The 55,501-nt window shown below is 64.8% G+C and carries 56 protein-coding genes (2 of these 56 running past the window's edge); 16 read left to right on the top strand and 40 right to left on the bottom strand.

Annotation, left to right across the window (positions count from 1 at the left end; all coding sequences use genetic code 11):
- Nucleotides 1–281, bottom strand: the 5' end (the start) of a protein-coding gene (gene miaA / locus GSQ90_RS05620; protein ID WP_246731422.1) for a tRNA (adenosine(37)-N6)-dimethylallyltransferase MiaA. 655 nt of this gene lie to the left of the window's left edge; only the first 281 of its 936 coding nucleotides appear in the window; it begins with the start codon at nt 279–281; its stop codon lies beyond the left edge, outside the window.
- Between the two features lie 18 nt (nt 282–299).
- On the opposite strand from miaA, the gene serB reads away from it, so the two are divergent.
- Nucleotides 300–1,205 carry a phosphoserine phosphatase SerB gene (gene serB, locus GSQ90_RS05615; protein WP_158813793.1) on the top strand — a complete coding sequence of 302 codons (906 nt, stop codon included), beginning with the start codon at nt 300–302 and terminating at the stop codon, nt 1,203–1,205.
- Between the two features lie 35 nt (nt 1,206–1,240).
- Here the strand turns inward: serB and GSQ90_RS05610 are convergent, their stop codons facing one another.
- The 4 genes from GSQ90_RS05610 to hflK form a co-directional block, all read right to left on the bottom strand.
- Nucleotides 1,241–2,785: a Do family serine endopeptidase gene (locus GSQ90_RS05610; RefSeq protein WP_158813792.1), complete on the bottom strand. Its 1,545-nt coding sequence runs from the start codon at nt 2,783–2,785 to the stop codon at nt 1,241–1,243.
- A gap of 124 nt (nt 2,786–2,909) precedes the next feature.
- Entirely contained in the window at nt 2,910–3,101 is a 192-nt protein-coding gene (locus tag GSQ90_RS05605; RefSeq protein WP_246731421.1) for a DUF2065 domain-containing protein, read from the bottom strand.
- Nucleotide 3,102: 1 nt separating this feature from the next.
- On the bottom strand, nt 3,103–4,023 hold the full coding sequence (gene hflC, locus GSQ90_RS05600) for a protease modulator HflC (RefSeq protein WP_158813791.1): 921 nt from the start codon (nt 4,021–4,023) through the stop codon (nt 3,103–3,105).
- The gene (gene hflK, locus GSQ90_RS05595; protein WP_158813790.1) at nt 4,020–5,129 is read right to left on the bottom strand and encodes an FtsH protease activity modulator HflK; all 1,110 of its coding nucleotides are present in this window, start codon (nt 5,127–5,129) and stop codon (nt 4,020–4,022) included. The genes hflC and hflK overlap by 4 nt, the downstream gene beginning before the upstream one ends.
- Before the next feature lie 108 nt (nt 5,130–5,237).
- Here hflK and GSQ90_RS05590 point away from each other — a divergent pair, with 108 nt between their 5' ends.
- A complete protein-coding gene (locus GSQ90_RS05590) occupies nt 5,238–5,924 on the top strand; it encodes a haloacid dehalogenase type II (protein WP_158813789.1) in 687 nt (228 codons plus the stop codon).
- Between the two features lie 79 nt (nt 5,925–6,003).
- On the opposite strand, the gene GSQ90_RS05585 is transcribed toward GSQ90_RS05590, so the two are convergent.
- The 4 genes from GSQ90_RS05585 to GSQ90_RS05570 form a co-directional block, all read right to left on the bottom strand.
- On the bottom strand, nt 6,004–7,170 hold the full coding sequence (locus tag GSQ90_RS05585) for an alanine racemase (protein ID WP_158813788.1): 1,167 nt from the start codon (nt 7,168–7,170) through the stop codon (nt 6,004–6,006).
- Entirely contained in the window at nt 7,167–8,459 is a 1,293-nt protein-coding gene (locus GSQ90_RS05580) for a D-arabinono-1,4-lactone oxidase (RefSeq protein WP_371418332.1), read from the bottom strand. Before GSQ90_RS05580 ends, GSQ90_RS05585 begins: the two co-directional genes overlap by 4 nt.
- 53 nt (nt 8,460–8,512) lie before the next feature.
- Nucleotides 8,513–9,715 carry an MFS transporter gene (locus GSQ90_RS05575; protein ID WP_158813786.1) on the bottom strand — a complete coding sequence of 401 codons (1,203 nt, stop codon included), beginning with the start codon at nt 9,713–9,715 and terminating at the stop codon, nt 8,513–8,515.
- Between the two features lie 151 nt (nt 9,716–9,866).
- Nucleotides 9,867–11,351: an amidase gene (locus GSQ90_RS05570; RefSeq protein ID WP_158813785.1), complete on the bottom strand. Its 1,485-nt coding sequence runs from the start codon at nt 11,349–11,351 to the stop codon at nt 9,867–9,869.
- A gap of 252 nt (nt 11,352–11,603) precedes the next feature.
- Here GSQ90_RS05570 and GSQ90_RS05565 point away from each other — a divergent pair, with 252 nt between their 5' ends.
- On the top strand, nt 11,604–12,191 hold the full coding sequence (locus GSQ90_RS05565; protein WP_210254820.1) for a TetR/AcrR family transcriptional regulator: 588 nt from the start codon (nt 11,604–11,606) through the stop codon (nt 12,189–12,191).
- A 61-nt stretch (nt 12,192–12,252) separates the two neighbouring features.
- On the opposite strand, the gene GSQ90_RS05560 is transcribed toward GSQ90_RS05565, so the two are convergent.
- The gene (locus tag GSQ90_RS05560; protein ID WP_158813783.1) at nt 12,253–13,068 is read right to left on the bottom strand and encodes a helix-turn-helix transcriptional regulator; all 816 of its coding nucleotides are present in this window, start codon (nt 13,066–13,068) and stop codon (nt 12,253–12,255) included.
- An 87-nt stretch (nt 13,069–13,155) separates the two neighbouring features.
- On the opposite strand from GSQ90_RS05560, the gene GSQ90_RS05555 reads away from it, so the two are divergent.
- On the top strand, nt 13,156–13,920 hold the full coding sequence (locus tag GSQ90_RS05555; RefSeq protein WP_158813782.1) for a class I SAM-dependent methyltransferase: 765 nt from the start codon (nt 13,156–13,158) through the stop codon (nt 13,918–13,920).
- A gap of 175 nt (nt 13,921–14,095) precedes the next feature.
- Here GSQ90_RS05555 and GSQ90_RS05550 read toward each other — a convergent pair whose 3' ends face one another.
- Both GSQ90_RS05550 and aroB read right to left on the bottom strand, forming a co-directional pair.
- Nucleotides 14,096–15,418: an HlyC/CorC family transporter gene (locus tag GSQ90_RS05550; RefSeq protein WP_158813781.1), complete on the bottom strand. Its 1,323-nt coding sequence runs from the start codon at nt 15,416–15,418 to the stop codon at nt 14,096–14,098.
- Between the two features lie 36 nt (nt 15,419–15,454).
- Nucleotides 15,455–17,173: a 3-dehydroquinate synthase gene (gene aroB / locus GSQ90_RS05545; RefSeq protein WP_158813780.1), complete on the bottom strand. Its 1,719-nt coding sequence runs from the start codon at nt 17,171–17,173 to the stop codon at nt 15,455–15,457.
- 247 nt (nt 17,174–17,420) lie between these two features.
- Between aroB and GSQ90_RS05540 the strand changes: the two genes are divergently transcribed.
- Nucleotides 17,421–19,493 (top strand): elongation factor G, encoded by a 2,073-nt coding sequence (locus GSQ90_RS05540; RefSeq protein ID WP_158813779.1) that lies wholly within the window; start codon nt 17,421–17,423, stop codon nt 19,491–19,493.
- Nucleotides 19,494–19,525: 32 nt separating this feature from the next.
- Here GSQ90_RS05540 and GSQ90_RS05535 read toward each other — a convergent pair whose 3' ends face one another.
- Genes GSQ90_RS05535 through GSQ90_RS05525 form a run of 3 tightly spaced genes read right to left on the bottom strand, consistent with a single transcriptional unit; the run spans nt 19,526 to nt 22,133 of the window.
- Nucleotides 19,526–21,211 (bottom strand): SDR family oxidoreductase, encoded by a 1,686-nt coding sequence (locus GSQ90_RS05535; RefSeq protein ID WP_158813778.1) that lies wholly within the window; start codon nt 21,209–21,211, stop codon nt 19,526–19,528.
- Nucleotides 21,208–21,690 carry a thiol-disulfide oxidoreductase DCC family protein gene (locus GSQ90_RS05530; RefSeq protein WP_158814243.1) on the bottom strand — a complete coding sequence of 161 codons (483 nt, stop codon included), beginning with the start codon at nt 21,688–21,690 and terminating at the stop codon, nt 21,208–21,210. The genes GSQ90_RS05535 and GSQ90_RS05530 overlap by 4 nt, the downstream gene beginning before the upstream one ends.
- A gap of 17 nt (nt 21,691–21,707) precedes the next feature.
- The gene (locus GSQ90_RS05525) at nt 21,708–22,133 is read right to left on the bottom strand and encodes a DUF1330 domain-containing protein (RefSeq protein WP_158813777.1); all 426 of its coding nucleotides are present in this window, start codon (nt 22,131–22,133) and stop codon (nt 21,708–21,710) included.
- A gap of 289 nt (nt 22,134–22,422) precedes the next feature.
- Between GSQ90_RS05525 and GSQ90_RS05520 the strand changes: the two genes are divergently transcribed.
- Nucleotides 22,423–23,430 carry a complex I NDUFA9 subunit family protein gene (locus tag GSQ90_RS05520; RefSeq protein WP_158813776.1) on the top strand — a complete coding sequence of 336 codons (1,008 nt, stop codon included), beginning with the start codon at nt 22,423–22,425 and terminating at the stop codon, nt 23,428–23,430.
- A 185-nt stretch (nt 23,431–23,615) separates the two neighbouring features.
- On the opposite strand, the gene GSQ90_RS05515 is transcribed toward GSQ90_RS05520, so the two are convergent.
- The 6 genes from GSQ90_RS05515 to GSQ90_RS05490 all read right to left on the bottom strand — a co-directional run bounded on the left by GSQ90_RS05515 (nt 23,616) and on the right by GSQ90_RS05490 (nt 30,307).
- Nucleotides 23,616–24,290, bottom strand: a complete 675-nt coding sequence (locus GSQ90_RS05515; RefSeq protein ID WP_158813775.1) for a sulfate transporter family protein — start codon at nt 24,288–24,290, stop codon at nt 23,616–23,618.
- A gap of 31 nt (nt 24,291–24,321) precedes the next feature.
- Nucleotides 24,322–25,431: a glycosyltransferase family 2 protein gene (locus tag GSQ90_RS05510; protein WP_158813774.1), complete on the bottom strand. Its 1,110-nt coding sequence runs from the start codon at nt 25,429–25,431 to the stop codon at nt 24,322–24,324.
- Nucleotides 25,428–27,005, bottom strand: a complete 1,578-nt coding sequence (locus tag GSQ90_RS05505; RefSeq protein WP_158813773.1) for a glycosyltransferase family 39 protein — start codon at nt 27,003–27,005, stop codon at nt 25,428–25,430. Before GSQ90_RS05505 ends, GSQ90_RS05510 begins: the two co-directional genes overlap by 4 nt.
- A 123-nt stretch (nt 27,006–27,128) precedes the next feature.
- Nucleotides 27,129–28,091, bottom strand: a complete 963-nt coding sequence (locus GSQ90_RS05500; protein WP_158813772.1) for an alpha/beta fold hydrolase — start codon at nt 28,089–28,091, stop codon at nt 27,129–27,131.
- A 66-nt stretch (nt 28,092–28,157) separates the two neighbouring features.
- Nucleotides 28,158–29,156, bottom strand: a complete 999-nt coding sequence (hisG, locus tag GSQ90_RS05495) for an ATP phosphoribosyltransferase (protein ID WP_158813771.1) — start codon at nt 29,154–29,156, stop codon at nt 28,158–28,160.
- Nucleotides 29,153–30,307 carry an ATP phosphoribosyltransferase regulatory subunit gene (locus GSQ90_RS05490; RefSeq protein WP_246731420.1) on the bottom strand — a complete coding sequence of 385 codons (1,155 nt, stop codon included), beginning with the start codon at nt 30,305–30,307 and terminating at the stop codon, nt 29,153–29,155. Before GSQ90_RS05490 ends, hisG begins: the two co-directional genes overlap by 4 nt.
- 139 nt (nt 30,308–30,446) lie before the next feature.
- Here GSQ90_RS05490 and GSQ90_RS05485 point away from each other — a divergent pair, with 139 nt between their 5' ends.
- A complete protein-coding gene (locus GSQ90_RS05485) occupies nt 30,447–32,882 on the top strand; it encodes a DUF3772 domain-containing protein (protein ID WP_158813770.1) in 2,436 nt (811 codons plus the stop codon).
- A gap of 18 nt (nt 32,883–32,900) precedes the next feature.
- On the opposite strand, the gene GSQ90_RS05480 is transcribed toward GSQ90_RS05485, so the two are convergent.
- Together GSQ90_RS05480 and GSQ90_RS05475 are read right to left on the bottom strand one after the other, a co-directional pair.
- A complete protein-coding gene (locus GSQ90_RS05480) occupies nt 32,901–33,215 on the bottom strand; it encodes a hypothetical protein (protein ID WP_158813769.1) in 315 nt (104 codons plus the stop codon).
- A 12-nt stretch (nt 33,216–33,227) separates the two neighbouring features.
- Nucleotides 33,228–34,523 (bottom strand): hypothetical protein, encoded by a 1,296-nt coding sequence (locus GSQ90_RS05475; RefSeq protein ID WP_158813768.1) that lies wholly within the window; start codon nt 34,521–34,523, stop codon nt 33,228–33,230.
- Between the two features lie 153 nt (nt 34,524–34,676).
- On the opposite strand from GSQ90_RS05475, the gene GSQ90_RS05470 reads away from it, so the two are divergent.
- The gene (locus GSQ90_RS05470; RefSeq protein ID WP_158813767.1) at nt 34,677–34,835 is read left to right on the top strand and encodes a hypothetical protein; all 159 of its coding nucleotides are present in this window, start codon (nt 34,677–34,679) and stop codon (nt 34,833–34,835) included.
- A 29-nt stretch (nt 34,836–34,864) separates the two neighbouring features.
- Complete coding sequence (locus tag GSQ90_RS05465) at nt 34,865–35,746, top strand: alpha/beta fold hydrolase (RefSeq protein ID WP_158813766.1); 882 nt, start codon at nt 34,865–34,867, stop codon at nt 35,744–35,746.
- 182 nt (nt 35,747–35,928) lie between these two features.
- Here the strand turns inward: GSQ90_RS05465 and GSQ90_RS05460 are convergent, their stop codons facing one another.
- Nucleotides 35,929–36,270, bottom strand: a complete 342-nt coding sequence (locus GSQ90_RS05460) for a carboxymuconolactone decarboxylase family protein (RefSeq protein ID WP_158813765.1) — start codon at nt 36,268–36,270, stop codon at nt 35,929–35,931.
- A 241-nt stretch (nt 36,271–36,511) separates the two neighbouring features.
- Here GSQ90_RS05460 and GSQ90_RS05455 point away from each other — a divergent pair, with 241 nt between their 5' ends.
- Nucleotides 36,512–36,721 carry a DUF2892 domain-containing protein gene (locus tag GSQ90_RS05455; protein WP_158813764.1) on the top strand — a complete coding sequence of 70 codons (210 nt, stop codon included), beginning with the start codon at nt 36,512–36,514 and terminating at the stop codon, nt 36,719–36,721.
- Between the two features lie 22 nt (nt 36,722–36,743).
- On the top strand, nt 36,744–37,256 hold the full coding sequence (locus GSQ90_RS05450; RefSeq protein ID WP_371418331.1) for an RNA polymerase sigma factor: 513 nt from the start codon (nt 36,744–36,746) through the stop codon (nt 37,254–37,256).
- A 306-nt stretch (nt 37,257–37,562) separates the two neighbouring features.
- On the opposite strand, the gene GSQ90_RS05445 is transcribed toward GSQ90_RS05450, so the two are convergent.
- The 4 genes from GSQ90_RS05445 to GSQ90_RS05430 are packed head-to-tail and all read right to left on the bottom strand — an operon-like array spanning nt 37,563 to nt 39,534.
- Nucleotides 37,563–38,048, bottom strand: coding sequence for a hypothetical protein (locus tag GSQ90_RS05445; RefSeq protein WP_158813762.1), 486 nt, complete (start codon nt 38,046–38,048; stop codon nt 37,563–37,565).
- A 38-nt stretch (nt 38,049–38,086) separates the two neighbouring features.
- Nucleotides 38,087–38,530: a hypothetical protein gene (locus tag GSQ90_RS05440; RefSeq protein WP_158813761.1), complete on the bottom strand. Its 444-nt coding sequence runs from the start codon at nt 38,528–38,530 to the stop codon at nt 38,087–38,089.
- Between the two features lie 57 nt (nt 38,531–38,587).
- Nucleotides 38,588–38,869, bottom strand: a complete 282-nt coding sequence (locus GSQ90_RS05435) for a hypothetical protein (protein ID WP_158813760.1) — start codon at nt 38,867–38,869, stop codon at nt 38,588–38,590.
- Between the two features lie 50 nt (nt 38,870–38,919).
- Nucleotides 38,920–39,534: a LysE family translocator gene (locus tag GSQ90_RS05430; RefSeq protein ID WP_158813759.1), complete on the bottom strand. Its 615-nt coding sequence runs from the start codon at nt 39,532–39,534 to the stop codon at nt 38,920–38,922.
- 318 nt (nt 39,535–39,852) lie between these two features.
- Between GSQ90_RS05430 and hisC the strand changes: the two genes are divergently transcribed.
- On the top strand, nt 39,853–40,926 hold the full coding sequence (hisC, locus tag GSQ90_RS05425; RefSeq protein ID WP_158813758.1) for a histidinol-phosphate transaminase: 1,074 nt from the start codon (nt 39,853–39,855) through the stop codon (nt 40,924–40,926).
- Between the two features lie 22 nt (nt 40,927–40,948).
- Here hisC and GSQ90_RS05420 read toward each other — a convergent pair whose 3' ends face one another.
- From GSQ90_RS05420 to GSQ90_RS05390, 7 genes are all read right to left on the bottom strand, one after another.
- A complete protein-coding gene (locus tag GSQ90_RS05420; protein WP_158813757.1) occupies nt 40,949–41,239 on the bottom strand; it encodes an HdeA/HdeB family chaperone in 291 nt (96 codons plus the stop codon).
- 224 nt (nt 41,240–41,463) lie between these two features.
- Entirely contained in the window at nt 41,464–42,732 is a 1,269-nt protein-coding gene (locus GSQ90_RS05415; protein WP_371418338.1) for a D-amino acid dehydrogenase, read from the bottom strand.
- 110 nt (nt 42,733–42,842) lie between these two features.
- Complete coding sequence (locus GSQ90_RS05410) at nt 42,843–44,276, bottom strand: dipeptidase (RefSeq protein ID WP_158813755.1); 1,434 nt, start codon at nt 44,274–44,276, stop codon at nt 42,843–42,845.
- 52 nt (nt 44,277–44,328) lie between these two features.
- A complete protein-coding gene (locus tag GSQ90_RS05405) occupies nt 44,329–44,637 on the bottom strand; it encodes an antibiotic biosynthesis monooxygenase (protein WP_158813754.1) in 309 nt (102 codons plus the stop codon).
- A gap of 224 nt (nt 44,638–44,861) precedes the next feature.
- Nucleotides 44,862–45,389, bottom strand: coding sequence for a hypothetical protein (locus GSQ90_RS05400; protein WP_158813753.1), 528 nt, complete (start codon nt 45,387–45,389; stop codon nt 44,862–44,864).
- Between the two features lie 228 nt (nt 45,390–45,617).
- Entirely contained in the window at nt 45,618–46,268 is a 651-nt protein-coding gene (locus tag GSQ90_RS05395) for a hypothetical protein (protein ID WP_158813752.1), read from the bottom strand.
- A 336-nt stretch (nt 46,269–46,604) separates the two neighbouring features.
- The gene (locus GSQ90_RS05390; protein WP_158813751.1) at nt 46,605–47,495 is read right to left on the bottom strand and encodes an AraC family transcriptional regulator; all 891 of its coding nucleotides are present in this window, start codon (nt 47,493–47,495) and stop codon (nt 46,605–46,607) included.
- A gap of 135 nt (nt 47,496–47,630) precedes the next feature.
- Here GSQ90_RS05390 and GSQ90_RS05385 point away from each other — a divergent pair, with 135 nt between their 5' ends.
- Nucleotides 47,631–48,383, top strand: a complete 753-nt coding sequence (locus tag GSQ90_RS05385; protein WP_158813750.1) for an SDR family NAD(P)-dependent oxidoreductase — start codon at nt 47,631–47,633, stop codon at nt 48,381–48,383.
- Between the two features lie 29 nt (nt 48,384–48,412).
- Nucleotides 48,413–48,712, top strand: a complete 300-nt coding sequence (locus GSQ90_RS05380) for a hypothetical protein (protein WP_158813749.1) — start codon at nt 48,413–48,415, stop codon at nt 48,710–48,712.
- Nucleotides 48,713–48,883: 171 nt separating this feature from the next.
- Here the strand turns inward: GSQ90_RS05380 and GSQ90_RS05375 are convergent, their stop codons facing one another.
- Nucleotides 48,884–49,582, bottom strand: a complete 699-nt coding sequence (locus tag GSQ90_RS05375; RefSeq protein ID WP_158813748.1) for a helix-turn-helix transcriptional regulator — start codon at nt 49,580–49,582, stop codon at nt 48,884–48,886.
- Between the two features lie 78 nt (nt 49,583–49,660).
- Between GSQ90_RS05375 and GSQ90_RS05370 the strand changes: the two genes are divergently transcribed.
- A complete protein-coding gene (locus tag GSQ90_RS05370) occupies nt 49,661–50,116 on the top strand; it encodes a nuclear transport factor 2 family protein (RefSeq protein ID WP_158813747.1) in 456 nt (151 codons plus the stop codon).
- A gap of 381 nt (nt 50,117–50,497) precedes the next feature.
- Here the strand turns inward: GSQ90_RS05370 and GSQ90_RS05365 are convergent, their stop codons facing one another.
- Nucleotides 50,498–50,779 carry a hypothetical protein gene (locus GSQ90_RS05365; protein WP_158813746.1) on the bottom strand — a complete coding sequence of 94 codons (282 nt, stop codon included), beginning with the start codon at nt 50,777–50,779 and terminating at the stop codon, nt 50,498–50,500.
- Nucleotides 50,780–50,848: 69 nt separating this feature from the next.
- On the opposite strand from GSQ90_RS05365, the gene GSQ90_RS05360 reads away from it, so the two are divergent.
- Nucleotides 50,849–52,963 (top strand): FUSC family membrane protein, encoded by a 2,115-nt coding sequence (locus GSQ90_RS05360; RefSeq protein WP_158813745.1) that lies wholly within the window; start codon nt 50,849–50,851, stop codon nt 52,961–52,963.
- An 11-nt stretch (nt 52,964–52,974) separates the two neighbouring features.
- On the opposite strand, the gene mmsB is transcribed toward GSQ90_RS05360, so the two are convergent.
- The 3 genes in view from mmsB to GSQ90_RS05345 are tightly spaced (at most 43 nt apart) and all read right to left on the bottom strand, a layout consistent with a single transcriptional unit that may run on beyond the window.
- Complete coding sequence (gene mmsB / locus GSQ90_RS05355) at nt 52,975–53,859, bottom strand: 3-hydroxyisobutyrate dehydrogenase (protein WP_158813744.1); 885 nt, start codon at nt 53,857–53,859, stop codon at nt 52,975–52,977.
- A gap of 25 nt (nt 53,860–53,884) precedes the next feature.
- On the bottom strand, nt 53,885–55,021 hold the full coding sequence (locus GSQ90_RS05350) for an acyl-CoA dehydrogenase family protein (RefSeq protein WP_158813743.1): 1,137 nt from the start codon (nt 55,019–55,021) through the stop codon (nt 53,885–53,887).
- Nucleotides 55,022–55,064: 43 nt separating this feature from the next.
- Nucleotides 55,065–55,501 carry the end of a CoA-acylating methylmalonate-semialdehyde dehydrogenase gene (locus GSQ90_RS05345; protein ID WP_158813742.1) on the bottom strand. It continues 1,060 nt past the right edge of the window, so the window shows 437 of its 1,497 coding nt (coding positions 1,061–1,497); its start codon lies off the right edge, out of view; it ends in the stop codon at nt 55,065–55,067.

The following is a 55,501-nucleotide window of genomic DNA, read 5'->3' as shown; positions in this document are numbered from 1 at the left end:
AAAATGCGATCCGCAACGGCTTTGGCTTCGGCAAGCCAGCGTCCGGCCGAAAAATTCACCGCGCCGTCGATGCAACCGAACAATTCATGCGGCGCGTGGCCTTCTTCGCTCGCGTTTGGCCGCGCCGTCAGCACGCGCAAATCGCGATAGACCTGCATCGAATCGGCGTTGACGATGGTTCCGCCCAGCTTTTGGGCAAGCGCCAGCGCGGCGGCCGACTTGCCGCTCGCCGTCGGTCCTGCGATGAGAAGGGCGCGGCGCTTCATCGCGGCCGCGCCCATGCCAAGCCCTTCGGACCCATGCCGTCACAGACCTTTGTCGCCACGCTCGTCGCCAATCCGCTGCATCCCGCGCTCAGCGATGCCTTGATCGCGCGCGCCGCGCAAGCGCTGCCAGGCTTTTCCTCGACGCAATGGCTCGACCCGAATGTCGCTGCCGATCTTTTTTTTGAGGGCGAAGATTCGGCGCTGCCGCTCGCCCGCGAGCGTTTGAGCGCGGCGCTGGCGGGGGCGCCGATCGACGCGATCGCGCAGCCGGCGGCCGGGCGACGCAAGAAACTGCTGCTCGCCGATATGGATTCAACGCTGATCGGCCAGGAATGCATCGACGAACTCGCGGCGCGCGTCGGCATCGGCGCGCGCGTGGCGGACATCACCGAACGGGCGATGCGCGGCGAAATCGCCTTCGAGCCCGCTTTGCGCGAGCGCGTCGCGCTTCTTGCCGGCCTGCCTGAGACGGTTATCGCCGAAGTTCTGGAGCGCAACATCACTTTGACGCCTGGCGGGCGCACGCTCGTTCAGACCATGGGGGCCGGCGGCGCCTATGCGGCGATTGTCTCAGGCGGCTTCACCCAATTCACCGGCGCGATCGCCGATCGGCTCGGCTTTCACGAGCATCGCGCCAACCAGCTTGTCGTCGAGAACGGCCTGCTTGTGGGCCGCGTCGGCGAGCCGATCCTCGGCCGCGACGCCAAGCTTGCGACATTGCGCGATCTTCGCGCGCGCCACGGCCTCGCCCTTCACGAAACGCTGGCGGTCGGCGACGGAGCCAACGATCTGGCCATGCTCGGCGAAGCTGGGCTTGGCGTCGCTTACCGCGCCAAACCCGCCGTCGCCGCGGCGGCCCATGCGAGCATCGACCATGCCGACCTGACCGCTTTGCTCTACGCACAAGGCTTTGCGCGTAGCGCGTTCATCGAGGGATAGTTTTTCTCCCGCCGTGGCGGAAGAAAAGCAAAGCCCTATTCGATCGCCAGCGCCACAAAGCGAACATCGCCGGTTCCGTTGGCGACGAGCATCAGCGCCGATTTCTTGCCGGCTTTTTTCAGCGCGTCGATCGCCTTGCTGACTTCGCCGGGCTGGCTCACCGCCTGCTGGTTGACCTCTTCGATCACGTCGCCTGGCTGCAGGCCTTTTTCGGCGGCCGGCGAATTGGGCTCGACCGACGACACGACGACGCCCTTAACGCCATCCTTGATCTTGAAAGTCTTGCGCGCCTCATCCGACAGGCCCGAAAGCTCCATGCCGAAGGCCTTGGACATGGCCTTCTTTTCGGCAGTCGCGTCATCGTCGCCGGTGGCGACGGCGGCGACCTTCTCGCCGTCTTCGAGGCGCCCAAGCTTGACCGACTTGGTGATTTCCTGGCCCTTGCGGATGATGACGACGTCAACTTCCTTGCCGACCGGCAACGAGGCGACCAGTTTGGGCAAGTCCCGCGATTCCTTGATGTCCTTGCCGTCGAATTTGACGATCACGTCGCCGGACAGAAGGCCGGCCGGCTTGGCCGGGCCGCGGTCGTCGACGCCGGCGATCAGCGCGCCGCGCGCAGTTCCAAGCCCAAGGCTCTCGGCGATCGAATCGTCGACATTCTGGATGCGGACGCCAAGCCAGCCGCGCCGCGTTTCGTGAAATTCCTCGAGTTGGGCGACCACCGGCACGACGGACGAGGCCGGCGTGGCGAAGCCGATGCCGATCGAGCCGCCCGATGGCGACAGAATCGCAGTGTTGATGCCGATGACCTCGCCCGCCATGTTGAACAGAGGCCCACCCGAATTGCCTTTGTTGATCGAGGCGTCGGTCTGAATGAAATTGTCGTAAGGCCCGCTATCGATATTGCGGTTGCGCGCCGAAACGATGCCGGCCGTCACCGTCTCACCAAGCCCGAAAGGATTGCCGACCGCCATCACGGGATCGCCGACGCGCATCTTGTCGCTGTCGCCGAATTTCACGGTCTTCAGGGGCTTGTCGCTTTTGACGCGCAGCACCGCCACATCGACCTTGGGATCCTTGCCGATCACCTCGGCTTTCAGTTTGCGGCCGTCGGTGAAGATCACCATGATGTCGTTGGCGTCGCCGACGACATGGTTGTTGGTGATGACGATGCCGCTGGCGTCGATCACAAACCCCGAGCCGAGCGAGCTTGATTTGTGAGGCCGCGGGGCCGCGCCGTTCTGGCCATGATTTCTGAAGAATTGTTCGAACATGTCGTCGAAAGGCGTGCCTTTCGGCAAATCCGGCATCTGCGGCCCGGCATCCGCTTCCTTGTCGTCGACCGTCTGGGTCGCGGAAATATTCACCACCGCTTCAGCGACGCTATCGACAAGATCGGCGAGCGAAGCCGGCTTTGCCTGCGCCATGGCGGGGGCGACCTGAGCGGAGACGGAGACGGTCGCCAGGCCCGCGGCCAGCGCGAGCGCCAGCGCGGAGCGCCGACCCTTCCGCCACACGACCGACTGCGAAAGGAACGGATTAACGCGCACTGAAACGGACGTTTGGGTAACGCGCATGGCGTCTTTCTCCTGGGACTAAAGTCTCTTCGAACCTTAATGGCGCAATCCCTGAACAACAATCATGTCGGCAAAGCGGCGGACGCCACGATTGTTCCCCAGTGTACCTGTTCTTGCCGCCGCCTCAAACGCCGCGCCGCGCCGCCCAGACGATGGCGACGCCGACCAGCGCGGCGGCGATGCCAAACCAGCGAAGACGCGCCGGCTTCTCTTTGGCCGCCTGCTCCATCCGGCGGCGCATCGTCTCGGTGAATCCGGCCAGGAGCATGCCCTCGATCGCGAAAACAAGGCCTATGGCGGCAGAAAAATCGCGCAAATCACTTAACCGTCTGGGTTTCCGGCTTGGCCTCTCCGGTCGTCGAAGCCGCAGTGGGCGTCGGCGTGGTGAAATAGCGGAAGAAATCCGACTTCGGGCTCACGATAATGCGCGACTCGCCCTTCAGGCCCGTCTCATACGCCTGCATCGAGCGGTAGAATGCGAAAAAATCAGGATCCTTGCCGTAGCTCTCCGCAAAAATGCGATTGCGCTCGGCGTCGCCCTGACCTCGGATCTGCTCGCCCTCCTGCTGCGCCTGGGCGATCGTCACGGTTACGTCGCGATCCGCCTTGGCTCTGATTTCCTGACTTTGCTGGGAGCCCTCCGCGCGGAATGTGGCGGCGCGCTGCTGGCGCTCGGTCTGCATGCGGTGAAAAACCGCTTCGGAATTTTCCGGCGGCAGATCCGCGCGTTTGATGCGCACATCGACAACCGAAAGGCCGAAACGCTCCGCGCCCGACTTAACCTGAACAAGAATGTCCGCCATCAGCGCATCGCGCTTGTCGCGCACGATGTCGGTGATCGACGCCTCGCTCAACGTCCGGCGCAAGGCGGAATTGAGCATGCCGCCGAGCTGGGCGTTGGCCCCCTGGATCGAGCCGACCGATTGATAAAACTTCAAGGGATCGGAAATCCTGTAGCGTACGAAGGCGTCGACTTCGAGGCGCTGATTGCCGGAAACCAGCACTTCTTGCCGCGTCTCATCGAGATCGAGAATGCGCTTGTCGATATAGATGACCGTATCGGTGAACGGCCATTTGAGATAGAGCCCGGGCGCATCGATCGGATCGCGCACCGGTTCGCCGAAACGCAGCACCAAGGCCTGCTCGGTCGGAACGACGGTGAAGAACACGCCAAACACCAAAATCAGCGCGACGATCACAGCGACGACAAGCGCGAGGCCGGAGAAAGGATTTCTCATTTGGCGGCTCCCGCGGGCTTGGGCTGCAAGGCGTCGAGCGCGAGATAAGGCACAGGCGGAGCGACCCCGTTGGTGTCGAGGATCGTCTTATCCATTCCGCCGAGAACGCGTTCCATCGTTTCGAGATACATGCGTTCGCGCGTCACCCCCGGAGCGTTCTTGTATTGCTCGTAGACCTGATTGAAGCGCGACGTCTGACCGGTTGCTTCGGCCACTGTCTGCTGACGATAGGCCTGGGCTTCCAGCCTGATGCGCGCCGCCGCGCCTTCCGCTTCCGGCTTCACCTTGTTCGAGTAGGTGTAGGCGTCGTTCACCGCGCGCTGCTGATCCTGCTGAGCGGCGGTCACGTCGCGATAGGCGGACAGAACCTGCGAGGGGACATCGACCGACTGGAGCTGGACCTGCAGGACAAGCACGCCGGCGTGGTAGTCGTTGAGCACTTTCTGCAGCCGGGTCTGCACATCCGGTTCGATGGATTGGCGGTCGGTGGTGAGAATGCCGTCGATTTTCTTGAGCCCAACCACCTCGCGCATCACGCTTTCGGCAACAGCTTTCACGGTTTCTTCGGGGTGGCGGATATTGAAGACGAAATTCTCGGGCGCAGCCGGATCGATCTGCCAGCTCACGCGGAACTGGACGTCGACGATATTCTGGTCGCCGGTCAGCATCAGGCTTTCTTCGGGCGCAGCGGCCCGATTGCGCCCGTTTTCGGCCGCTGCATCGAGCTCGCTGCGATAACCGACTTCGGTAATCTTCTGGTCGGAGACCGGAACCTTAATCACCGTCCCGACCGGCCAGGGCCAATTGTAGTTGAGGCCCGCTTGCGTCTTGCCATGATTGGCGCCGAACACAAGGTTAATGCCGATCTCATTGGGCTGGACGGTGTAAAAACCCCAAGCGAACCAAAGGAGAATCGCGACAAGGACGACAAAGATCACGCCGCGCCCGGCAAATCCGCCCCCGCTGGGCAGGAAACCGCGCAAGGCCGCCTGAAGGCGCCGCAGCGTCTCTTCGAGATCGCCGGGAGGCTGCGCGCCGCCGGGCCCCTGCCCCCACGGCCCCTGACCGGAACGCCACGGACCGCCGCCTTGATTATTCCAGGACATGAAACCTCTTGCCGGGCCAACGCCCGCCTCATTGAGCGCCTATATAGGCGACAAGGACCCGCCGGGCAATTCGGGAGCGGGACGGACGAAAAAGCTCGGAGACATCCCATGACTTTGAAACCTCTGGCCGGCGTCAGGGCCTGCGTCTTCGACGCCTATGGCACGCTGTTCGATCTGGCCTCGGCGGCGAGGGGCTGCGCCGACGTCCTTGGCGACCGGGCGGCGCCGTTGACGGCGTTGTGGCGCGACAAACAACTTCAATATACGTGGCTGCTGGCAGCGCAGGGCCGGCACGCGGACTTCCATCAAGTGACAGGCGGCGCCCTTGATTTCGCGCTCGAGACTTTAGCCATCGACCGCCCCGGTCTGCGCGAGCGTCTGATGAAGCTTTACATGACGCTCGACGTCTTTCCGGAGGCGCCGGACACATTGCGTCGTCTCAAGAACGCTGGTCTTCGGCTTGCGATATTGTCGAACGGCACGCCCGCCATGCTCCGATCGCTGATTGCGGGCGCAAAGCTGGAGGGAATATTCGACGCGATCCTCTCCGTGGAGGAAGCTGGCTTCTACAAACCGCATCCGAAGGTCTATCAGCTTGCCGTCGACAGATTGAGCCTGCCATCCTCGGCTATCGCCTTTCAGTCGTCGAACGCTTGGGACGCCTATGCGGCGTCGGCGTTCGGCATGCAGGTCGTCTGGTGCAACAGATACGGCCAGCGACGCGAACGACTTCCGGGCGCGCCGGACCGCCAGGTGAAATCCCTGTCGGAACTGCCAGCGCTCGTTGGCGCGTAGCGCCAGAGCGGCGACGCCGCGCCCTCGCAAATTTTGCCCCGAACCGCTGTCATCGCCGACCGCCCTTCCTCTACATCGCTCACGAGGGAGCGAGCACGGGCCAGCGGTCGACGATGCGCCCTCGAGAAAAAACCGCGATCGGGCCGAACTGTTGCAGCACGAATTCGCTCTGCGTCGGGCGCAGGAATGCATAATCGTCGGGCTTTGCTTGCGTATCGTCAGGCAGCGCCATGAATTGCTGGTTCGTGGAGAAGCCCATGGTTTTGTTCGGCTTCATGCCGGTGGGATAGACCGGCTTCGCCATCCATTTTCCGCCATAGAGGAAGCAGCCGCGTCGCGGAAACAGCCCGAGCTTCTGCAGAATCCACGAGCTTTCGTCGAGCCCCGGCACCTGTGCGTCGACGACTTTGAGGATCGGCGTCGCGATCAGGGCGGCGGGCTTCAGCGCGGACAGACTGGGCACGTCGAAATCAGTCGGCAGCACAAAGGCCGAGCCCATCGAAATTTCGTTGGCGCCGGTCCCGCCATCGTAGAGCAAGGCGGTCGAACTGCCGCCGAGATTGAGGATGGCCCTTTGGTGTGGCGCGAGGCAGGTCGCGAAAAGCTGGAGCCGAATCTTGGTTTTCGCCAGCGCCCGCGCCGGCCCGCCGAACAAGCCCGGTATGTGGCCGATATGGGCCTCGTAGGCCATGATCCCCACGCATTGCAGCCTGGGATGGCTTGCGAGCGCCTTGAGCGCGTGCAAGAGCGCATCAGGGTTCGGATAGCCGCCCCGGTGCAATCCGACATCCACTTCGAAGCAGAAGCTGAGATCGACGCCCAATTCCTCGGCGAGCGCGCCATAAGAGGCAAGGCGCTCGTCGGTGTCGATGAGCCAGACGATGCGCGCCCTCGCCGAGGGATCGGCGAGCGCGCCCTCGGTAAGCGCGCGCCGCAGACCGGCGACTGGCATCGGCTTGCCGAGCAGCAGATTCGCGGCGGGAAATTTCTCCAGCACCGCCGCGCTGATCGGCAGGTGAAAGGTCATGAACAGATCGGCGCCGAAGGCGTCGCGGATTCTCGACAGCAGAGGCACGCACGGCAAGGATTTGTCGACGATGCGCAGCCGCAATCCTGGCGCGAGCTTCGACTTGACGATGGCGATGTTTGCGTCCAGCCGTTCAAGATCGAGGACGAGGCAGGGCTGATGAATGTCCGCGCTTCTCAGCGCCTCCGAAAGCTTGAGGAAATAGGGATCGGCGCTCACAGATCGACCCCGAGGAGCCGGGCGAGGTAAGGCGACACGAAACGATTGTCCGGGTCCATATCGCGGCGCACCTCCATCGCTTCCTTCCAGCGCGGATAGAGGGCGCTGAGTTCCTTGGCGGTCAGATTATGCATCTTGCCCCAATGGGGGCGCCCGCCATATCGGCGAAAGATCGGCTCCGCCGCGTTGAAGAAGGGCAAGGGATCCTCGGGCGCGCCGTGATGGATAGCGATCGAGCAACTCGGCCGTTTGTAGAAAGGGCTCAGCCAAATCTCGTCAGGCGCGACCACCCGCACCTCGATCGGAAAATAGACTTCCGGAAACCGGGTCTCGAGCAAGGCGATGATCTCGCGAAGCGCCTTGGCTCCCTCTTCGAGCGGCAGATGATATTCCATCTCGTTGAACTTCACATTGCGCTCGGTGGCGTAGACGTTCAGCCATGCCTCGACATAATCCTCCGGCGGCAGCCTGGCGATCGCCCATCCGATCAGGCGCCCGCGCAGCCACGGCAGGCGCTTGAGAAAGTTGCGCAGGGTTCGCAAAGTGTTGACGGCCTCATCGTCGCTGTTCGGGGGACGGCTTGTCGCCGGCGCGTCGGTAATGTCGCTGGTCAGCATCATCGCGTGGCCCGAGAATGGGATATAGAAGAACTCGACCGATCGTTGCGCCGTCATCACGCTCTGAAAGCGATCCAGCACATCGGCCACCGGCTCGCACCATCGCCGACGATGCAGACGGTAGCTCGCAATGTTGCGAATGGTGACCTGGGTGACCGCACCGAAAGCGCCGAGCGAGGCGCCCATCGCCGAGATCGCATCGGGATTGGCGGCGCGGTTGAATTCGCGCACCGCGCCGCGCCCGTCCGTGATCTCCATAGCTTCAAGCTGCGTCGGATAGGCGCCGAGCGTGATTCCCGAACCATGGGTCGAGGTGCCGAGCGCGCCGCCAAAAGCCTGCTTGTCGATATCGCCCATATTCGGCAGCGCTTGCCCGATATCATGCAAAAGCCTGGTCATGGCGCCGATCTGCGTGCCTGCGCCGACTGTCGCCTGAAGCTTTTGCGGATCATGCGATTTCAACCCCTGGAAATTGTCGAGGGAGAGGATGGTCCCCTCGCTCTTCACCAAAGGCGTGAAGGAATGGCCGCTGCCCGCGAGTCGGATGGGACCGGGCGCCGTTTTGATCAAAGCCGAGAGTTCGTCCTGATTTTGCGGCTTGGCGAGGGTTCGCGGCTGAGCGGTGACAAAGCCCGACCAGTTCGACCATTCGGTCTCGGCAATTGGGTTCATACTTTCCATCCTCACCCCGCGCTGACCTCAAGCGCGATCGTCTCACTCTTCATTCAGGCGATGGCGCGGCGACGCGAAACCGCCAGAAACGCGCCGAACAGCGCGAGGCTGACGACGACCGCGCCGATCGAGAACACAGGCACCGCGCTGGCGTCCTCGCCAACCACGAAGATCGAGGCGGCCAGAGGCCCCAGCGCGGCGCCAAAGAGATTGGCGGCAGGAACCAGCAGGGCGGTGCTCCTCGAGGAATCGGCGGCGACGGTCTGGCCGATCTGGAAGGGGATGATGAACATCCAGACGAACCCGATCGCCAGCACGGCCAGCCAGAACATTGACAGCGAAACGCCAATCCCCAGAACGGCGGCCCCCGCTATGGCGACGATGCCGCAGCCGAGGATCGCGGTGCGATAGCTGATGCGCGCCTGGAGCCATGTCGCGGCGATGGCGCCCAGGACTTGCGCGCCAAGGCTCGCGGAAACCATGAAGGCGACAGTCTGCGAATCAACGCCATGCTGTCCGCCTATTGGCTCCAGAAACGCCCAGATGGCGCCAATGCACATGAAGAACGCCAATATGCCGAAGAGCGCGAGCATCGATCGCACGGTCAGCACGCCGTCCATGCTGCCGCTTTGCTTGGGAATTTCGTCATATTCGACGGGAACCAGAAGCGCGACGATCATCGACGCCGCGCAGACGAAGGCGAGTACGAGGAAGCCGGCGTTCGCTCCGGTGGCGTCCGCCTGCGTCGACGGAATGACCCACTTGCCAAGCCCATAGGCGAGCGCGCATTGCGCCAATGTCTGTAGCGCGACGAAGTAACCGCCCATCCGCTCAGCGTGGCGGGATCGGGCGATCAATTCAATCGACACCGCGACCAGGCCGCCTTCGACAAAGCCGGCGAGCGTACGAACGATCAGGATCGTATTGGGGGAATCCGCGAACGACACGGCATAATCGAGCGCCGCCAAAATGAGGAGAAGGATCGCCGACTTCAATCGCAGATGGCGCGTCGAGAACAGCATCGCGGCAAGAGCGGAGCCGAGGCCGATCGCGATGATCTCGGCCGTCGCGACAAGGGCGAGCTCGTCAAGATTGACGCGATGCTCGTTGAACAGCGCCCCGAGAAGGACAGGTTGCAGGCCGAGAATGAGAAGGCCGACGGACCCGATCCACAAGGCGGCGACGATTTGGACCGGTGACGGAGCGCCAACCAGCCAGTCCTGGTTCTGCGCCGATGCCGTGCTCGTTTGCGCCATGTTCGCGGCCCTCCTTCATATTGCTCTGTGGAACGGGTCTTCTCACTTGTTCTCTCAACGTTGCGAACCCGGGCGACCGGCTCGGCAAGCGCCGAAGGTGGGTCCGAGGCGCGCGGCCCTTTGTTCAATTCAATTGCGCCGGTCGAGATCGTCATTGGCGCCTCCCTTCGGCGAAGATGGGCGGCCGGCGGTTCGCCCAGGGTTGGGCCGCCTCGAGCTCATAGGCGAGTTCGAACAATGTCCGCTCGCCGCCGACGCGCGCCGCGAATTGCATGCCGACCGGCAACCCGCCTGTTGTCCAGTGAAGGGGGACGCTCATCGCCGGCGCTCCGACGATATTGTGGAGCAAGGTATAATCCGCGAAGTCGAAGACACGCGCCATCAACGTTTCGACCGCCACATCGCCAGCGATGTGGCCGATCGGAACAGGCGGCTGGAGCAGCACCGGCGACAGGATCACATCGTAGCGCGCAAACCAGTCATCGTAGGACGCGTCGTACTCTCTCAGCCCGGCCTTCGCCTTCGCAAGTTCGCCGGCGGGCAATTTGGCGGCCTCTTCGGCCATCGCTAGGGTCAATGGCTCCAGCGCCGATGTGTCGGGCTTGCGCCCGATGCCGCGAGGCAGCAACCCGATGGATTTCAGCGCCAAAGAGGCAAGGGCGACGACTTTCGGGTTGATGGCGAGGCGCGCCAACCCTGCGACTTCGAGCGCGGCGGACCGGTAGAGCTTGAGGAAGTCGTCGATAAGCGCGGCGCCGTCAAGCGGCCAAACCGTCGGCTCAACCTTATGCCCAAGCTGCTCCATAAGCTTGGCGGCGTTCTCCGCGCCGGCCCGCACCTCCGCGTCCGGCTGCCGGCCGCCGATGCTGCCCAGCACATAGCCAACGCGCAAGCGACGCTTCGATGGCCCAGTCACCGCGCCGATCGGCGGCAACGCGGCTTCCGCGCCCACGCGCTCCATCGCCGCGAACAGGCCCGCCGAATCGCGCACGCTGCGCGACACGCAATGTTCCGCGGTGAGCTCAATGCCGCCGGCCGGATGCTGGTCGCCAATCAACCGTCGGCGCGAAGGCTTCAGGCCGAACAGGCCGCATGCGGAGGCCGGGATGCGGATCGAGCCGCCGCCGTCGGCCGCGTCCGCCATCGGCAGCACGCCGGCCGCCACCGCGGCGGCCGAACCACCCGAGGATCCGCCCGGCGTGCGGCTGAGATCCCATGGGTTACGCGTCGGGCCGAAGGCCAAGGGTTCGGTCGTCGGCAGCCAGCCGAATTCGCCCAACGCCGATTTGCCGATCAACACCAGCCCGGCACACTCGAAGGCCTTCACCTGCGCGCAGCTCGCAGTCGGGATCGGCGCGATCTCCGTGAAGCGTGCGCCCCAGCGCGTCGGAACGCCTTCAATGTCGTACATATCCTTGATCAGGTAGGGCACGCCGGCGAAGGGGCCCGTCAATGCGCCGGATTTGGCTCGCGTCCGCGCCTGTTCGAACATCGGCGCGATCAGGAAGTTGAGCATAGGCTGCATCGCCTCGGCGCGGGCGATGGCGTCGTCGACCGCCTCAAGCGCGGTGATCTGCTTGCGCCGAATCATCGCGGCGATTTCGGTCGCGTCCGGCGTCGCTGGCGGCTCGGTCATGATCGCCCCTTCCTTGTCGCCGTCGCTGACCATGCCGTCAAAGATCGTCGCGGGCTTTCATTGCTTTGCCCGCGCCCTCTGCGCAGCGGATCATAATAAAGTCATTATTAGTAGTTATGGCTATCGTTTGTCAATTGGAATAATCGCTTTGGCCGCACGACTTCGGATATGACGACCGCCATGGCTGGATCGCGACGTAGAGAGAAAACGCTCCCCGCTTCGGGACCCGTGGCGCCGAAACAGGCGCGCGCGGTGCAGACGCGCGACCACTTGCTTGATGTCGCCGGCGAGCTTCTGGGCGAGGTCGGCATCGAGCGCATTTCCACCAATATGATTTGCGCGCGCGCCGGCATGACGCCGCCCGCGCTCTATCGTTATTTCAAGGACAAATATGCGGTGCTCGAGACCTTGGGGCAGCGTCTGATGGATCGTCAGAACGAGGTTCTCTTTGGCTGGCTCGAACGCCACGCGCCAAACGGAAGCGAGGCGTTGACGAACCATATCGAGGATCTCTTGCGCGACACAGCGCTTGTGACCGCAGCCGAGCCCGGCGGCGTCTGGACCGAACGCGCCCTGCGCGCCTCGCCAGCGCTCGCCCATGTGCGCATCGCCTCGCACCGGTTCGTCACCGACCGGATCGTCGACGTCTATGCAGGGCTGCTTCCGAACGCGTCCAGGGAGGCGCTCTGGCGCCGCATACGGCTCCTGGTCGAATATGGCTACGCCACCGACGAAATGTTGAGCGAGGAGGATCGCATTCCTCACGACGAAATCTTTCGCGAGGCGGCGCGAACGCTGCGTCTGGCGTTTCAGGAGATGGCTGAAGAGAAAATATCATAGCGAACCGAGCCGCCGCGAGAGTCGTGCGCCGCGTCCCTCGTCCCGGCGCGATAGCGCGCCGTTACGTCTCAGTCCTTGAGTCTGGCGAGGGCAACAGCATAACCAGCTTGTAGTCCGGCTGACCGGCCGGCGACAGCGTCGCCTGCTCATAGTACAGCATGCCGTCGCGCGGATGATTGAATCCGCGCGCCCCGCCCTCGCGCGCCAAAACGGCGTGATCGCTCCAGAACGCCGCGAAATCCCGGTTTCCCGTGCGCAGGCGATCGACGAGCGCGCGCAAGGCGGGATCGTCGGGATTGCGCGCGCTATCGGCGCGAAACTCGGCGACGAGACGGCGCGCGCGATCCTTCCAATCGAGGATGAATTTTCGCGCGGATTGGTTCAGGAAGACATAGGCCAGCAGGCAAGGCTCGTCGCCTCCTAGCCAGTCGGCGAACAGGCGCGCGGCGGGCGGGTTCCAGGCGCGGACGCGCCACAGGCGATCAAGAAGATAAGCCGGCGCGGTCATGGCGTTCACGGCGTCTTGCAAAATCCGCGAAGGCTCGCCTTCCTCCTCCCGTACAGCCGGCGGCTCCGACGGATCGCGCTTGCGGGTAAGCTGGAACAGATAGGACCGCTCCGCCGGCGTAAGCTGCATGGCGTCCGCCATCCGCGCCAGAGCGGCGGAGGAAACGGAAATATCCCGGCCTTGCTCGATCCAGGCGTACCAGGTCGGGCTCATCCCGCAAATCTCGGCCATTTCCTCGCGGCGAAGTCCGGGCGTGCGCCGGCGCCCCGAACGGCTGGGGTGGAGGCCGACATCAGCGGCGCGCAATTGCTCCCGGCGCCGGCGGAGAAAAGCGCCCAGAAGTCGTCTCTGATCGTGGGGCAGCAACATTGGAGGACGTTTTATACCAGGATAAGACCGCAACTTGTAACAGGTTAAATTTCGAAAGAGAATGGCCACGCAATCCGGAGAAACAACGTGAACACGACCCAGCATGATTTTGTCGTCACCCATTATGCGCCGCGCGCGGAGGCCTATGTCAGCAGCGCCGTCCACAGCGCCGGGGCCGACCTCGATCAGATCGAAGCCTTCGTCACCGGGCAGGCCGACGCCCGCGCGCTGGATCTTGGCTGCGGCGGCGGCCATGTCAGCTACCGCGCCGCGCCGCATGTGCGCGAAGTCGTCGCCTGCGATCTGACGCCCGCAATGCTGGCGCAGGTGAAGCGCACGGCGAGCGAGCGCGGGCTGCGCAACATAGTCGTGCAGCAAGCCGCCGCCGAGCGCCTGCCTTTCGAGGACGGCGCCTTCGACATCGTCATGTGCCGATATAGCGCCCATCACTGGAACAATATGGAAGCGGGCCTGCGCGAAGCACGGCGGGTGCTCAAAAGCGGCGGCCGCGCGATCTTCGCCGACGCCGTCGCCCCCGCGCATCCGCTGCTGGATACGCATTTGCAAACGATCGAGCTGTTGCGCGATCCCTCGCATGTGCGCAATTACAGCGCCGCGGAATGGTTGGCGGCGCTCGCCCGCTCCGGCTTTCGCGCGACCGGGCTGACGGCGCGCAAGGTGCGACTGGAATTCGCCGTCTGGACGGAGCGGACAAAAACGCCTGAACTCTATGTGAAGGCTATCCGCAGCCTTCAGGCGCAAGCGAGCGCCCCAGTGCGCGATCATTTCGCTATCAGCGAGGATGGAAGCTTCGAACTCGACACGCTCGCGATCGAAGCGGTGGCTGGTTAGGTTCGCCGCCAGGCTCCCTTCTCCCGCTCCGCGGGAGAAGGTGGCGCGCAGCGCCGGATGAGGGCCTTTCCGCGTGGGGGGCTTCTTGATGCGGCGCCCAGCTTCGCCGCCCTCATCCGACCCGACTTCGTCGGGCCACCTTCTCCCGATTCTCGGGAGAAGGGGTCCTGGAGCTTCAGTCGCGCACCGCCGCGTCTCCTTCGCTCTCCTGATCCTTCTCCTGGCCCTTCCCCTTCGGCGCGGTGACGGCGGAGATGCGCAGCGCGGCGATGCGGTTGCGGTTCTTGCGCAGAACCTCGAACCGAAATCCATGGAAGATGAAGGCCTGTCTCGGCTCGGGAATGGCGCGCGCTTCATGGATGACGAGCCCGGCGATCGTCGTCGCTTCTTCGTCGGGCAATGTCCAGTCCATCGCGCGGTTGAGGTCGCGGATGGTGACCGAACCTTCGACGATCACCGAACCGTCAGGCTGCGGCCGCATGCCCTGGGCCGCGACATCGTGCTCGTCCTTGATGTCGCCGACAATCTCCTCGATGATGTCTTCCAGCGTCACCAATCCCATCACGACGCCATATTCGTCAACGACCATCGCGAAATGCGTCTTACGGCGCAAAAACGCCTGCAACTGATCGCGCAGCGTGGTGGTGTCGGGAATGAACCAGACATCGAGTGCGATATCTTCGATGTCGATGCGGCTTGAATCGCCGCCCGCCGCCGCCAGCGCGCGAAACAGGTCCTTGGCGTGCAGGACGCCGATAATATTGTCGGGCTGGCCGCGCCATAGCGGCAGGCGCGTGTAAGGCGAGGCGAGCACCTCGCGGATCAGATCGGCCGGCGGCAGGTCGGCGTTGATCGTTCCCATATTGGTGCGGTGGATCATCACCTCCGACACTTCGATTTCGTCGAGCTCCAGCAGCGCGCCGAACATATCGCGTTCAGAGCGCGCGACGCCGCCTTCGCGATGTAAGAGATCGACCGCGCCGCGCAATTCTTCGTGTCCCGAGGCGATGGACTGGCGTTCGCTCGCCCGCATGCCGCACAGCCACAGAAGGCCGCGCACGAAAGTTTCGATCGCCGCCACCACCGGCCAGAATATCGTCACGAAAAACGAGACGACCGGCGCGATCAGAAGCGAGACGCGGTCGGGATAGGCGATCGCGACGGTCTTGGGCAGGACTTCGCCGAAGATGACGATCATCGCGGTCATGATCGCCGTCGCATAGACGACGCCGCGATCGCCCGCGAGCGCGACAAGCACGCTGGTGGCGAAAGCGGAAACGGCGATATTGACGATCTGGCCGCCGAACAACATCGCGCTGATCAACCGTCCCCGCATCGCGATCAGCCGATTGACCAGTTTGGCGCTCTGGTCGCCGTCCATTTCAAGCGCGTGCATGCGGGCGCGGGACGCCGCCGTCAGCGCCGTTTCGGCGCCCGAAAAAAAGGCTGACGCAAAGACGCTCGCCAACACGATCAGAGCGTCGACGGTTAACGACATGATGGCCTCGATGTTAGGCGATAGGAACTCGGCAGTTTACCCGTTGCGCGCAAGTTCGTCGCGGAGAAAGTCGCGCACCCGCGCTTCGTCGACGTCCTTGGCGATGAAGCTCTCGCCGATCCCCTTGGCGAGGATGAAGGTCAGGCGGCCGCGTTCGACCTTCTTGTCCTGGCGCATCGCCGCCAGAATCGCCTCTGGCTCTGCGTCCAGCCCGGCGATTTCGTGCATATGGGTCGGCAGGCCGACGGCGCGTAAATGATTCTCGACCCGCACGGCGTCCTGGCCGTTACAAAACCCGAGCGCACGCGAGAAGCGGAACGCGCAGGCCATGCCGATCGCCACCGCTTCGCCATGCACCAGGAGCGCGCCGTCATAATTCGTCATGCGCTCGAAAGCATGAGCGAAGGTGTGGCCCAGATTGAGCAAGGCCCGCTCGCCCTGTTCGGTTTCATCGGCGGCCACCACCGCCGCCTTGGCCGCACAGCTTGTCGCGACGGCGCGAAGACGCGCCGGGCCGCCCGCATAGACGTCGCGCCAATGCGCCTCCAGCCATTCGAAAAACGGGAGATCGCCGATCAACCCATATTTGACGGTTTCGGCATAGCCGGCGCGAAATTCGCGCTGGCTTAACGTGTCGAGCGCGCCGATGTCGGCCAGGACGAGCGAGGGTTGATGAAAAGCCCCCACAAGGTTCTTGCCATGGGGCGAATTAATCGCCGTCTTGCCGCCGACCGAGGAATCGACCTGCGCGAGCAGGGTCGTGGGAATCTGCACGAGACGCAGCCCACGCCGCACGCTGGCGGCGGCAAAGCCGGTCAGGTCGCCGATCACCCCGCCGCCGAACGCAATGACAAGATCGCGCCGTTCGATATGGGCGGCGAGCAGACCATCGCATACCTCGGCGAATCGCGCATAGGATTTCGAGGATTCGCCCGGCGGCACGACAATGGTCGACGACCGCAGCCCGGCCGCGGCGAGACTCGCGTTGAGCGCATCGAGATGCAGGGCGGCGACATTGCTGTCGGTGACGACGGCGCAATGGGCGCCGGGCGCAAGACGGGCGATATGTTCGCCCGCGCCGGCGATCAATCCGTCGCCGATCAATATCTTATAGGCGCGCACGCCGAGCGCGACCTCGACCTCATGAATCGCCGCCGCCGGCGCGGCGCCGTTGAGCGCGGCTGCGCGCGGGCTCGCCAGATGCGCGCCCAGAGCCGACATGATCGCCTCGACGACCGCGTCATGCGGCCCGTCGCGCGGTTCGATGGTCAGATCGGCCAGCCCATAGATAGGGCCGCGCTCCTGCAAAAGCCGGCGCAGGGTCTCCTCGGGATTATCGGTCTGCAGCAAGGGACGGTTCGATCTCTTGCGGACCCGGCGCATCAGCACGTCAAAATCAGGCTTCAGCCAGATTGAGACGCCCGATTGGGCGATCCGAGCCCTTGTCGCCTCATTCATGAAGGCGCCGCCGCCCGTGGCGAGCACTTTCTGCCCTTCGGTCAGCAGCCGCGCGACCACTTTGCGCTCGCCGTCGCGGAAATAGGATTCGCCGAAGCGCTCGAAAATCTCCGGCACCGTCATTTGCGCGCCCGCCTCGATCTCGCCGTCGGCGTCGACAAAGGGCAGATTGAGATGCGCCGCGAGGCGGCGGCCGACCGAGGTTTTGCCCGCTCCCATCATGCCGACGAGCACGATCGAGCGCCCGCCAAGGGCGGCGACCAGGGCTTCGCGATCGGGCGGCGCCAATTCCGTCATAACGTCCTTCAAAACCAGCCTGCGCGCGCCCAGAGCCGCCTTCTGCGGGCGCCGGCGTGCGAATTTTCGTTGTCCATACAACGTTACCGGGCGAATTGCGACAGGCGCCGATCCAGGGTCCAGCGGCCGCCGCCTCCGGCCAATTGGCGCCTTGCATCGGGCGGCCAGACTTGCAACCTTAAGCATCCAAGAGGCTTTGGCTGCGGATAGACGGCCACGCCCACCGCCAAAAGTTGGGAGGATCGTCATGGTCGGCTCCGCGGAAACAGGCGATAGAAGAATTGCGGGGCCGCGGCTGATCGCGCTCGTCGGCCCCTTTCAAAGCGGTAAGACCAGCCTTCTCGAAGCGATATTGGCGCGCGGCGGCGGCGCGCCGCGCCAGGGCTCGGTGCGCGAGGGCACCAGCATCGGCGATTCCAGTCCCGAGGCGCGCGCCCATGCGATGAGCGTCGAGCCCAATGTCGCCAGCATCGACTATATGGGCGACCGCTTCACCTTCTTCGATTGCCCCGGCTCGGTCGAGTTCATCCACGACATGCGCCACGCGCTGCCGGTTTGCGACGCGGCGATCGTGGTCTGCGAGGCCGACAGCCGCAAGGCGCCGGCGCTGCAGATCATCCTGCGCGAACTTGAGGAAATGCGCGTGCCGCGCATCCTGTTCCTTAACAAGATTGATCTGGCGAGCGCGGGCGTTCGCGAGACTTTGGCGATGCTGCAGCCGGCCTCGCGCACGCCGCTGCTACTGCGCCAGTTGCCAGTCTGGCAGCATGATGTGGCGATCGGCTTTGTCGATCTCGCTCTCGAACGGGCGTTCCTCTATCGCGAACATGCGCCTTCGACCATCATCGAGACGCCGGAAGGCGTCGCGCCGGACCATAAGGAGGCGCGCTATTCCATGCTGGAGCGGCTCGCCGATTACGACGATGCGCTGATGGAGCAATTGATCAGCGAAATCGAGCCGCCGCGCGATCGCGTGTTCGACGATCTCGCCAAGGAGCTACGCGGCGGCCATGTCGTGCCGCTACTGATGGGCTCGGCCGATCGCGGCCATGGCGTGACGAGGCTGCTGAAGGCGTTGCGGCACGAAGCGCCCGGCGTCGAGCAGACGCGCGAGCGGCTCGGGATTGCGCCGCAGGGCCCGGCGCTGGCGCAGGTCCTGCGCACCATTCACACCGGCCATGGCGGCAAATTGTCGCTCGCCCGTGTGCTGCGCGGCAGCTTCGCCGATGGAGCCAGCGTCGTCAGCGCCAGCAGCGCGGAGGAGCGCATCGCCGGGCTGGCGCGCCTGATGGGCGCGGCTTCAGCCAAAATCACGCGCGCCGAACAAGGCGAGACAATCGCCTTCGCCCGGCTGGAGCAGGTCGCGACCGGCGATCGTTTCACCGACGCGAAAAAGGCGCCGGAAGCCGCGATCGTCGCGGCGCCGCCCGCGCCGACCCAATCGATCGCCGTCCATGTGAAGGACCGCAAGGACGAAGTGCGGCTGGCCGCGGCTTTGTCCAAACTCTGCGACGAGGATTCCGCGCTGGTCCATTTTCACGATCAGGAATCGGGCGAGCTCAAGCTGCTGGGCCAGGGCGAGATGCATCTGCGCGTCACCATTGAGCGGCTCGCCGCCCGTTTCGGCGTGACGGTCGAATCGAAAAAGCCGTCCGTCGCCTATCGCGAAACCATCCGCGACGCCGTCTCGGTGCGCGGTCGGCACAAGAAGCAATCGGGCGGCCACGGCCAGTTTGGCGATGTGGCGGTCGACGTCGCGCCGCGCGCCCGCGGCGAAGGCTTCGCTTTCGCCGAGACCGTGCATGGCGGCACGGTGCCGCGCCAGTATTTCTCCTCCGTCGAGGCGGGCGCGCGCGACGCGATGACGCGCGGCCCCCTCGGCTTTCCCGTTGTCGACATCGCCGTCACTTTGACGGACGGTTCCTATCATTCGGTGGATTCGTCGGACATGGCGTTTCGCGCGGCGGCGAAAATCGCGCTCGGGGAAGCGCTGCCCAAGGCGCGCCCCGTCCTGCTGGAGCCGATCCTCGCCGTCTCGATTTTCGTGCCCGCCGACGCGATGGCGCGCGCCAGCGCTCTGGTCAGCGCCAGGCGCGGCCAGATCCTCGGTTTCGAGCCGCGCGAGGGATGGGACGGATGGGATGTGCTGAGCGCTTTGATCCCGGAGGCGGAAATCGGCGATCTGATCGTCGAATTGCGCTCGGCGACCTCAGGCGTCGGCGCTTTCGAGACGAAATTCGATCATCTGGCCGAACTGGCCGGCCGCACCGCCGAAGCGATCATCGCAGCAAGGCGGCAGACGCATGGGCCGGGCGTTTGAGCGCCCGGTCAAGACTCTGCGCGTACGAAGCTTTATTCCGGCGCGAGCCAGCCTTGGTAACGGACGATCATGCCGATCAACGGCGCGCGGATCGCGACATCGAAGCGGAAGCGGCCGTCCTGCTCGGTCTCGACGGCGTGACCGCGCGGGGCCAAAGCGATGGGCAGCGGAAGGCCAAATAACGCCCAACGACGCACGGCCAGCCGCAGACATCCGTCCCCCGTCAGCGCCGCCAGCCCGAATGTGAACGGGCCGAAGCTCTCGCACAGCAACCCTTCCCAACGCCCTGCTCCTTGCCATTGGCTTGAGCGCATAATTCTGCCCGCGAAGGTGCGCGTCCATGTCTCGACGCCATCGTTCGCTTCAAATCGCACGCTCGTCGGCGCGCCGCGCGCCGCCTTGGGAAAACCGAACAAGGCGGCGACGAGGCCGGCCAGCAATCCAGAGCCGCGCTCGATATCCGCTTCGCCCTGTGCGACGCGTCCGACAACGACCGTGTGCATCACGCGCAACGCGGCTGGCAAATCATCCCACGCCCCGGCGAGCATTCGCCGATAAAGCGGCGCGTCGGCCAATGCGCTGTCGTCGCGAATGGCGTGGCGAATCGCGTAGGGACGAAAGACGGCGTCGTAGTCGGCCAGCTCAAGTTCGCCCGTGGCCGCTCTTGCGCCAGCGGCTGGGCGCCTGCCGTCGAGTTCATTGCGCAGAATGGCGGCGATCGCCATCGAGGGAATTAAGGGGCCGTCGTCGCCTTCGGCCAACATGTGCCACGAGCGCCGCACCGCGCGGCCGGCATCGTCTGCGCCCTCGATCTCGACAAACATCCCGCCCCGATGCTCGCCCCAGCGCAACTTACCGAGGACTGCGTGGAACAATGGCGCAAGCGGCGCCAAGTTCGGCAGGAGCCGCAAGCGCGCCAGCCAGGCCAGAGCGATCAGCGCGCGGTGCAGGATTTCCGGGACAGGCGCCGCGCCAATCCAGATCGAACGCAGACCTGGCCAAAGCGGCGGCAGCGCACGCAGATCGGGAACGTCGACAAGCGAAAAGAGCCGACTTTCCAGCGACAGCATGCCGGGCGGCCGCACCGCGCGCCGCTTCGTCTCCGTCAGCCCATAGGCTTGTGTCTTCGCACCATCGCGCGTCAGCGTCACGGCCTGGCCGGCATAACTGGCGATGGCGCGGATCACATTGGGTCCGACCCGGGCGAAGGGCGAGGGCGCGATGCCGGCCTGGATCGTTTCGACCCGGGCGAGCCCTTCAGCCAGCCTGCGCACCACGGCCGCGGTGAGCACGGGAAAACTGCTGACGCCGCCGAGCGCATAAACGCCCTTCGCTCGGGCCGCCGCGTCAAAGGCGCCGATCCCCGCGACGAATTCTGAGGAATCGGCGAGATCCATGTAATCGGCGCCAAGCGCGATCGCAGCGCGGACCAGTTTATAAATGTCGCCGGAATAGGCCTGAAACGGCCCGCTGGCGTCGACCACCACGTCAGGTTTTATCGACGCAAGCTGCGCATCGACATCGCCGTCGCGGTCGAAGGCCAGGGCGATGCGCGGCGCCCCCGCCGGTAATGAATCAGAGAAGGTGCGCGCCTTGTCCAACGATCGCCCGGCAAGGATCAGCGTGACGCGCCTATCCGTGGCGAGCAATTGCGCGAGCCGACCGCCGAATACCCCATAGCCGCCCAGGATGAGTATTTTGCGCGGCGCCTCGCTCATGACAGGAAACGGTCCTCATAGCGGGGCGCCGATATCAGGCATTGGTCGCGGCGCCCAAACCAGCGCAGGCGGTTTCGGGCGACGATTTCATAAAGCCGATCGCGCAGAAGAACAGGTAAAAATCGCAAGACGCGCGCCGCCGACCACGGCGCGCCAAGACGCTCCAGCATGCGGATCGCGCTTTCGGATTTGAAAAACGCGGTCCCGTCCGCGATAAGAATATTGGTCTGATAGTCCTTTGGGTCCAACCCATAATGCCGATAAAGCGCCGTCCCGAGCGCGGTCTGAGCTGGCAACAGGCGAAAGGCCGCATCGCGGTCATGGCGCAGCACAAAACCCACCCAGTTTGAGCAAAGCGCGCAATGGCCGTCGAAGACGATGATCGGCCGATCGTCGGGGAAGGCGGGGACCGACGGGTCGCGGCGATAGGAATAGGGCTTCGGCGCCGGGATTTGCCGAAAACGCGGGACGCCATCCATGCCAGACAATGCGGATGTCACCCTTCTTCGCCGAACACCGCGCCCGGAATCGCCGGCGCCAGCCTGATCAGGCGGGAATCGGCGACGGCGGCCTGACGGTGCTTGACCGCCTCGCGATAGACGGGATCGCGGATCATTTCGATGAACGCCGCGCCGCTCGGATATTGCGCGATGAAGGCGATGTCCCAGACCTCCGTTTCGGGGCCAATCAGGGTGAGTTCCGGCCGGCCGATCCAGACCTGCTTGCCGCCGAGGCGGGTAAAGACGGGGCCGCTCTCCCGGGCATAGGCGCGGTAAGCGACGAGGCCGCTCGCCTTGCGCCCATCGGGATAGGCGGCTTCGGCGCGCAATCTGACGAGATTGAGCATGTGAATCGGCTGGTCGGTCGGCAAATCCTTGAACCGCCCGAAACTCTCTTTCGTCGGATCGATAGAACCGTTCATTTTCAATCCTCCGGCTTGGCCTTTGCTTATAGCGCCCTTCTCCCGCTTGCGGGAAAAGGTGGCCCGACGAAGTCGGGTCGGATGAGGGCGGGCGCCCTAGTCGCGACCCAACGTCGCATCCTCTTTCGCGCCATCACGCCGACAGGCCCTCATCCGTCATGCTCCGCATGACACCTTCTCCCGCTTGCGGGAGAAGGGGCGCCAAACCTGCCCGGACGCCCTATACATGCCGCCCCGCTTCGCTTATGCAAAAACCGCCTTTGAAGAATGTCCGCGGAGATGATCGCTCATGGCCCAATCCCCCTTTGTCGGCAAGCGCCTCGTCACTGTCTTTGGCGGGTCGGGCTTTATCGGGCGCTATGTCGTGCGCGCGCTGGCGCGGCGCGGCTGGCGCGTCCGCGTCGCCGTGCGCCGACCCGATCTTGCCGGCTTCCTGGCGCCGCTCGGCGATGTCGGCCAGATTCATGCGGTCCAGGCCAATCTGCGCTATCCCGCCTCGATCGCTTCCGCGCTGATCGGCGCCGACGCCGCGATCAATCTGGCCGGCATCCAGCACCAGTCCGGCCGGCAGAATTTCGAGGCGGTGCATGTGTTCGGCGCCCGCGCCATCGCCCGCGCGGCGATCGCGGAGGGCGTCAGCGTCCTCGTGCATGGCTCGGGCATCGGCGCCGATGCCGATTCGCCCTCGGCCTATATTGCGAGCAAGGGACGCGGCGAAGCGGCTTTGCGCGAGGTTTTCCCGGGTGCGGTCATCCTGCGCCCTTCCGTCGTTTTCGGTCCCGAAGACGATTTCCTCAATCGTTTCGCGCTGCTGGCGCGCTATATGCCGGCCCTGCCGCTGTTCGGCGGCGGCGCGACAAAAATGCAGCCGGTCTACGTCGGCGACATCGCCGAGGCTGCGGCGCTCACCGTCGAGGGCCACGTCAAGCCGGGTGGGACTTACGAGTTCGGCGGACCCGAGGCCATGACTTTGCGTGAGATCGTCGAATTTGTCTGCCGCACGACCGATCGCCGCCGCGCGCTCGTTCCCGTGCCCTTCGGCGTCGCCAGTTTGATGGCGAGGAGCACCGAGATCGCCAGCGCGCTGTCGCTAGGCATGTTCCCCGCCGCGCTCACCACGACCCGCGATCAGATCGAACTGCTGCGCCACGACAATCTCGTATCGCCCGAGGCGGTCGCCGACGGACGCGACTTCCGCGGGCTCGGGATCATCGCGCAGGGCGTCGAGGCGATCGCGCCGGCCTATCTCTATCGCTTCCGCAAGACCGGCCAATATGCGGGCGCCGGCTTGGCTTGAGGCGGTTTAGCGAAACGGATTGCGGCGTCATCGGCAACGCTCGCAACTCTCGCACGTCATGGCCGGGCTTGTCCCGGCCATCCACGCGGCGCCGATGCAAATAGCTTTCAAAGTTAGCGATGCGCGGATCGGCGTGGATGGCCGGGACAAGCCCGGCCATGACGAAGAGTCGGTGTTTCTCGCGCTCAGCTTAGGCCAGCCTCGCCGCCCGCCAGCCGCTTGTGCATGCGCGTCATGAAAGCCGTCGCAAAGAGCGGCGTGCAGAGATTGAGGATCGGAATCGCCACGAAGCCGGCGATGATAAGGCCGGCGAGAAAGATGCGCAGCTCAAAGCGGTTGCGCATCGCCCGCGCCTCGACAGGCGTATGGTATCGCATGGCGGCGAGTTCAAAATATTCGCGCCCGAGCAGATAGCCGTTGGCGCCGAGGAACGCGACGACATTGACGACCGGCGCGAACAGCAGCGCCAAAGCGATGAGATTGACGAGGATCGACAGGCCGGCGAAGCGCAGCGCAAAAATCGCCGCGGCGCCCGCCGGTATTGGTTTGCCCGGCGCGCCCGCCGGATCGATCGTGCGCTCGACGATGGCCGCCATATCGTCAAGGAAAAAGCCCGCCACCAGCGAGGTGACCGGCGCGATGAGAAACACCAGTCCGACCACCAGCCCGAGCCCGACGATGACCGCAAGAATCGTCGCCAGCCAGCCCGTCTCGACATGGATGAAATAGGCGGCCAGACGATCGAGCCCAAGCCAGATCACGATCAGCAGTCCGATCGTCAGGCCTAGCGACTTCAGCAAGGTCGCGCGGAACGGCGGCGTGAAAATCTGCGCGAAAGCGTCGATGGCGTCGTTGATCATCGCGCAGTCATAATCACAAGCCCCGCCCGCGTCATCCGCTTCGGCGCCCACGCCAGACGAAAGACGTGCTCACCGCATAGTTCCAGACGACGCCGACCAGCGCGCCCGCAAAACCGGCGACCCACCAGATATGGTCGAAATCGAACAACCAGGATGCGATGTCGATATTGACGACGACGCCGACGCTGCACACAAGCGCGAACAGCAGCAGGCCGCTAAGAATGCTCCAGCCGCGATAGCGATATTCGCGATAGGTGACCTCGTTGTTCAGCAGAAAATTGCTCGTCATCGCCGCGATCGTCGCCACAAGCTGATCGGCGCTGAAACTGGGCAGCGCCGCGGCTGCGATGAGCGCTTTCAAAATGCTCAAATGCACCACCAGCCCGAGCCCGCCGACCGCGGCGAACAGCACGAAGCGGATGGGCAGGATTCCAGCGCTGGCGTGATGGACGATGAGGCCGAGGAAATCCATCGCGACCAGAGGCGAGAGCTTGGATTCGCCGGCCCGCCGTTTGCGGAAGACATAGGGCGTCTCGACGATGCGCAAACCCGGCGGCGCGCACAGCAGGATGTCGGCGAGGATCTTGAAGCCGTCGGAAGACAGCCGCGGCGCGATTTCTCCGACAATCGCGCGTCGGATCATGAAAAAGCCGCTCATCGGATCGGAGACGCTCAGGCCGGAAACGCGCTTGAAGAACCAGGCGCCGGCGTCGCTCAGCTTTTGCCGCGTCGGCGAAAGGCCGCGCTCGCCGGCCTGTTTGTCGACCCGCACGCCGATCGCCAGATCGGCGGCGCCAGCGGTCAGGGCGGCGGCCATCGCCGGCAGGATCGCTTCATCGTGCTGCAGGTCGCCGTCGATAACAGCGACAAATTCAGCGCTCGACGAAAGAATGCCCTCGATCACCGCGCCGGCGAGGCCGAGCCGCTTGACGCGCCTGATGCAGCGCAGCCGCGGATCGCGCGCCGCCAAGCCGAAGGCGATGTCGGCGGTGCCGTCGGGCGAATCGTCGTCGACGACGATCATCTCCCATGCGAGATCGGCCAGAACAGCCTTGAGCCGCTCGAACAAAACCGGGACGTTGGCGGCCTCGCGATAGGTCGGGACAATCACCGAAAGAATCGGCGCCGCGCGGTCGTTCATGGCAGCGCCTTGGGTGATGGGCTTGAGGCAGCCTGTCGCGGATAGGGCAAGGGGAAGGGGCGCGTCAAGCCATGCGCGGGGATTAACGCCAGATCGATCTCATCGGCGCCCGAGCGCCCAAGCGTCACATTTTGCGGATCGCCCAGACTGGCGAAGAAAGGCTGGAGCGACGCCTCGACGGAGGCGAGCCTGTTTTGTGGGACGATGACGACCGCGTCCTTGCCAAGAAAACGAGCGGAATCATCGAGAAAGGCCATGCCGCGCGGATCGTCGGAAGCGACGATCACCGGCATACGCGGCCCCAGCGCCAAAGCGATCTTGCCGCCCTCGGACCATTTGGCTGAAACCACGAAGGCCGGCGCCGTGTCCGCATTGAACAGCGGCGATGCGGCAAGAGGCGCCCAGTTCAGCGCCTCCAGCGTCGGATCGACGGCGCCGCGCGGCAGCGGGAGCGCCCGAGTGATCCAACCCGTCGCGGCCTGCGAGACCAGCGCCGCTGTGATGATGCCAAGCAGCGCGGCCGATGCGATCGCCCAATTCCGCGCATTGAAGCGCCTCGCCCAGCCTTCGACGAACCAGGCGCCGAGCAGCGGATAGACGAAGAACCAGCCCGGCATCGACCAATGCGGCAATCCCTTCGCGCCCCACAATGGCGTCAGGCTGAACAGCGCGATGGCGGGCAATGACAGACATAGAAGAAACAGCCGGCGCTCGTCGCGCCGCGCCAGCCGCGCCGCGGCGATCAACGCGCCGGCCAAGGGAATGAAAATCCATGGCGTGATCCATAGGATCTGCCCCAGGATCATCGCGCCGACCTGGACCGGGCGCCAATGCGCGCCAGGCGCGCCGCGCACGCCCTGGAAGGCGAAAGAAATCCATTGATTCTCTTCGTTCCAGACGATGACGGGCGAGACGATGACGACGCACAGTAGCGCCGCCAGATAGGGCGCGGGATGCGCGAACCATCGGCGCTGGCGCGGCGACAGCGCGATGAAGGCGACAAGCCCGAAGGCGAACAAGACCGCGCTATATTTCGACAGGCCTGCAAGGCCGAGCCAGAATCCGCCCGCCAGCCAAAGACGCCGGACCGCGTCTGACTCAAGCTCGTCAAAAAACAAGCTGACGAAAACGATGGCGGCGGCGGCGAGCGCGAACAACAGCGGGCCGTCCGGCACGATCCAGCCGCCCGCCGAAACAAGAAAAAACGCCGAGGCGTTGAGACCGAACACAGCCCAAACGCCCGCGCGCGCGCCAAACAGCTTGCGCGTCAGGACGAACATCAGCCAGCCGGTTCCCGCGAACAGAGCGATGAACGGTAGGCGCATCGACGGCCCTTCGCCCAGAAGCAGCGCGGAGAAATGGGCGAGCCATTGATGCAGCGGCGGATGATCGAAATAGGAGAGGCTGAGGCGACGCGAGATCGCGATCGTATAGGCCTCGTCGATCCCAAAGCCGAGGCTATAGGCGAGCGCGACGCGGGCAAGCGCAAAGGCGACGATGAGCGCCAGCGCCGCGCGCGCGCAGGCGGCGTCCTCGTCCGGTACAGCCGTCCCGATGGACAGGTTCTCGCGCATCGCGGCGACGCTAATCGCCCAGCGCGCGAAGAGCGAGCGGGACCGCTTTTGTGAAATCCTCGTCACTCAAACGCGGCTGCATCGCCTGCCCCTGTCTGAAAACGCGAACGCTTCGGCGCGCGCCTAGCGGCGCGCCGCGCGCTCCCCTTCGACGCCTGGAATGAACTTGTCGAACGCCGCCCAGAACTGGTCGCGCAGGGCGTCGCGCTCGACGAGGATTTCGTGTTCGGCGCCGTCGATCATGATCAGCCGTCCAGAGCGCAACCGACTGGCGAAACGTTCGATGGCGTGCAGATCGACGACCCTGTCGGCGCTGGAGCCGACGATCAGCATGGGCGGCCCCAGGATCTGGCGCGCATAATCGGGATCCTCGAAACGCCTCCACAGGCGAAACGCGGCATGCGCCCAGCCGATCGTCCACCAGCCGAGCCCGAGTTCGGGCGCCGCGGCCAGAACGCTTGCCGACCGCGCATAGCGAACGGGATCCGAGGTCAGAACATTGTTCTTGAAGGGCATGGTCATCACGCTCGCCCCGCGCCCGCCCGGCGCAAAGGCGCCGCCGAAGCCGAGCGTGTCGAGAATCTCCACGAGCGTATGCGCGACGCGCGGATAGGTGAGGCCGGCGGGGCCGATCATCGGCGCCGTCAGCACGACCCGCTCGAACGGAGAGCGGCCGGCATGGGCGATGGAAAGCATGATCGCCCCGCCCATCGAATGGCACAGTCCGAACCATGGCTGCGGACAGGAGGGCCCGAGCACATCGTCGACCAAGGCGCCAAGATCGCGCTCGAACAGCGAGAAATCGTCGATGTGGCCCTTGCGCGGATTCTTCAACTGGCGCGTCGAGCCGCCCTGCCCGCGCCAGTCCATTGTCGCCACGGCGAAGCCGCGCGCCAGCAATTGCCCAATCAGCTCGAAATATTTCTCGATGAATTCCGAGCGGCCCTGCAGAATCGCCACCGTGCCGCGCACAGCCGTCTGCGGAACCCAGCGCGCGGTGCGCAACTGGACGCCATCGACCGCCCGCGCCATGGCGACGCTGGCGCCGGGCGGGATCGGATTGTCGGGAGTTGAAACGAGATGCATGCATGCGCTCGGGAAATGCCAGCGCGCCTTATAGGGCATTTTCCCGATAAGGCGAGGCGGCCGCCCTCAAGGCCCGATCGCGGCCTCCAGCGCCTCATAAAGCGCATTCTTCGCGCTGAACACATGTTCGAGCGCGCTGACGCTGACACGGTCGGCGCCTTGCGCGAGCAGCCAGTCGGCGAGTTCGGCGACCTTGCTCCTGGGCGCGTGCAACACGACGAGCCTATGCGCATCGGCGTCCTCGCCGAAGGCGGGGCGGGCGCCGAACATCGTCCCGGCCGATTCGACGATTCCCTGCGCGGAGCCCGGCAGGCGCGCCCGCACTTCGCGCGATTGACGCGCCTCTTCGGCCGCCGCGATCCGCATCAGCAATGCGCGCGCCGTTTGCCGCACGGCGGGGCTCCAGTTGGCGCCGAGCGAAGCGACCAGATTGGCCTGCGAGCGCAGAATCACCCCATTGTCGAGAATCTTGAGCCCATTGGCGGCGAGCGTCGCGCCTGTTGTCGTGATGTCGACGATCAGTTCGGCGCCGCCCGCCGCCGGCGCGCCCTCCGTGGCGCCCAGGCTCTCGACGATGCGATAATCGCCGACGCCATGGTCGGCGAAAAAGCGGCGCGTCAGATTGACGTATTTGGTGGCGACGCGCATGCGCTGGCCGCGCCGGATATGAAAGCTCGCCGCAACATCTTCGAGATCAGCCATGTTGCGCACGTCGATCCAGGCCTGCGGCGCGGCGACGACGACATTGGCGCGGCCGAAGCCGAGCGGCGCCAGCAGCAACAGGCGCTTGTCGGCGTCCGCCACCTGCTCGCGCACAAGGTCCTCGCCCGTCACGCCAAAATGCGCGCCGCCGGCCGCCAATTGCCCGACGATTTCCGAAGCCGACAAAAAGGCGACTTCGGCGCCCGGCAGCCCGGCGATCGCGCCGCGATAATCGCGCGCGCCGCGCCCCTGCACGAATTCGAGGCCGGCGCTGGCGAAAAACGCCGCCGCGTTTTCCTGCAACCTTCCCTTGGAGGGCACGGCGACGACCAGCGGCGCTTCGGCGTTCTGAGGCGCGTTCATGAGGCCGCTCCCGCGGCGGACGGAACGGCAAGACGATCGATCCAGATCGCCGCGCCCACAGCGGGAATGTCGATGGGCGATCCCAGCCGTTTGGCGAGGCCGTCGTAGCGCCCGCCGCCGACGGCCGGCCGGCCGTCGGCGCGGGCGGGATCGACCGCCTCGAAGACAAAGCCGGTGTAATAATCGAGATCGCGCACGAAGGCCGCAGAAAACGTATAATCCTCGACCAGCATGCCGCGCGCGGCGAGAAAGCCGATGCGCTGATCGAACGAATCGAGCGCGGCGCCAATATCGAGCTGCGCGTCGGTGGCGAGCTTGCGCAAGAGATGCGAAGCGGCGTCGGGATGGCCTGAGATATCGAGGAAGCGCTGCAGAATGGCGCGCTTTTCGGCGGGCGCGGAGCCCGAGCGCGCCGCCGCCTGATCGAGAAAGCGGTCGGCGATCTCGCCGGCGCTGCGGCCGCCGCCTTTAGCGATGCCGGCGATGGCGAGGAGATCTTCCACTAGCGCCTTGGCTCCGGCGTGATCGGCGCGCTCCAGCGCCGCCAGAACGCCCGACTGGCTGCCTGAGCCATTGCCCGCTTCGTCAAGGATTGCGCCGAGTGAGCGGCCGCGCGCCAGCCCCCGACGCAGCCGCCGCAGCCAGACATCGGGCAGGTCGAGCGCATGCAGCGCCTGATCGAAGAGATGCGCGTCGCCAAGCTTGACGTTCAACGCGCCCGCGCCCGCCGTCTGCGCCGCTTCCATCGCGACGGCGAAGATTTCGGCGTCGGCGGCCTCGGCGTCGCGCCGCCCGTAGCTCTCAAGGCCGCTTTGCGTGAATTGACCGATCTGGCCGGGACGCGCGCGGAAAACCGGACCGAGATAGGAATATTGCGCCTCCCGCCCCGCGTTGCCGGAGGCGAGATAGGTCAGGCAAACGGGGATCGTATAGTCGGGCCGCAGGCAAAGCTCGGCGCCATCGGCGTCGCTGGTCAGGTACAGGCGGCCCCTGATGTCTTCGCCCGACATATCGAGAAAGACCGCGGCCGGCTGCAGGATGGCCGGCTCGATGCGGGCAAAGCCCGCCTCCAGCAGACGGTCGAGCGCCAGCGTTCCAGCGTCGCCGCCGGCCGTTTCCTTGCCAAGCTTGTCGGCGGGGACCTGATTCACGGTTAATTTTCTCTATTTTCGTCGATTTCGCTCAATTTGTAGCTTCTCTAGCAAAGCCGGGGGGCGAGCGCAGCCCTTTTCCCGCTCCAAGGTGAATGACCCTGCCGCCGCAGCAAGGCGTTGCAGCCACAGCGCGGCCATGTTCGGATGGGAAAGGAGCCGCCCTGCCCGAATCGCGGCAAAACGCGTACTAGAAGGAAAGCACGCTCTGCATCGCTTCGGCGCCCCCTTTCTCGCTCTTTTTGCGCTCTTCGGGCTCGCTTTTTCTGGCGCGGCCCATGCGCAGGACACGCCGCGCCAGCGTCTCGACTCGGTTCGCGCCACGCTTGTCGAGATCGACGCCGCTTTCAAGAATCCCAGCCTGTCGGACAGCGACCTGCAGCGCCTGCGCGCCGACAATGATCCGCTGGCGAGCGAGGTCCAGGCCGTCATCGCCGAACTGACGCCCAAGCTCGAAGCCTCGGTCAAGCGCCTGACCGAACTCACGCCCAAATCGAAGGACAAGGCGCCCGAGGCGGATGCGGTCACTGGCGAGCTCGCCGCCGAGGAGAAGATCCACGACGATCTCGACGCCGATCTGCGCAGCGCCCGCGCGCTCGCCTTACAGGTCGACGACAATAATGCGCGCATCGGCGCGGCGCGGCGCGCGCTGTTCGCCCAACAGACCTTTGAACGTTCCTCGAGCATTCTCAGCCCGCTTCTTTGGGTGACCGTCATCCGCGAGGCGCCCGGCGACGTCGCGACGCTCGGCGGCTTGCTCTACGACTGGTTGAGCGGCGTCGCGAGCCGGCTGACCCGCCTGCAGACGCTCAGCCTGCTCGGCCTCTTGATCGCTTTTGGCGCGCTCGCCGCGCCGGTCCGCTGGGTGGCGCAGCGCGTCATTGCGCGCGATCCGGACGCTGCCGCGCCGAGCAAGTTGCGGCGGGCGTTCGCCGCGATCTGGACTGCGCTTGTGCTGGGCGGCATCCCCTTGCTCGGGCTCGTGGCCGTCGCCTATGCGCTCGATGCGTTCGATCTATCCGATCCGCGCCTGCAGGGCGTGCAGGACGCCATTCTCGACGGCCTGAAATTGCTGTTTATCACCAACGCTCTGGTGCGCGGCCTGCTGGCGCCTGGCCAGCCCGCATGGCGCCTGGTCGCGATCGCAGACCGGGTCGTTCCGCAAGTCTATAGCTTCTGGATGAGCGTGGCGGCGGTTGTCGCGATCGAAAAGCTGCTGGAGACGGCCGCCGACGCGATCGGCGCTTCGCTCAGCATGACGGTCGCCGCGCGCGCGCTCGGCGCGGCGCTGGTGGTGGTTTTCAGCGGGCGGTTGTTGCGCACGACCGCCGTCCCCGCCGCATCGGCCGCCGCGCCGCCGCGCGACGGCTGGGCCCCGGTGCGCACCTTGTTCTGGCTGCTGGGCGTCGTGCTCCTGGGCGCGATTCTCATCGGCTATATCGCCTTTGCGACCTTCATCGTCGCGCAGATGATCTGGGTCGCGGGCGTCGGAACCGCGATCTATCTCGTCAACGTCGTCGTCGACGAAGGCACGGAAGCGGGCCTGCAGCCCAATGCCGCGATCGGCCGCGGCCTGATGTCGGTGGCGGGCCTGGGGCGCGAGGCGCTCGAACAGATCGGCGTGCTGATCGAGGGCGCCGCGCGCGTCGCGCTGGTCGTCACCGGAATCCTGCTGGTGCTGGCGCCCTGGGGCATTCAATCCCAGGACATGTTCGGCAGCCTGCGCGCCGCCTATTTCGGCTTCCGCGTCGGCAATGTCACGATTTCGGTGTCCTCCATACTCGCCGCGGCCGCCGTTCTCATCTTTGGCGTTCTCATCACGCGCGCCGTGCAGGGCTGGCTCGCCTCCAAGCTGCTGCCGCGCACCCGGCTGGATTCAGGGATACGCAATTCGATCAAGACGATTTTCGGCTATGTCGGCTTCGTCTTCGCTCTGGTGCTCGGCTGTGCGCAGCTTGGCCTCAGTTTCCAAAATCTGGCGATCGTGGCGGGCGCGCTCGGCGTCGGTATCGGCTTTGGCCTGCAGTCGATCGTCAATAATTTCCTGTCCGGCTTGATCTTGCTCTGGGAGCGCGGCGTCAGGGTTGGCGACTGGGTGGTGATCGGCGCCGAACAGGGTTTCGTGCGGCGCATCAACGCGCGCGCCACGGAAGTGGAGACCTTCGATCGCGCGACGCTGATTGTGCCCAACGCCACGCTCGTGTCGGGCGTCGTCAAGAACTGGGTGCATAGCGACCGGGTCGGACGCATCATCATCTGCCTCAACGTCGCCTTCGACAATGACGCCGACGCGGTGCGCGAAATTCTCATCGCGGTCGCCAAGGCCCAGGAGCTCGTCCTCTCGATCCCCGCGCCGCTCGTGCTGTTCAGCGAATTTGCCGACTGGGCGCTGAAATTTCAACTGATCTGCTTTGTCGACGAAGTCGAAATGGCCGAGCGCGTGAAGAGCGAAATGCATTTCGACCTGCTGCGCCGGCTGAAGGAAGCGGGCGTGCGCCTCGCCTATCCCTATCCGACGCCGCCTCCGGCGCCCAAACCTGAAGGCGCCGGTCCGCCCGGAAGCGGCGGCGGATAGGAGATTGCGCGATCGGCGTCAGGGGACGAAGATGACTTTCCCCCCCTTGCCGATCGCGAACGGCCCGAACGTGCTTGGCCCCTGCGGCGTGTCAACCAATTCATAGGGATAGCGATAGAAGCGATCGGCCGACGGCAGCACGGGAAAGGCGGTCGCCGAAAGCTTGGGTTGCGCGAAAATAACCGCCGTCGCGCGCGCCGACTGCGCCAGGCCGGGATTGACGCAGTCGCCAGCCGCAGTCCGTCCCTCCGGACACATGACTTGCGCGCTCACGACGCCGGCCGGTGAAATCGCCGAGATGGCCAACAGAAGTCCGGCCCATGACATGCGCATCTTTCGCTCCTCTTAGAAGCTGACGTTCATCCCGATCGAGGTTTGCCATCCGACGCTCGAAACCACGGGGACGGACGAGGTCGCAAAATAGGCGTCGGCGAGCGTGCTGTATTTGACGCCGCCCGGCGCCGGATTGTCGTCTTCATGCGTCCAGACGCAGTCGACATGCGCGTTGAACGTCACCCGATCGTTCGCCGAAAACTGCGCCACAAGGCCTGCGGAATAGCGTTGCTTCGCCGGCACGAATTGCAGCGTCGCCGCGTCATAGCCGTTGTGGTCCCGGAACAGATAGCTCGCCGCCGGCCCGATCGAGAGTTTGCCGACGGGAAACAGATGCTGGATTCCGGTCCGGTAGACATTCGAATTGGTGTCGGCCGGCTCGAGAAGCAGCGGCGCAAATTGCAGAAACTTCACCTTATCATTGTCGGCATGCGCGCCCGACGCCGTCAGCGTCGTCGCGCCCCAGCTCCCAGGCCAGACATAGGAAGCCGAGCCGGCGAGAAGGTAGCGCAAGCCGGCCTGGTAGATGGGGGCGCCGTCCTGAAAAGTCGTCGTCTCTCTGGTGATCGACCCGGTCAGGCTGGTTGAGAGCGGTCCGGAGGCGTAAGCGAGCGAGGCCGTCCAGCTCAGATCGTCGCCGGGCTTGATCGCGGTCGGGGACTGAACGACGGGGAGTCCATCCTCCGCCAGCCCGCCCTCCTGCTCAAATTGGCCGCGCCAGGTGTAGCCCGTGCTGAAGGTCGCAATCAGCGCCGCCGTCAGCGGCAAGTTGAATCCGACGGTCGGGCCGATGTTGAAGCCTTCGCCAAAGCTCGAAACCTCGACAAGATCGGGATCCATGCGGGCGTTGGCGGCCGATCCTGGCAGCGAGGAACGACCGGTCGGAAGATTGCCGCTGAGCGAGACGAAGGGCTGGATTCCATTCATTCCGAGATAAGTGACCGTGCCGGACAGGGTGGTGTCGGTCATCGTCGAAACCGAGCCCGACAGGCCGGCGGTCGATTGCCGCGCCTGCACCCAGCCGCCGCGGCCGATCAATTCGATCTTGAAATCGTTCGACGGACGGCCCACGAGCTGGAGCGCGAAAGGATCGTAGAACTCGGATCCGCCGCCGCGCGCAGACGCGGCGTCCGTCGGATAGCCCCGCGAGCCCTGCCAGGAATAATAGCGGGCCTCGTTCGAGAAGATCGCGACCCAGGTTGGCGTCGCCGCCGCCGGCTGCGCCGGTTCGGCCGCCGGAAGGTCGGCGGCCTGCGCGGCCGACGCCGCCAGGATCAGCAATCCGGCGGTCAGGCGGAAACGGGACATGAGCCTTCCATCGCGAAACAGACCTCTCTTTTTGCCGGTTCGCCGGCGCATGGGGATGCCTGTCGAGGGCGGCGAAGGGAGCGTCAGGCCTGTGGGTCGCGATTCTAGCCGCCGGCCGGCCGCGCCGCGTCCCCCGATCGGGGGATATCGCCCGTGATGGATGACGATAAAGCGGCGCATCATCATCGCGTAATGTCCGAGCAGCTATGCGCGCAGAAGGCTGGAACAGCGCTCAACGCCGTGATTGAAGTGAAGCGAGCCACGCCGCCGCCTGCAGTGCTTTGGCAGGACTATTCGAATCCGCGAGAATAGGGCGCACGCGTCGGCGAAGGGAGGCGATCGTGTTCGAGAACTTCCAACAGGGCGTTGTCTCGATCGCCGGCGTCGAAATCTCCTACGTCCTGGGCGGTTCAGGCCCACCGGTCCTGCTCCTACATGGATTCCCGCAGAACAAGGCGATGTGGAATCATGTCGCCGCCCGGCTCGCGAAGGATTTCACCGTCGTTTGCGCCGACCTGCGCGGCTATGGCGATTCGGCCAAACCGCCATGCGCGGCCGATCGCTCGAATTATTCTTTCCGTGCGATGGCGGCCGATCAGGTCGGGTTGATGCGGCAGCTCGGCTTCGAGTGCTTTCATCTGGTCGGCCACGATCGGGGCGGGCGCACCGGCCATCGCATGGCGCTTGATTATCCCGACATCGTGCGGACGCTGACCGTCATGGATATCGTCCCGACCTACGCCATGTTCATGGACACGAACAGAAAGGTCGCCGGCTCCTACTGGCATTGGTATTTCCTGTCGCAGCCCGAGCCCTTTCCCGAACGGCTGATCGGCCCCGATCCCGATTTCTTTTATGAGACCTGTCTCGTCGGTTGGGGGGCGACGCGGCTCGCCGATTTCGATCAGGAGATGCTCGCCGACTACCGCCGCTCATGGCGCGATCCCGCGATGATCCATGGCTCCTGCTCCGACTACCGCGCCGCCGCGAGCGTCGACCTTGAGCACGACGGCGTCGATATCGAACGGAAGGTCGCCTGCCCCACACTGGTCTTTTACGGCTCGGCGAGCCAAATGGCCAAGCTGTTCGACATCCCCGGCGAATGGCGCAAGCGCTGCGCATCGATCGAGGCGGCGTCCTTGCCCGGCGGCCATTTCTTCGTCGATCAATATCCCGACGAGACGGCGCGGATCATTGCGGAATTTCTGACGGCGACGCGATGATTTCTCACGCCAGAGCGGGATGACGTTCAAAGGAATCCGCGGGTCGTCATTGCAATGACGGTTAACCCCCTCGACCAGGAAGCGTCCCATTCGAAGCGCGTGCGCGCGAAGCGGTTTCATTCGGGCATGATGGAATCACCTGTGCCCGTCCATACCGCGGCGCCGCTCTGAATATGTTCGCGTCAGCCTGATTTCGATTCCGCATCGAACAGACGAAGAGCCATCAGCGAATGGGCTAGGGCGCCGCCGGCGCGCACGGCGGCCGCTATGAACGCGACCTCCGCCAGTTCTTCTTTCGTGACCCCCTGGGCGTGCGCCTGCCGCGTATGGACGTCGATGCAATAGGAGCACTGCGTGGTGAGCGCGACGCCGAGCGCGATCAACTCACGATATTTGCGCGGGATCGCGCCGTCCTCCCGCTCTACGGCGTGATTGAAAGCCAGGAACGTCTCGCCCTCCCGCGCCGCCAGGGCGAGCAGGGTCGGCACGGCCGTGATGTCGCTACGCCTTTGATAGTCCGTCATGATCGCTTCTCCGCGTGTTGTCTCCGGCTATGAGAGGGCCGCGAGGGGGGAAACGGTTCGCGAATGATCACGTTTTCTTTTTGCGGACGAATTCCCGATCTTTTTGAGAATGCGGCGCCTGGACGGACGGCTTGTCGCAAGGTCGCCCTTCGGCGGGGCAAAAAAAAATGTCGGGTCCCGCAAACCGTTTTTGCGCGAGCGCGCCTCTATGGGTTGCAGCAAGCACAAAAGCGAGGGACACATGATTTACATCAAAAACCTGCCAGTCTGGGAGCGCTGGGGTCGAAGCCTCTCAGGCTTAGGCCTCGCGGCGTTTGGCTTGACGGCGCAATGGAATAGTCTGGCCGGGTGGATTTTGGTTGGAATCGGCGCGGTCGCGCTGTTGACCGGGTTCGTCGGGTTCTGTCCGATGTGCGCGATGGTCGGCCGCAAACCGCAAATCAAAACGTGATCTCATGGGAGGCCGCAGGACCGTGGTGGAGCCCGAGCTGATCGCGGCGGCGCAGACAGGCGATGGCGAGGCGATTGCGCGCCTCCTCGCGCGCGCCCAACCGGACATTCGACGCTATGCGCAATATAGCTGCCGGACGGCGAGCGACATCGATGAAGCCGTTCAAGAGGTCTTGATACTGACCTACCGCAAGATCGCATCGTTGCGCGCCGTCGGCGCCTTCTCCGCCTGGTTGGCGTCGATGGTGCGGCGCACGTGCTGGCGGCTCGCCCGCGCCGTGCTCGGACGCGCGCTGCCGCTGGATTTTCTTTCCGATTCCAGTCTGCTCGCAACACGCAATGATGAAGACTTGCGCCTCGATCTGATCAACGCGATCCAGTCGCTGCCCGAACATTATCGCCGGATTGTCTTGATGCGCGACGTCGACGAACGGACGATCGACGAAATCGGGCAGGCGCTATCGCTCAGCCGCGAAGCCGTCAAAGGCCGGCTGCACCGTGCGCGCGGATTGATCCGAGAGTATCTTAAGGTCTAGAGCCCGATGCGAATTGATTGAACCGCACCACACGCCACGTTGGCTTCGCTATTGAGCCATTGTTCGCATGGATGTCATCTTTTTTCACCGTCGAGACCTTGTCAATGACGCGTCAAAGCCCGTTGTTTACGACGGGGGTCTTTCGACGCCCTATGGCGCGCCGCCTTCGGCGGTGGCCCGAAGGGCCGTCATTGACAAGGTCTCGACGGTGAAACACGCTCCGCCATGCGAAACGATGGATCACACTCGACCGTTTCGACTATAAATCATTATGCTCTAGCCGCGAAGCAAGGACGTTGACGGCCTCTATGCCCGGCGGGTCGCGCCGGCCTTATCGGCTTCCTGATAGTTCTCGACAGGCGTGATCGCGATTTTCTCGATGCTGCATCTGATCATCCCAAACGCGCCAGCGCAGGGTTGGAGTTCGATTTCAACGTCGCCGCGAACAAGGCCGATCCCGATTAGGCTGGGATGCAGCGCTTCGTCCTTCGCACGGCGCAACGTCAATCCACCGATGACATTCTGACGGCCGAACCCGTCGAGATGAACGTCGATCATGTCCCGCAGCGTAAAATCCAATACAGCATGCTTGAAGGACGGTCCCTTATATTTTCCGCTCTCACTGGTCATCGCAGCCAATCGCAAGGTGCTCAAACCTTTTCGAACAAGACGAAGTTCAAGCACTTCGGCATCGCCGAATTCTAGCGATCCGCCGAACCACGCGATCACTTCGGGACCGCCAGGAATTTCCTTGAGGATCGCAAGGGTTTCCTCAAGCGCCTCGTCTTCCATTGTTTCGCTCCCCGCGCATCCAGAGCCCGAAGCCTCAATCATCCCACACTATCGACACAGCCAGGCGAGCGCATAAATCGAGTCTCTAACGTTTTTACACGCGCATGATCGTCCGATTCCCAGGTGACGCTGGCCGTGAAGTCGCAGCCGCGCAGACTGCCGTGCTGCCGACGAAAGGTCATTCGCTTGGCGAACCATCCGTCCGATTTGAACCCTTGTCGCGAAAGGGTCTGGATCAGGCTGTCTTCCGGCGTGAGGAGCGGGAAGGCGGAGGACACCCGCGCGCGGAATGTCGCGTTCGCCTCGCCCGCGTCGGCCGGGAGTCCAGCATAGATCATCGACGCGCCGGCAGTGCCCTCTAATGCGCTCGGTTGTCCGACCGGCCGATAGGCCGCGTAAGCTATTGCAGCGAGAATGATCGACAGGATAGCAAAAATCGCCACCTTATCGCGCAGTGAAATCGGCGTGGATTTTCTGGTCATCGCTATTTACGGGCGGCTTAAAACTTGCCGCCCGTCAGCACTCTACGCGCTTATGCGTTAAATAGCCGTCTCAAAAATCTTGGTTTCCTTAACGCGCTTGCCCGCAGGGCCGTCCGGGGAAACAAAATCGGTTGTGGCGCTGGGCGACGCTGCAACCTCAACCGTCATGCCCGGCCTTGTGCCGGGCATCCACGCCGCGCCGAGGGCGCCAACCTTCAGAGCTCCTTGCAACGGCGCCGCGTGGATGGCCGGGACAAGCCCGGCCATGACGACCACAGATTGTGCCATCATGAAATCCTGGCGCTCCTCGTCCAGGCTTGAGTTTCCTCGGACAGCCATGCGCTTGCGTGCATAATCTCGCCGCTGCCCGCCGCCCCCCGACAAAATCCTCAGCTCGGCCGCCGCGCCAGGGAGAGCCAGATGCCGCCGCCGATCAGCGCGGTTCCCGAGAGCCGCCCGAGCAGCTTGGCGCGCGCGGGCTTCATGAACCAGGCGCGGCCAAGGCCCGAGGCGATCGCCCAGGAGGAATCCGTCACCATGGCGAGCAGCGCCGAGGCGATGCACATCGCCGCGAGCTGCGGCCCCGCCGGCAGATTGGGATCGATGAATTGCGGTAGGAACGCGGTGAAGAAGACGATCGTCTTCGGATTCGACAGAGCCACGAGCACGCCGCGCGTAAAATGCACACGCCCGCTCGGGGCGAGGCCCGGGCCGCTCTTTCCGGCATGCCGCCACGCCTGAACGCCGAGCCAGACGAGATAAGCGGCGCCGCCCCAGCGCAAGACTTCAAACAGCACGAGCGCATGGACGAGCACCCAGCTCAAGCCGAAGGCAATCGCGGTCAGAAGCAGCACATTGCCCAGCGTCGTGCCGGCCACCGTCGTCAGCGCCGCGCGGACGCCTTGCGTGGCGCCGGTCGAGATCACCAGGGTGACAATCGGGCCCGGCGTCAAAACCAGCACGAGCGTGATCAGGAGAAAGGCGGTGAACAATTCCATATTCATCAATCGACCTCGTCATTGCGCGCCATCGGGCCGTGCGGCGCCGCGCCAAGGTAGCATGATTCCGGTCTCTGAGCACGCGCGGCCCCACCCCTGGCCCCTCCCCGCAAACGCGGGGAGGGGAAATCTTGGCGCGTCCCCTCTCCGCGTTTGCGGGGAGGGGCCAGGGGTGGGGGAACGGTTGGCGGACCTATCAGATTGAAGCGCCACTATTTTTTGGATAGTCCGGTGCGCCCCCACCCCAACCCTCCCCCATAAGGGAGAGGCAGGAACAACGCAGACCGCTAGCGCATTGCCGCACTTTAACCCTGGACAGCACCGATGAACCGTTTCTGGAGCAACCTGGCGCACGATCTCGAGCCCTATACGCCGGGCGAGCAACCGCGCATGGCGGATTTGACCAAGCTCAACACCAACGAGAGCCCGATCGGCCCCTCGCCTCAGGCGTTGGAGGCCATTCGCGCCGAGGCGGCTGGCACATTGCGCCTCTATCCCGACCCGCGCGCGACCGCCTTGCGCGAGACTCTCGCCGCTTACCATAAGGTCGGGCCCGAGCAGGTCTTTGTCGGCAATGGCTCGGACGAGGTTCTGGCGCATGCCTTCGCGGCTCTGCTCAAGCACGAGGCGCCGCTGCTGTTCCCCGACATTACCTACAGCTTCTACCCCGTCTATTGCCGCCTGTTCGGCATCGCGCATCAGACCGCGCCGCTCGACGAATCGATGCGCGTGCGCATTGCCGATTATCGCCGTCCGGCCGGCGCGATCATCCTGGCCAATCCGAATGCGCCGACCGGCATGGCGCTGACGCGCGCGGACATCAAGGCTCTGCTCGACGAACATCCCGACCAGCCGGTCGTGATCGACGAAGCCTATGTGGATTTCGGCGCCGAGACCGCGATTCCGCTGGTCGCTTCGCATCCGAATCTGCTGGTCGTGCAAACCATGTCCAAATCGCGCGCGCTGGCGGGCCTGCGCGTCGGCTATGCGATCGGCGATTCCGGCCTGATCGAGGCGTTGAATCGGGTCAAGGACAGTTTCAACTCCTATCCGCTCGGGCGTCCCGCCCAGGCCGGCGCCATCGCATCCATCAAGGACGAGGCCTTCTTTCAGCAGAGCCGGGCGGCGGTGATCGAAAGCCGCGCGCGGCTGAGCGCGGGGCTCGCCCGCCTCGGATTCGCCGTGCTGCCGTCCTCGGCCAATTTTGTGTTCGCGAGCCATCCCGATCGCGACGGCGCGGAACTCGCGGCCGCCTTGCGCCAACGCGCGGTGCTGGTGCGCCATTTCGCCGGGCCGCGCATCTCGCCCTTCCTGCGCATCACGGTTGGCGACGACACGCAGCTCGGCCGGTTGCTTTCGGCATTGTCGGACATCTTGCAAGCCGCGCCCAAGACATGAGAATTGTGCGCGGCGGGTCGCCCTATTTGACCGGCATGACGGTATCGGCGGCCTTAATGATGCCGTCCTCCTGATGCGCGTTGCAATAATCGTCGAGGGCCTTGGCGTCCTTCACCGTCTTGTCCTGATACATGATCGGCGGCGCGTTTTTCGCGGTGTAGAAGCCTTCCAGCCACACCAGGATGGTGCCGACCTGATCCTTGGGGGACGAAAGGAATTGCCCGCATGTGATCTTGGAGAAATCGAGATCCTGCGCCATGGCGGGCGGCGCGACCAAGGCGGCGACGAGGACGGATGCGAGACGAAGCTTCATGGACCTCTCCGATTATCTCCGATTAAGCGCGCCGCCCGCTTATGCCAGCCGCATGACGGTGGAACAAGGCGCGCCGTGTTGAGGTTCGCGATCTCTTGAATGGCGCTTCTGACGGCGCTTTGGGATCAGGCTATTACAGGACACCCATTAGCCGGTGCGCCGTCGCCCGTTCAGGCGATCAAGAGGCTACGGCGACAGTGCCGGACCACAATTCTCTTTCGCCATTATCCCGCGTAGCGCCCGAGCCCGAGATCGTCCGTCGCGATCTCCGGCAGCGCGCCGCCGATCATGTCGGCGAGAATGCGGCCGGAGCCGCAGGCCATCGTCCAGCCGAGCGTGCCGTGGCCGGTATTGAGGAAGAGATTGGGATAAGGCGTGCGGCCGATCACCGGCGTGCCGTCGGGCGTCATCGGCCGCAAGCCCGTCCAGTAGGTCGCGGCTTTGAGATCGCCGCTTTCGGGAAAGAGGTCGCTCACCGAGGTCTCAAGCGTCGCGCGCCGCGCCGCCGGCAGGTCGGCGCTGAAGCCTGAGACTTCGGCCATGCCGCCGACGCGGATGCGGTCGCCGAGCCGCGTGATCGCGATCTTGTAGGTTTCGTCCATGATGGTGGAGACCGGCGCGCGCTCGGCGGCGACGATCGGCACGGTGATCGAATAGCCCTTGATCGGATAGACCGGCACGCGCAGGCCGAGCGGCCTGACGAGGCCGGGCGTATAGCTGCCGAGCGCGGCGACATAGGCGTCGGCCGCGAAGGTTTCGGCTGAGGTCTCGACGCCCTCGATCCGCGCGCCGCTTGCCTTGAATCCCTTGATCGCGACGCCATAGCGGAAGCGGACGCCGAGGCCTTCGGCGAGCGCGGCGAGCGCGTTGGTGAATTTGAAGCAATCGCCGGTCTCGTCATTGGGCAGCCGCAACCCGCCGGCGATCAGGCCACGCACGCGCGCCAGCGCCGGCTCGGCGCCAATGCAGCCGTCCGCGTCGAGCACTTCGAACGGCACGCCGTCTTCGCGCAGCACCGCAACGTCCTTGCCAATGCCGTCGAGCTGCTTCTGGTAGCGGAACAATTGCAGCGTGCCCTGCATGCGTTCGTCATATCGAATGCCCGTCGCGGCGCGCAGTTCGATCAGTTTCTCGCGGCTGTATTCGGCCAGACGCACCATGCGGCCTTTGTTGACCTTGTAGCGCGCGGCGGTGCAATTGCGCAGCGTGCTCAAAAGCCAGGCCGCCATCGCCGGATCGGGGCGCGGGCGCAGGACGAGCGGCGCGTGCTTCATCATCAGCCAGCGCAGCGCCTTCTGCGGAATGCCCGGCCCGGCCCAGGGCGAGGCGTAGCCAGGCGAAATCTCGCCGGCGTTGGCGAAACTCGTCTCCAGGCCGGGGCCCGGCTGACGGTCGAGAACCGTCACCTCATGCCCCGCCTTGGCGAGATAATAAGCGGTCGTGACGCCGATCACGCCGCTGCCCAGAATCAGAACCTTCATGTTCACCTCGATCGCCTTACGCCGCCGTCGCAATTTCGGCGCCGCGGCGCAAGAGGCCCTTATGGGGACCGGACCCGACGCGCCGGCCGACTCCCAGAAGTATTCGACCTAGTCTTACCGTGTCATAAATTGACGGGCGCGGCGGGATGGCGGAACGGGGCGAAGTCAGAGGCGCTCAGGGCGCCGAGTTCGCTCAGCAGCATCGGCCAGCTTCGCAATCCCTCGTCGAGCGACGACAGACGGAAGAATTCATTGGGCGCATGGACGTCTTCGTCGGGCATCGCCAATCCATAGGTGAGCGAATCCATGCCGAGCATGTCGCGAAAAATGGCCGTGATCGGCACCGTTCCGCCCATGCGCGCCGGCACGGCGGGCCGCCCATGCAAGCGCTGCTGCACGCGCAAGGCGGCGGCGAGCAGCGGATGATCGTCGGGCAAGGTCGGGGCCGGGACGCCCCCTTGGTCGGGCGCGATCGAGAGCGCGACCCCTGGAGGCGTATGCCGCTCGAGGTGGTCGACGAGGCGCTGGCGCGCGCGCGCTGGGTCCATGCCGGGCGCAAGGCGCATCGTGATTTTCGCATGCGCCTCGGACGGAAGAACCGTCTTGGTTCCGGCGCCGGTATAGCCGCCCCATAGACCGTTGACTTCGATCGTCGGGCGCAAGGTGACGCGCTCGCGCGCGGTATAGGCGGGGTCGCCCCAGGCCGTTCCGCCGATGCGGCCGTAGAAATCGGCTTCACCGAGCGGCAGCGCCGCCGCCGCCGCGCGCATCGCCGCGCTGATCGGCGTCGCGTCGTCGCCGAAGTCGGCCACCGCGATGCGCCCGTCCCGATCGTGCAGGCTCGCGATGAGGGCCGCCATCTCATGCAAAGCGTTGCGCGCCGCGCCGCCGAAGCTGCCGGAATGGCCGTCCTTGGCGGCGGTGCGCAATGTGAATTCGAGCGCCGCCATGCCGCGCCCGCCGACGCCAACCGTCGGGATCGTCGTGCTGGCGCGCCCGCCGTCCGCCGAGAGCAGAGCGTCCGCCGTGAGCTTGTCGCGATGGCGGCGCACGATGCCGCGCAGGCTCGGACTGCCGCATTCCTCCTCGCCTTCGAGGAACAGCTTGACGTTGACGGGGCATGCGCCAGAGACGGCGAGGAAGGCGCCGATCGTCTCGATCGCGATTGTGGTCGAGCCCTTCACGTCGGACGCGCCGCGCGCATAGAGGCGGCCGTCCCGCTCGGTCGGCTCGAACGGCGGCGAGCGCCAGAGTTCGAGCGGATCGGCCGGCTGCACGTCGTAATGGCCATAGACGACGAGGGTCGGGCGCCCCGGCGCGCCGCTCCACTCGCCATAGACCGCTGGCTGCCCTTCGCCCGGCGTGTCGCCTTCGAGCAATTGGACGTTCTGAAGGCCGAGGACGCTGAGACGCGCCAGCAGAAATTCCCGCGCCGCCTTCATGCTCCCGGCAAATTGCGGATCGGTCGAGACGCTCGGCAGACGCAGCAGCGCTTTCAGCCGCTCCAGGATCGCGTCCCGATCGTCTTGCAGGCGGGCGATGACCGCTTCGGACATGAACTCTTCCCTTCGTTCGAAAAGCCAGGGCGCGCCGGCGCCATAGCGAACTTCAAACGCCGTTGTAGGCGACATCATAATGCCGGGCAAAGTCGTCGAAGCGCGACAAGGCGGCGCGGCCCTCCGGCTCGACATTCGCGACATCGAGATTTGGCCCGGCGAACGCCCGGATGCTTTCGATGGAGTCCCAGAGCGTCACGGCGAGAAATTCGACCTCGCCCTTGTCTTGCCGGCGCAAGAGGTAAGCGCCTTTGTGCCCGGCCAGCTCTTTAAGATGCGGCGCGACGCGCGATGTGAAGTGACGCTGATAGTCATCGGCCTTTTCGGCGCTTGCCGTTCCACACCATGTTCGAGCGATCATAGCTTCCTCCTGATTGTTGAGCGTTGCGAGCGGGCAGCGTCAGCCAGATTGAAGGACGCCAATATTCCCTCCCCCCTTGCGGGGGAAGATGCCCGGGGTCGCGCAGGCCTATCAAAGTGGAGGCGCAATTATCATCTCGGATAGTCCGGTGCGACCCCCCACCCCCGGCCCTCCCCCACAAGGGGGAGGGAGAAACAGCGCCAGCGCCGCCGCCCCCCTGCGCTTCAATGTCCGATGGCCGCCCGGAACGTGACGTCGAAGGCGTAGGTGTTGCCGAAGAATTCCGCGGGCGCCGCGCTCTTGTAGCCGCCGTCGACGACTTTGCCGTCGAGGACATTCTTGGTGAACACGTCGGCGGTGGAGAGGCCGCTGGGCGTCGGGCCTTTGAAGCCATTGTGGCGCCAGATGGTCGAGATCGGCGCGCCCGCCGCGTTGATGGTGATCTCGAACGCATGGAGCTTGCCCGCAGCAGCCATTTTGATGCGCGCGGATTCGTCCGCCAGAGCCTTGGCGTCCAAGGCGACGTCACTGACGATCACCTCGGTGTCATTGACCTTTTTGTCGAAGAAGCCCGGCACGGACCGCGCATAGGCGAAGGCGACCTTGGTGGTCTTGCCGTTGACCGTCAGCGCGCCGTCGGCTTTGCCGTCCGCGAGTGCGGCGGCCGAGTCGGCGCAAGCGGCCGTCGCCAACAGCGAAGTCGCAGCAAGGGCGATCGCGGCCAATGCGGCCCTGCGCGTCAATACCATCATGGGGGAGGCTCCTGGGGGTGGGAAACGAAGATCGGGATGACGAGCGCCGCCGGCGCAAGGAATTGGCGGGGCGGCCGTTCTCGGCGGCGTTCATGCCTTTCGAAAGTATCAACTCTCACGCGCCCGTCTTGGACCGAGCGGCACAAGCCTTGGCCTGAATGGCATTCCCATACGAAGTTCTTGCCCGGAGTTCGGGGCTGCGATCGGACGAAGCCCGGCGCCTTCCTGCTATTCGACCGGTTTGAACGATGTCGAAATGTCGCGCGCGCGAAATTCTATGACGGATCCGTCGCCGTCTTCGTTGCGGGTGTAAAGAGAGGTCTTCAGATCGCGCGAATACCATATTTCGGCGCGATTGCTCCCGGCTTTGCCGCGGACGACGCCATGGCTCGACTCGATGATTTTCGTCAGGGGATAAGTGCATCCGCCGACTTCGACATCGACCGCGCCATCGAACGAAACCGACGTGTTCATGTCGGCGATAATTGCGCCGTCGGGGCCTTTCACGATCTCGTTGAAATCGAAGGGCTTGCCGAGCGCAAAATAGTCCTTGGTCACGTCGATGGAATAGGTGCTGACGCGCGACTGCGACTCGGGTTCTCCAGCGGTGCGGACTTGCAGCCGGAAGCCGGCGCCATTGAGCGTTCGGCGCACAAATTTGTCGGGCGAAAAAAATTCATATTCGATCGTCTCGTCGGCCTTGCGGTCGATCTGTCGGCGCATGGGTACGGCGAGAGGGTCCTTGCCAGCCGCTGTATGGGTCCAATCGAACGTGAGTTCGAGCGGATGCGCAGTCGATTTGATCAAGGCGCAGTCGAGCGTCTCCGCATGCGCGGAAGTGACAAACAACAAGGCGAGCAAAGGCGACAGTCGACGCATCAGGATTCTCCACGGCTTGAGCGTACGACTTATCACAGAACCAACCCCCGCTGGACGTCGGCGCGGATCGGCCTGAGATTACGGTCTGTCGCGCTGGTTGCGGCGGTGAATATTGGGGCCGCCGGTCGCCTCTGCGTCATCGAAACGAAGAGCGCCTGCTTTCCCCTTCCCCCCTTGTGGGGGAAGGTCGGGATGGGGGGTCGCACAGACCTAGCGAATAAGGGAATTGCGCCTTCACTGGTTAGGACGGCGCGACCCCCCTCCCTAACCCTCCCCCACAAGGGGGGAGGGAATATTGGCGCCCCTTCAATTTCGCTGACGCCGACTACTCGCAGCTCAGGCCGCCGCCCTCATGTTCTCCCGAATCTGCGCGGCGTCTCTCGCCGGCGGGCGCCCGAAGAAGCGGGCGTATTCTCGCGTGAACTGGGACGCGCTTTCGTAGCCGACCTCATAAGCGACGGCGGAGGCGTTCACGGATTGCGCAATGAGCAACTGGCGCGCCTGCAGCAAGCGGATGCGCTTTTGAAACTGAATCGGGCTCATCGCCGTCACAGCCTTGAAATGCCGATGGAAGGCCGAGATGCTCATCGACACAAGGCGCGCAAGCTTTTCGACTTCGACGTCTTCCGCATAATGTTTCCTGATCCAGCCGATCGCCGATCGCACGCGGGACAAAGCGCTGTCGGGCGCAGCAATGTCGCGCAGCATCCAGCCCTGCGGCCCCTGTAGCACGCGATAGAGGATTTCGCGCTCATAGGCGGGCGCGAGCGCCGCGATATCCGCCGGTCGCTCCATCAGGCGCAGCAACCGCAACCAGGCGTCGAGCAATTCTGGCGTGACGGCGCAAACCGAATATCCGCCGCGCTCGCCCTCGACATAGCTTTGCGTGGGAATATCCATCAGCAGCGCGGCGATCCGGGCGGGGTCGAGCGTCAGGCTCACGCCGATATAGGGTTTATCGGGACCCGCCTGATGGACGGCGCCGGTGGCGGGCATGTCGATCGACATCACGAAATAGCTCGCCGGATCGAAGCGGTACGCCTGGTCGCCGATCGTCAGCGTCTTCCCGCCTTGCAGGATCACATTGATCATCGGCTCGTAAACGCCGGCGAGCTGATGCTCCGGTATTGCGCCGCGCACCATGGCGACGCCCGGAATGCCAGTTTCAGTCCGGCGGTTTTCCGCGCGCGCCGTCAAGCGGCGCATTTCTTCCAGCCTTGTTTCCATGGCGATATCCTGAACATCCGCCAGCCCAAGCGCAAGCGCGAAAGCAGAATTAGGCAAGAAGCGAGTAGCTTTCGACGGATCGCCGCATGCGCGCGCCTGGCAGTTTCCTCTCATCGAAAACGCTGAGGAGAAGACATGACCATCGCCATCATCACCGGGAGCAGCCGCGGGATCGGCAAGGCGGCGGCGCTGGAATGCGCCAAGCGCGGCATCGGAATCATCGCGACCTACAACAGCCACAAGCCCGGCGCCGATGAGCTCGTCCACGCTATCGAAAGCCAGGGAGGCAAGGCTGTCGCGCTGTCGCTCGATGTCGGCAAGGCGGAGACGTTTGCCGCTTTCGCAGAGCGGGTGGGAGAGACGCTCGCGAGCTATTGGGGCCGCACCAATTTCGACTTTCTCGTCAACAATGCCGGCTTCGGCGCCTTCAACAGGATCGAAGACGTGACGAGCGACGCGTTCGATCGCCTCATGGCCGTCCATCTGAAGGGTCCCTTCTTCCTGACCCAGGCGCTGCTGCCGCGGATGAAGGACGGCGGCGCCATCGTCAATCTGTCGAGCGCCACCGTGCGCGTCGCGACGGCGGGCGTCGCCCCCTATGCGGCGTTCAAGGGCGGCATAGAGGCGCTGACGCGCTATATGGCCAAAGAATTCGGCGAACGGCGCATTCGCGTCAACGCGGTCGCGCCCGGCGCCATCCGGACCGATCTTGCCGACGGCGCCCTCGACAAGAATCCCGAATTCGCCGCGCTCCTCGCCTCGCAGACGGCGCTCGGCCGGGTGGGCGAACCTGAGGATGTTGGCCGCGTGATCGCATCGCTGCTTTCCGAGGAAAGCGGATGGATCAACGCCCAGACGATCGAAGTCGCCGGCGGCTACATGATCTGAGGGTTGCGCTATGAGGAAAAGGAGCGCCTATGACAAGAGCCATCGAAATCACATCCTTCATGCCTAGGGACGGGCTTGGCGCCGCGGATTTTGTGGCGGCCAATGCCGATGTTGATCCGTGGCTCAGGCGGCAGCCCGGCTTTGTCGAGCGGATCATGGTCGAAGAGCGCAATGGGCGGATGATCGATATGGTGATCTGGGAAAGTAGAACTGAGGCCGAAGATTCGGCCCGCCGACTGATGAGCGAACTCGCGGATTCGCCGGTGCATGACGTGATCGAACAGGCTTCGGTTTCGTGGGCGATCAGGTCGATCGTGCATCAATCATAGGATCACGGTGATGGTGTGGTGGTGGAGTGGAGTGCACCCCAAAAGTGAGATGCGCTAGTTGCGTGACACCGTAGTTTCGCGGCCGCAGGCGACCGAAAACAAAGCGCTTGCGCGCTGAACGCGATCAGCGATCGCGTCTACAAGAGGCCGCCACCCGAAGCGCGCCTGGCGCTATGCCGCAAGCGTCACATTCAACACCTGGCGCATCCATTCCGCGCCCGCAGACGTCAGCTTGATCGCGCGCGCGCCATGGCCGGCCTTCGCGACCCATTTCAGCTCACGGCAGCGGTGGAGCATCGCGGCGCCGAGCGGGCCGGCGACATGATGGCGTCGCTCGGTCCAGTCGAGGCAACGGCACGCAACGCCATGGCGGCCGGCGCGCAAGCTTGAGGTTTCGATTCCAAAGGCTTCCGCGAACCATGGCTCGCCCGCCGCCGTCACGCGCAGCCTTTTGCCCTCGCCTGGCGCCAGGAAGCCCCTCTCTTCCAAACGCTCGGCGAGCGTCACGCCCAATTCGCCGGCCAGATGATCGTAGCAGGTTCGCCCGCGCCGCAACGCCGCCGCGGCAGGCGATAGCGACCGGGGCCGCAGGGGCGCGACGGCGAGCGCGGCCAATGTTTCGAGCGCGGCGGCGACCTGCGGCCCGGCCAATCGATAATAACGATGCCGCCCCTCGCGCTCCAGCGCGATCAGGCCGCCTTGCAGCAGGCGCGCGAGATGAGCGCTCGCGCCCGAAAGCGACAGGCCGGCGATCGCCGCCAGTTCGCCCGCCGGCAGTGCGCGTCCGTCCACGAGCGCTGCGAGCATGGTGGCGCGCGAGGGATCGCCGATAAGCGCCGCCGCGGCGGCGAGATTGGGTTCATCACGCATGCTTCCATCGTCGCTGAAGCATCGCGCCGCGTCCAGGCCTATGGTTCGTCGAACCCGCTGACCTCAAGGAGACGATGAATGAACGCCCATGATCAAGCGCCGCCAGGCGGCTTTCTCGCCGATTGCGCGCGCATCCATCGCGACTGGCATGTCTGCGCGAAAGCGCGCGATGCGGAGGGGTTGCTGGCGCTCTATGCCGAAGACGCGGTGCTGGAATCGCCGCTGGTCCTCGCCATTCTCGATGACAAGACGGACGGCATATTGCGCGGCCGCGCCGAACTGCGCCATTTCTTCGACGAAGGCGCCAAACGCCGCCCCAACGATCTCGTCCGCTGGCATCGCACGGGAGAATGGCTGACGGATGGACGCCATCGGTTGATCTGGGAATATCCCCGTGCGGCGCCCGACGGCGACCAGGTCGATCTTGTCGAGGCGATGGATATCGCGGACGGGCTGATCCGCTGGCACCGGATTTATTGGGGCTGGAAGGGGTGTGCGCTGATTGCGCCGGCGCTTGCGAGGAAGGGGACGTGAGGCGGGGGCATCGCCGGTTGCACACAGACGCACCGCCCCACCCCTGGCCCCTCCCCGTTTCACGGGGAGGGGAAATCCTGGCGCCTCCCCTCCCCGCGTTTGCGGGGAGGGGTCAGGGGGTGGGGGCGGTGGGCGAACAATTTCTGGTGAAATTCTGTTTTTCAGACTATGATGGTCGCAGGTGCTCAGGAGAAAGGGGCGGGACAAAGAGAACGCCCCCGCCTGGCGTTATGGAGCCATTGTTCGCATGAAGGCATTTTTTTCACCCTTGAGGACCTGTCAATGACGCGCCAAAGGCGCGCCGCCTTCGGCGGTGGCCTGGAGGGCCATCATTGACAGGTCCTCAAGGGTGAAACACGCTCCGCCATGCGAAACGATGGATCATTCTCGACCGTTTCGACGATAAATCGCCATGCCAAGGGAGCGCAGTTCGAAAGCGACCGGCCGCCGGAATTCCAGAAATTTTAAATTCCCATTTTTCGCTTGCAACCCTTTGAAATCAAACGCTCGACCCAGATAAAAAATTTGCAGGAGCATTGAAAAGACAGGAGAAAATATTTGCGGAAATAAGGCGGCGAGGATGATCGCCGATTGAAGCGCGGAACGCCTGAAGGCCCTCGCCCTGCCCTCTCCCGCAAGCGGGAGAGGGAGTTTTCCCGCCAAGACATTTCCCCCTGCCCTCGTTAGGATGGCGGCCGGCTCCTCCCATCCAACGCGGCCCCGCCCTCGCTTATGCGCCAATGGCTTCGCTCCCCCACGCTGCTGAAGCTGCTCGTCGGCCAACATATTCTCAACGGAATCAGCGTCGCGGCGGGCGTGATGGCGGTGAGCCTGATTTCTTCGGCCTTGTTCGGCTTCGCGGCGGGCCAGCCGGCGACGCTGGGGGCGATTTCGGCGAGCATCAGCGACCAGCCGGCGCCCCTGCGCCGCAAGGCGCTGCTGATGGCGGTCGGCTTTGGCATCGCCATTTTCTCGACGCTGTCGATCCAACTGATCGCCGGCTTTCCCTGGGCGCTGATTCCCGCGATCGCGGTGATCGCGTTTCTCGCCGGCCTGGTGACGGGCTACGGACGCTGGGCTTTGGCGCTCAGCATGCAGGCCTTGGTGCCGATGGTGTTCGTGCTCGGCCTGCCGCCCACAAGCTTTGCCGGCGCGCTGCGCAACGAGGCGGTGCTGATCGGCGGCGGCCTCGCCTATATCGCGATCGCGCTGCTGCTGACGGCGATCACCGACGCGGGCGGGCGGCGCATGATGGCAAGCGAAGCCCTGCGCGAATTCTCCGCCTATCTGCGCCGCGTCGCCGCCTTCTACAATCCGACGATCGACCTGCCCGAAGTCTATGGCGCGGTGATCCGCCAGCAAGCGGCTTTGTCCGACCAAATGCAGGCGGCGCGCACGCTGCTGCTGGAGCGGCCCCGAGCCTCGAGGGAACGCCTGCGCCTGGCGGCGACGATCGGCATTTTGCTCGATACGCTCGACGCGCTGGTGGCCGCGCATATCGAACTGGCGGAGTTGCGCGCGACGCCGGCGACCGCGACGCTGATGGCGCGCATCGCCGTCACCTTGCGCGCCGCCTCGCTCGATCTCCAGCATCTGAGCCTGGAGCTGTTGTCGAACGAGGCGCCCAGCCTGCCGCCCGACCATACTTTGGCCGCCGACGCTCTCAAGCGCGAGGCGGAGAATCTTGTGCGCAGCGGCGAACTCAGCCCGGAGGCGCTCGCCGCCGTGCAGGCGACCGCGCTGCGGATCGGCGACGCGCTCGGCCATATCCGGCGGCTGGAGCAGGCGCTGTCCGACGATGAAGTCGCCAGCGCGTCGATCGGCGACATCGATCTTGCCGCGTTCCGGGCGCGCGCCTCCTTCAACCCGAAACTGCTGACCGTCCATCTCACGCCGAACTCGCCGGTCTTTCGCTTTGCGGCGCGGCTCGCGCTGGCGATGACGGCGGGAGCGCTGGTCGCCCATTCGATGAGCAGCGAGGGGCATGGCAACTGGATTTTGCTGACCATCGCCGTCATCATGCGCGCGAGCTATGGCCTGACGCGCGAGCGGCGCGACGACCGCGTCATCGGCACGCTGATTGGCTGCCTCATCGCCGCCGCCGCGCTCGCGACGCTGCCGATCGGGGCGCTGATCGCCGTTCAGGCCCTGGGGCTCGCGATCGTGCATGGCTTTGCGCGACTGCGCTATCGCATCGCCTCGGTCGGCGCCTCGATCACGGCGCTGATGTCGCTACATCTCATCGACCCGACGCATTCGCTGCCGACCCTGACGCGCATCGCCGACACGCTGGTCGGCGCGGCGCTCGCCCAGCTCTTCAGCCATGTGCTGCCGCGCTGGGAATTCAACGAGGCGCCGCGACTGGCGCAGCGTCTGCAATCGGACATCGCCGCCTTCGCCAAAGTCGCATTGGACGAACGCGCGTCGCGCCAGGACTATCGCATGGCGCGCAAAAGCATGATCGAGGCGATCGCCGCGCTTTCCGATTCGGCTGGCAGAATGGGCGGCGAGCCGCAGGCGGTGCATCGCGGCCTCGACGAAATGGCCGCCATGCTGATCGCCGGCTATGTCTTGGCCGCCCATATCTCGGCGACGCGGCTGTTCATGCGCGAGCGGCGCGGCGGCGATGATTTCCAGACGATCGGGCCGCGCCTTCAGGCGACGCGCGAATGGCTGATCGGCCTGTTGTCGGACAAACAGGCGCCGCCCGATCCGGCGGGGCCAGCTTATTTTAGCGGGCCCGCGACGATCGGCGCTTTAGGAACCGAATTCCAGCGTCTGCGCAAAGCGGCGCTCGCGCTGATCGCGGCGGCGGCCGTCTATCGCCACGCCGCGGCGGAAACGTAGGAGCGCGAAACTCAGACCGCGCCGCCACGCAGAAAATTGACAATGCCCGAGAAATCGTCGCCCGCATGGCCGCTCGCGGCGAACAGCGCATAGAGCTGCGCCGCCTGCGCGCCGATCGGCGTCGAAGCGCCGGCGCTGAGCGCCGCCTCCTGCGCCAACCGCAGATCCTTGAGCATGAGCGCGGCGGCGAAGCCCGGCTTGTAATCCTTGTTGGCGGGCGAATTCGGCACGGGGCCGGGAACCGGGCAATACGTGGTGAGCGACCAGGACTGGCCCGAAGAGGTCGAGGCGACATCAAAGAGCGCCTGCGCCGACAGCCCCAGCTTTTCGGCAAGCACGAAGGCCTCGCAGGTCGCGATCATCGTCGCGCCCAGGATCATATTGTTGCAGATTTTCGCCGCCTGCCCGGCGCCGGCGCCGCCGCAATGAACGATGCGCTTGCCCATCGCCTCCAGAATCGGCTTGCCCGAAGCGAAAGCCGCCTCCTCGCCGCCCGCCATAAAGGTGAGCGTGCCCGCGCTGGCGCCGCCCACGCCCCCCGAGACGGGCGCGTCGAGGCAAGGCATACCGGCGGCGGCGGCGGCCTGATGGGCGCGCCTGGCGCTTTCGACATCGATGGTGGAGCTGTCGATGAACAGGGCGCCTGGCTTCGCCGCGGGCAGAATGTCGCTCCACGCGGCGACGACATGCCGCCCTGCCGGCAGCATGGTGATGACGACGTCGGCGCCCGCGACCGCTTCACGGGCCGACGCCGAGATCGCAACGCCAGCCGCGGCGGCGTCGTGGCGCAGCTTCTCGACGAGATCGAAGCCGGCGACGCGATGGCCCGCCTTGACGAGATTGGCCGCCATCGGGCCGCCCATATTGCCCAGGCCGATAAAGGCGATCGCCGTCATGATGTCCTCCCAGGAATAGGCGTTATCAGCCCTTGATGAGCCCGCGCGCCACAATCAAGCGCATGATCTCGTTGGTGCCTTCCAATATCTGATGCACGCGCAAATCCCGGACGATCTTCTCGACGCCGTAATCGGCGAGATAGCCGTAGCCGCCCAGCAATTGCAACGCATCGTTGGCGGCGTTGAAACCCGCATCCGTCGCGACCCTTTTTGCCATGGCGCAAAGCTGCGTCGCATCCGGCGCCTTGGCGTCCAAAGCGGCGGCGGCGCGCCAGAGCAGCGAGCGCGCCGCTTCCAGCGATGTCGCGATGTCGGCGAGGCGAAATTGCAGCGCCTGAAAATCGATGATCGCGCGCCCAAACGCTTTGCGCTCGCGCATATGGGCGAGCGCCTTGGCGAGCGCCGCCTCGCCGCCGCCGAGCGCGCAAGCGCCGATGTTGAGGCGTCCGCCGTCGAGCCCGGCCATTGCGATCTTGAAGCCCTCGCCCTCGGCGCCGATGAGATTTCCTGCGGGGATGCGCGCGCCTTCCATGATGACCTGGCGCGTCGGCTGCGTATTCCAACCCATCTTGCGCTCATTTGCGCCGAACGAAAGACCGGCCGTTCCCTTTTCGACGACGAAAGCCGATATGCCGCCGGCGCCCTCGCCGCCGGTGCGAGCCATCACGAGATAAATATCGGCGGCGCCGGCGCCGGAGATGAATTGCTTGACGCCGTCGAGCACGTAAAAATCGCCGTCGCGGCGCGCGCGCGTCTGCAACGCCGCGGCGTCCGAGCCGGCGCCAGGTTCGGTCAGGCAATAGCTCGACAAATGCTCCATACTGGCGAGCCTGGGCAGGAATTTCGCCTGCAGCGCCGGCGCGCCGAAGCGATCGATCATCCACGAGACCATATTATGGATCGACAGATAGGCGGCCGTGCTCGGACAGCCGGTCGCCAGCGCCTCGAAGATCAGCGCTGCATCGAGGCGCGTCAGGCCCGAGCCGCCGCTTTCTTCGCGCACATAGATCGCCGCCATGCCAAGGCCGGCGGCTTCGCGCAGCACATCGACGGGGAAATGCTTCGCCTCGTCCCAGGCCACGGCATTAGGTGCGATGCGTTCGTCGGCAAAGGCCTTGGCCGTGTCGCGCATCGCAATGTGGTCGGCGTTGAGAGAAAACATCCGATGGTTCCTCGGCCCGACGGCGAGAAGTGCTAGCTGCGCCTCACCCCATCGTCGGAATATTGAAGTTCGCGCCGTCCTTCACGCCCGAGGGCCAGCGGGAGGTAATCGTCTTGGTCTTGGTGTAGAAGCGGATCGAATCCGGCCCGTGCTGGTTGAGATCGCCGAAGCCCGAACGCTTCCAGCCGCCAAATGTGTAATACGAAACCGGCACCGGGATCGGAATGTTGACGCCGACCATCCCGACCTGGACTTTTGAGGCGAAATCGCGCGCCGCATCGCCGTCACGCGTGAAGATCGCGACGCCATTGCCATATTCATGGTCGTTGCACAGGCCGAGCGCCTCGCTGTAATTCGTCGCGCGCACCACCGCGAGGACGGGCCCGAAAATCTCTTCCTTGTAGATGCGCATGTCCTTGGTGACGCCGTCGAACAGGCAGCCGCCCATGTAGAAGCCGTTCTCATAGCCCTGCATCTTGA

Origin of the sequence: Methylocapsa sp. S129, from assembly GCF_009765995.1 — a bacterium.
GTDB lineage: Bacteria > Pseudomonadota > Alphaproteobacteria > Rhizobiales > Beijerinckiaceae > Roseiarcus.
The sequence above is the reverse complement of the archived record's forward strand: the minus strand, read 5'-3'. Positions and strand labels throughout refer to the sequence as shown.

Coding starts and splice junctions, on each gene's coding strand:
- GSQ90_RS05405 (WP_158813754.1), bottom strand. CDS start 44,637: ATGATCGCTCGAACATGGTGTGGAACGGCAAGCGCCGAAAAGGCCGAT.
- GSQ90_RS05350 (WP_158813743.1), bottom strand. CDS start 55,021: ATGTTTTCTCTCAACGCCGACCACATTGCGATGCGCGACACGGCCAAG.
- GSQ90_RS05370 (WP_158813747.1), top strand. CDS start 49,661: ATGAACGCCCATGATCAAGCGCCGCCAGGCGGCTTTCTCGCCGATTGC.
- GSQ90_RS05375 (WP_158813748.1), bottom strand. CDS start 49,582: ATGCGTGATGAACCCAATCTCGCCGCCGCGGCGGCGCTTATCGGCGAT.
- GSQ90_RS05610 (WP_158813792.1), bottom strand. CDS start 2,785: ATGCGCGTTACCCAAACGTCCGTTTCAGTGCGCGTTAATCCGTTCCTT.
- GSQ90_RS05445 (WP_158813762.1), bottom strand. CDS start 38,048: ATGGAAGACGAGGCGCTTGAGGAAACCCTTGCGATCCTCAAGGAAATT.
- GSQ90_RS05480 (WP_158813769.1), bottom strand. CDS start 33,215: ATGCGCATGTCATGGGCCGGACTTCTGTTGGCCATCTCGGCGATTTCA.
- GSQ90_RS05560 (WP_158813783.1), bottom strand. CDS start 13,068: ATGTTGCTGCCCCACGATCAGAGACGACTTCTGGGCGCTTTTCTCCGC.
- GSQ90_RS05540 (WP_158813779.1), top strand. CDS start 17,421: ATGGTCGGCTCCGCGGAAACAGGCGATAGAAGAATTGCGGGGCCGCGG.
- GSQ90_RS05455 (WP_158813764.1), top strand. CDS start 36,512: ATGATTTACATCAAAAACCTGCCAGTCTGGGAGCGCTGGGGTCGAAGC.
- GSQ90_RS05525 (WP_158813777.1), bottom strand. CDS start 22,133: ATGAACGGTTCTATCGATCCGACGAAAGAGAGTTTCGGGCGGTTCAAG.
- GSQ90_RS05385 (WP_158813750.1), top strand. CDS start 47,631: ATGACCATCGCCATCATCACCGGGAGCAGCCGCGGGATCGGCAAGGCG.
- GSQ90_RS05550 (WP_158813781.1), bottom strand. CDS start 15,418: ATGTCGTTAACCGTCGACGCTCTGATCGTGTTGGCGAGCGTCTTTGCG.
- hflC (WP_158813791.1), bottom strand. CDS start 4,023: ATGAGAAATCCTTTCTCCGGCCTCGCGCTTGTCGTCGCTGTGATCGTC.
- GSQ90_RS05360 (WP_158813745.1), top strand. CDS start 50,849: ATGCGCCAATGGCTTCGCTCCCCCACGCTGCTGAAGCTGCTCGTCGGC.
- GSQ90_RS05575 (WP_158813786.1), bottom strand. CDS start 9,715: ATGGCGCAAACGAGCACGGCATCGGCGCAGAACCAGGACTGGCTGGTT.
- GSQ90_RS05400 (WP_158813753.1), bottom strand. CDS start 45,389: ATGATGGTATTGACGCGCAGGGCCGCATTGGCCGCGATCGCCCTTGCT.
- GSQ90_RS05440 (WP_158813761.1), bottom strand. CDS start 38,530: ATGACCAGAAAATCCACGCCGATTTCACTGCGCGATAAGGTGGCGATT.
- hflK (WP_158813790.1), bottom strand. CDS start 5,129: ATGTCCTGGAATAATCAAGGCGGCGGTCCGTGGCGTTCCGGTCAGGGG.
- GSQ90_RS05475 (WP_158813768.1), bottom strand. CDS start 34,523: ATGTCCCGTTTCCGCCTGACCGCCGGATTGCTGATCCTGGCGGCGTCG.
- GSQ90_RS05520 (WP_158813776.1), top strand. CDS start 22,423: ATGGCCCAATCCCCCTTTGTCGGCAAGCGCCTCGTCACTGTCTTTGGC.
- GSQ90_RS05390 (WP_158813751.1), bottom strand. CDS start 47,495: ATGGAAACAAGGCTGGAAGAAATGCGCCGCTTGACGGCGCGCGCGGAA.
- serB (WP_158813793.1), top strand. CDS start 300: ATGCCGTCACAGACCTTTGTCGCCACGCTCGTCGCCAATCCGCTGCAT.
- GSQ90_RS05570 (WP_158813785.1), bottom strand. CDS start 11,351: ATGACCGAGCCGCCAGCGACGCCGGACGCGACCGAAATCGCCGCGATG.
- GSQ90_RS05515 (WP_158813775.1), bottom strand. CDS start 24,290: ATGATCAACGACGCCATCGACGCTTTCGCGCAGATTTTCACGCCGCCG.
- GSQ90_RS05395 (WP_158813752.1), bottom strand. CDS start 46,268: ATGCGTCGACTGTCGCCTTTGCTCGCCTTGTTGTTTGTCACTTCCGCG.
- aroB (WP_158813780.1), bottom strand. CDS start 17,173: ATGACGGAATTGGCGCCGCCCGATCGCGAAGCCCTGGTCGCCGCCCTT.
- GSQ90_RS05535 (WP_158813778.1), bottom strand. CDS start 21,211: ATGAGCGAGGCGCCGCGCAAAATACTCATCCTGGGCGGCTATGGGGTA.
- hisG (WP_158813771.1), bottom strand. CDS start 29,156: ATGAACGCGCCTCAGAACGCCGAAGCGCCGCTGGTCGTCGCCGTGCCC.
- GSQ90_RS05590 (WP_158813789.1), top strand. CDS start 5,238: ATGACTTTGAAACCTCTGGCCGGCGTCAGGGCCTGCGTCTTCGACGCC.
- GSQ90_RS05420 (WP_158813757.1), bottom strand. CDS start 41,239: ATGAAGCTTCGTCTCGCATCCGTCCTCGTCGCCGCCTTGGTCGCGCCG.
- hisC (WP_158813758.1), top strand. CDS start 39,853: ATGAACCGTTTCTGGAGCAACCTGGCGCACGATCTCGAGCCCTATACG.
- GSQ90_RS05410 (WP_158813755.1), bottom strand. CDS start 44,276: ATGTCCGAAGCGGTCATCGCCCGCCTGCAAGACGATCGGGACGCGATC.
- GSQ90_RS05435 (WP_158813760.1), bottom strand. CDS start 38,869: ATGGCTGTCCGAGGAAACTCAAGCCTGGACGAGGAGCGCCAGGATTTC.
- GSQ90_RS05380 (WP_158813749.1), top strand. CDS start 48,413: ATGACAAGAGCCATCGAAATCACATCCTTCATGCCTAGGGACGGGCTT.
- GSQ90_RS05485 (WP_158813770.1), top strand. CDS start 30,447: ATGTTCGGATGGGAAAGGAGCCGCCCTGCCCGAATCGCGGCAAAACGC.
- GSQ90_RS05430 (WP_158813759.1), bottom strand. CDS start 39,534: ATGAATATGGAATTGTTCACCGCCTTTCTCCTGATCACGCTCGTGCTG.
- mmsB (WP_158813744.1), bottom strand. CDS start 53,859: ATGACGGCGATCGCCTTTATCGGCCTGGGCAATATGGGCGGCCCGATG.
- GSQ90_RS05505 (WP_158813773.1), bottom strand. CDS start 27,005: ATGCGCGAGAACCTGTCCATCGGGACGGCTGTACCGGACGAGGACGCC.
- GSQ90_RS05510 (WP_158813774.1), bottom strand. CDS start 25,431: ATGAACGACCGCGCGGCGCCGATTCTTTCGGTGATTGTCCCGACCTAT.
- GSQ90_RS05500 (WP_158813772.1), bottom strand. CDS start 28,091: ATGCATCTCGTTTCAACTCCCGACAATCCGATCCCGCCCGGCGCCAGC.
- GSQ90_RS05530 (WP_158814243.1), bottom strand. CDS start 21,690: ATGGATGGCGTCCCGCGTTTTCGGCAAATCCCGGCGCCGAAGCCCTAT.
- GSQ90_RS05580 (WP_371418332.1), bottom strand. CDS start 8,459: ATGAACCCAATTGCCGAGACCGAATGGTCGAACTGGTCGGGCTTTGTC.
- GSQ90_RS05460 (WP_158813765.1), bottom strand. CDS start 36,270: ATGACGGACTATCAAAGGCGTAGCGACATCACGGCCGTGCCGACCCTG.